We start from the raw sequence: 56500 nt of genomic DNA on the forward strand, positions 1-56500 counted from the left end.
AGGTATCGACTACCTGCGGCAGACCCAGCGTCATGCCCAGATTAACCGTCGGTACGTTCATCGAGTTAGTCAGCGCGTCGACAAGCATCACCTGGCCGCTGAAACGGTGGTCATCGTTCTGCGGCTTCCACACCTGCCCGTTCGGCTGCTTCAGCGCGATCGGATTATCCGCAATCCAGGTATTCAGACGGTAGGTATCCGGCTGACTGAGCGCCGTCAGATAGGTCGCCGGTTTGGCCAGCGAGCCAATGGAACGACGCGCCTGCAGCGCGCGGTTGTAACCGGCGAACTGCGGATCGGCACCGCCCACCATCGCGCGGACTTCGCCGCTGAAGCGGTCGACCACCACCATCGCGGTTTCCAGATCGTTAACGCCGCGCTGTTTACGCAGCGCCGGGATGCCCTCTTCTACTGACTTCTCCGCGGCATCCTGTGACACCGAATCCAGCGTGGTGAAGATTTTCACCCCGGAGAGATCCTTCACTTTGTCACCGAGTTTCGCCTGCAGCTCGTTACGCACCATCTGCATAAACGCCGGCTGCGGAGTAATCACGCCCCCTTTTGGCTGCACGCCCAGCGGACGGGCGCTCAGCATATCGTACAGCTCCTGGTCGATAACCTTTTGCTGCTGCAACAGGCGCAGCACCAGGTTACGACGCTCCAGCGACAGCTTAGGGTTACGCCACGGGTTGTACAGGGAGGCACCTTTCACCATCCCCACCAGCAGGGCCTGCTGATCGAGGCTCAGTTCGTCCACCGGACGACCAAAGTAGTACAGGCTGGCCAGCGGGAAACCACGGATCTGATCGTTACCGGCCTGGCCGAGATACACCTCATTCAGGTACAGCTCCAGAATGCGATCTTTGCTGTAACGCGCATCCATAATCAGCGCCATATAGGCTTCATTAGCCTTACGCCACAGAGAACGCTCGTTGGTCAGGAACAGGTTCTTCACCAGCTGCTGCGTCAGCGTACTGCCACCCTGCACAGCGCGTCCGGCGGTGATGTTGGCGAGGAAGGCACGGCCAATCGAATAGAGGCTGATACCGTCGTGCTGATAGAAATGACGATCTTCCGTCGCCACCAGGGTATCCACCAGCAGGTCAGGGAACCCGGCGCGTGGTACAAACAGCCGCTGTTCACCGTTAGGTGACTGCAGCATGGTGATCAGGCGCGGGTCGAGGCGGAAGAAGCCGAAGCTGCGTCCGTTATCGAGATTTTTAATGTCCATCAGCTCATCGCCGCTGAAGGTCAGGCGGGCGCGGATCTGCCCCTCTTTGCTGTCCGGGAAATCAAACGGGCGGCGGATCATCTCAATGCTGTTGGCCTGGACGGTAAATTCGCCCGGACGCGTCATACGCGTCACTTCGCGATACTGTGTGCCTTCCAGCAGGGCAATCATCTCTTTTTTATTGTAAGACATGCCGGGCTCAAGGCTGACCATACGGCCGTAGACCGTCGCAGGAAGCTGCCAGACTTTGCCATCAATGCGGCTGCGGATCTGGGAATCAAGGTAGAAACCATAAATGGCCATCACCACTGCGAAGATCAGGAAAAGCTTAAACAGTAAGCCTAACCAGCCTCTTTTCTTGCGCGCAGCGCGTCCTTTTCCTTTACGTGGCATCGGGGTTACCTCTTCTTCATCCTGATCATCATAGTCATCGTATTCTTCTTCCTTACGGCGACCACGCCCCGCTTTATTACGCGCAGGCTGGGGCTGTTTTCCTTTTCGCCCGATAGGTTCGCGATCGTCAGACATGTCTTCTATTTCTCCAGGGGAAGGCGTCGGCCAGGCCGACTACTCTCGTTGCACGACGGCAATTGCGGAACCAGAACCTTCTGAAAGCCTCTGGCCGACACGCAGGGGTTGTCGGAAGATGACGCACCGTCATCGCACTGACACCTTACTCCCCCTGCTAAAGCGCGACAGAATACCATTTATTACCGGCAGGCTTAACCTTGATTTTTTTATCACCCGCCGGCCAGCGCAGAAAAAAACAAGCCTTGTCAGCGGGATACCTAATATCGTTTTTTAAATTGTTACGATTAAAAGTGTTGTCACTTCCCATTTCCCGGGGAAGCAAATCTTTTCACCCGGCTGGTGGGTGCGGTGTTGGCAGGATCGTCCGGCCAGAGGTGTTTGGGATAGCGCCCTTTCATCTCTTTCTGGACTTCCCGATAGGCCCCCGACCAGAAGGCCGCCAGGTCGCGGGTGATCTGCAGGGGACGGTGTGCCGGGGATAACAGCTCCAGCACCAGCGGCACGCGTCCGTTGGCCACGCAGGGGTTTTTCGCCTCACCGTACATCTCCTGCAGACGTACCGCCAGCGCCGGGGGCTTGTCCCGATCGTACTGAATTGGCAGACGGCTGCCGGTGGGCACCACATAGTGGGTGGGCAACAGGCTGTCCAGTTGCTGGCGCTGCGCCCAGGTCAGCCGTTGTAACAGGGCGCTGGTGAGATCAAGCTGACGCAGCCCTTTGCCATCCCGGATGCCCCGCATGGCCGGCAGCAGCCACTGTTCCAGCGTTGCCAGCAGCGCGCTATCCTGCATATCGGGCCACTCCCCTTCCGCCAGCCACTGCGCAGCGCAGCGCAGCCGCACCCGGAGCTGCTCTGACTGCGGCGTCCAGTTCAGCACCGACAGGCCCTTACTGCGCACCCAGCGCAGCATGGCGGCGTGCAGTTCATCTTCGGCAGGTTTTGCCAGCGGCTGGGATTTCAGCACCAGTTGACCAATCTGCTCCCGTCGCCAGGCGCGCAGCGTGCCTTTTTCTTCATCCCACTCAACTTCCGTCTGCTGCTGTACCAGCCCGGGCCGCTGGCTGATCAGCCTGTCGATATCCAGTGGCAGCGCCTGTAAAATACGTGCGTCGGGTTGCCCACTTCCCTGCAGCAGCGCCGGGGCAATCAGCCACTCATAGCGGGTTAAACCGTCCTCACGATCCAGCGAGGCTCCGCTCCCGTTGGCTAACTGATAGCGTCCGTCTACCCCCCGACGCCGGGCGATACGGTCGGGAAATGCCGCCGCCAGCAGCGGCGCAATCAGATCTTCATCCGGCCGTCCGCCGCTGATGTTCAGTCGCTGTTGCAGCTGACGGGCGCGACGTTGCCACTGCGGCAGACGGCGATGGAAGCTGTCGCGCAGGTCGGCACTGCCGCGTACCGGATCCTCCAGTATTGCCACCAGCTCCGCCGCCGTCGCCACCGCACCGGCATCATTACCGGCGGCCATCAGCAGGGCCGCAAAGCGCGGCTCACTGCCCAGCGCGACCATTTTACGGCCACCGGTCGTCAGCCTGCCGGTATCGTCCGTCGCACCCAGTTGCAACAGCAACTGCCGCGCTGCCGCGATCCCGGCAGCGGGCGGCGCATCCAGCCACCGCAGCTGGCCCGCCTCCTGGCAGCCCCACTGCAGGAGATCGAGCCACAGGGAGGCAAGATCGCTGTGGAGGATCTCCGGGTCGCTGTGCGCGGCGGCGCGTTCAGCCTGCTCCTTTGCCAGCAGATGAACACAGATGCCGGGTTCAAGACGCCCGGCGCGTCCGGCACGCTGGGTCATTGATGCCTGGCTGACGCGCTGGGTTTGCAGGCAGGTCACCCCGCTGCGCACATCAAACTGCGCGCTGCGCTCCTGGGCACTGTCCACCACCAGACGGATACCCTCAATCGTCAGGCTGGTTTCGGCAATATTCGTTGCCAGCACCACTTTACGCCGCCCGGCGGGCGCAGGCAGGATCGCCCGGCGCTGTTCGGCCAGTGTCAGCGCACCGTACAGCGGACAGAGGTCAACATCACCGTCCACCCTTTCCGCAAGCTGCGTTTGCACGCGCTGGATTTCCGCCACACCGGGCAGGAACAGCAGCATTGAACCTGACTCTTCACGCAAAAGCTGACTGGCCTGGCGGGCAACCGCCTCCTCAAAACGCAGGTGGCTTGCCAGCGGCTGATAACGACGCTCCACCGGGAATGAACGTCCCTCTGAACTGATTAAGGGGGCCTGCGGCAGCCAGTCCCGCAGCCGTGAATTATCCAGCGTTGCGGACATAATCAGCACGTTCAGGTCATCACGCAGGCCGCCCTGAACGTCAAGCAACAGCGCCAGCGCCAGGTCTCCCTGCAGGCTGCGCTCGTGGAACTCATCAAGGATCACCAGCGATACGCCATCAAGCATCGGATCCTGCTGCAGCATCCGCGTCAGAATACCTTCGGTGACGACCTCCAGCCGGGTATTTTTGCCGCAGCGGCTTTCGCCGCGCATACGGTAGCCCACGGTTTCGCCGGGTTCCTCACCCAGCAGCTCAGCCAGCCGCTGTGCCACATTGCGTGCGGCCAGCCTGCGGGGTTCGAGCAGCAGGATCCGCCCGTCAAATCCGGCCTGCTGCAGGATCTGTAGCGGGAGCCAGGTGGATTTTCCCGCCCCGGTGGGCGCGGCCAGTAACACCTGCGATGACGTCTGCAATGCCGCTAACAGCTCGGGTAGCACGGCACTGACCGGTAATAAACTCACGTTTTTGCTCCATAACAGCATGGTCTAATTCTTGCGGGCATTGTAGCATCCTCCGGGGCAGATTGACCGGGGGGCCGCAGGTGTTTACCGCCTTGCGTTCCCCGTCATCTGCCTGTCATATCAATGCGCAACGCTACGCAGTCTGTACTGCTGAAGCCGCGTAATTTTCGGGTCACTGCCCGTCGGCGTGTCGTGTGAATAGTGTCACGCCACGCCAGCAGGAGTTAACGGGCGGAAAATGACGATAAGGAATTCCTATGGAGTTTAGTCCCGGACTGCAGTCAGCGACGCTGGTTAAACGCTATAAGCGCTTTCTGGCAGATATTGTCACACCGGAAGGAGAAGCCCTGACCATCCACTGTGCGAACACCGGTGCCATGACCGGTTGCGCCACGCCGGGTGACATCGTGTGGTATTCAACATCGGTCAGTCTGACGCGGAAATATCCGCACAGCTGGGAACTGACGAGAACCCAGGAGGGACACTGGATCTGCGTCAACACCCTGCGCGCTAATGCCCTGGTGCGGGAAGCACTTACCGCCGCGACGATTCCGGAGTTATCCGGATACGATACGCTGTTACCGGAAGTAAAATACGGTAGTGAAAACAGCCGCATTGACTTCCTGTTACAGGCAGATAATCGCAGTAACTGCTATATTGAAGTCAAATCCGTGACGCTGTTACAGCAGGGTAAAGGGTATTTTCCGGATGCGGTGACCGAGCGTGGCCAGAAGCATTTGCGCGAACTGATACAAATAGCGCAATCTGGCCATCGGGCGGTACTGTTCTTCGCCGTTCTGCATTCGGGGATTGAGGACGTTTCCCCGGCGCGTCATATTGATGCACGCTACGCGGAACTACTGGCACAGGCACAACAGAGCGGGGTTGAACTACTCTGCTATAAGGCGCAGTTATCACCGGAGGGGATCCGCCTGCACAGGCCCCTGACGGTGGAGTTGTAAAATGTAGCGCGGTTTGCTTTTATACGGCCACCCAGCGGGCATTAAGTGACTGAGTCAATACAGGAAACTGATGCTGTTGCGGTGCCGGATGAATGAACAGGGCGCGCGCTAAATACGCTTTTCCTCACAGGCTTGTCAAGTCATGTTCAGGAATAATTGCTAACCTTGACCGCTTCTGTTATTTATAGCGGCCTGTTTTTTTCCCCACCGTGGGATCGATACCCGAATATGTCGGGTTGCAGGGTAGCTGCCAACGCCCTGCAGCTTAAAGATGAAGGGTGTAGTGCGTGTTATCCAGGAGAAACAACATGCAAGAAGGGCAAAACCGTAAAACATCGTCCCTGAGTATTCTCGCCATCGCTGGGGTGGAGCCGTACCAAGAGAAGCCAGGCGAAGAGTATATGAACGAAGCCCAGCTGGAGCACTTCAAGAAAATCCTTGAAGCCTGGCGCAACCAGCTTCGGGATGAAGTGGATCGCACTGTTTCGCACATGCAAGATGAAGCCGCTAACTTCCCGGATCCCGCTGACCGCGCCACTCAGGAAGAAGAGTTTAGTCTTGAACTGCGCAACCGCGACCGTGAGCGCAAGCTGATCAAAAAGATCGAGAAGACGCTGAAGAAAGTGCTCGATGACGATTTTGGCTACTGTGAATCCTGTGGCGTTGAAATCGGTATTCGTCGCCTTGAAGCGCGTCCTACTGCTGATCTTTGTATTGACTGCAAAACGCTGGCGGAAATCCGCGAAAAACAAATGGCCGGTTAACGGCGCATTGATTGTGCAGTGGAGCTGGAAACGGCTCCCGTTTCCGCTTCACTGCCGATCTTTTCTATTATGTCATCATCGTATATTGGGCGTTTCGCCCCTTCCCCGTCCGGCGACCTGCATTTCGGTTCTTTAATAGCGGCTTTAGGCAGTTACCTTCAGGCTCGTGCTGAAAAAGGTCTCTGGCGCGTGCGCATTGAAGATATTGATCCCCCTCGTGAAGTCCCCGGCGCCGCCACGCGTATTCTGCATCAGTTAGATCATTACGGCCTGGAATGGGACGGCGAGGTGCTGTGGCAGTCTCAGCGCCACGATGCTTATCGCGCGGTGCTTAATGACCTGCAACAGCAGGGCCTCAGCTACTACTGTACCTGTACCCGCCGCCGCATTCAGCAGGCCGGAGGGCACTATGACGGCCATTGTCGCACGCTGGGCCACGGCCCGGAGCGGGCAGCCGTGCGGCTTAACGTCGATCATCCTGTGACGGCGTTTGAGGATGGCGTGCGCGGCAGGGTCAAGGCTGACCCGCAGCTGGCCCATGAAGATTTTATTATCCACCGCCGTGACGGACTGTTTGCTTATAACCTGGCGGTGGTGGTCGATGATCATTTTCAGGGGATCACCGAGATCGTGCGCGGTGCGGACCTTATCGAACCGACCGTGCGCCAGATGACGCTGTACCATCTGCTTGGCTGGGATATCCCCCGACATCTGCATTTGCCGCTGGTGCTGAATCACGATGGCAACAAACTGTCCAAACAAAATCATGCTCCCGCCCTTCCCGGCGGCGATCCCCGCCCGCCGCTGGTGGAAGCCCTGCGTTTTCTCGGTCAGCCGGTGCCGACAGGCTGGCAGGATCTGACCACTGAAAAGCTGTTACAACAGGCGATCGCTCACTGGGCGTGCGCAAATATTCCAATTAATGATGCAAGGCTGGCGCATACGGCGACTTCGGCATTCTCAAACGGTTCACTCTGAGCTATGATTAGCCGCTGTTTTTACCGACCAGATTTCATTGTCACTATCGAGGTGTCCCATTTTTACCCGAGTTGCTAATTTTTGCCGTAAAGTCCTCAGTCGTGAGGTGGTGGCGCCTACCGTAATCGAGGAAGTGCGTCAGATGGCCGTCGTTCCGCGTGACGCCCATAATATCTCACGCAAGGACATCAGTGAAAATGCCCTCAAGGTGCTGTATCGCCTGAACAAAGCCGGCTATGAAGCCTATCTGGTCGGCGGTGGCGTGCGCGATTTGCTGCTGGGTAAAAAACCGAAAGATTTCGATGTGACCACCAACGCCACCCCGGACCAGATGCGTAAGCTGTTCCGTAACTGTCGCCTGGTCGGCCGCCGTTTCCGCCTGGCACACGTGATGTTTGGCCCAGAGATCATTGAAGTTGCCACCTTCCGTGGTCACCACGAAGCCGAACAGCCAGTGACCGAAGACCGTAACAGTTCACAGCGCGGCCAGAACGGAATGCTGCTGCGGGATAACATCTTTGGCTCGATTGAAGATGACGCACAGCGGCGTGACCTGACCATCAACAGCCTCTACTACAGCGTGGCCGATTTTACGGTGCGCGATTATGTCGGGGGACTGAGCGATCTGCAGCAAGGTATTATCCGCATGATCGGTGACCCGGAAACTCGCTATCGCGAAGATCCCGTGCGTATGCTGCGCGTGGTGCGCTTTGCCGCCAAGCTGGATATGAGCATCGCAGCTGAAACCGGTGAACCCATCCCACGTCTGGCGACCCTGCTGAATGATATCCCGCCCGCGCGCCTGTTTGAGGAAACCCTGAAACTGTTGCAGGCGGGCTACGGTCACAGCACCTATCTGAAACTGCGCGAATATCAGCTGTTCCAGCCGCTGTTCCCGATCCTCACCCGTTACTTTACCGAACAGGGTGACAGTAATATGGAGCGGATGATCCTGCAGGTGCTGAAAAATACCGATAACCGCATCCACAATCAGATGCGTGTTAACCCGGCGTTCCTGTTTGCCGCCATGTTCTGGTACCCGCAGCTTGAAGCCGCGCAGAAAATTGCCCAGGAGAGCGGGCTTGCCTACTACGACGCCTTTGCGCTGTCGATGAACGACGTGCTGGATGAAGCCTGCCGTTCTCTGGCCATCCCGAAACGAATTACCACCCTGGTGCGTGATATCTGGACGCTGCAGCTTCGCCTGTCACGTCGCCACGGCAAACGCGCCTGGAAGCTGATGGAGCATCCTAAGTTCCGCGCCGCCTACGACCTGCTGGCCCTGCGTGCCGAAGTGGAAAAAAACCACGAGCTGCAGCGTCTTACTACCTGGTGGAGTGAATTCCAGGTGTCTGCACCGCCGCAGCAGAAAACCATGCTCAACACCCTGGGTGACGATCCGGTTCCGCGCCGTCGCACCCGCCGTCCGCGCAAACGCGTGCCGGGCGCACCACGCCGTGACCAAAATAACGACGCATGATCCGCGTCTATCTGGCACTGGGCAGTAATCTGGCCGACCCGTTGCATCAGGTGCACTCTGCACTGCATGCGCTGGCGGCCATACCTGATACCACGCTGGTTGCCACCTCGTCGCTTTACCGCACGCCCCCCTACGGCCCACCGGATCAGCCTGATTTTCTCAATGCTGCCGTGGCGCTGGATACCCGTCTGGACGCCGAAACCCTGCTGAACCATACCCAGCGTATTGAGCTGGAGCAGGGACGCGTGCGTAAAGCCCACCGCTGGGGGCCGCGCACCCTCGATCTGGATATCATGCTGTTTGGTGAGCAGACGCTGAGTACGCCACGTCTGACAGTACCGCACTACGATATGCTCAACCGCGCATTTATGCTGTTGCCGCTGCTGGAGATTGCTCCGGCGCTGTGCCTGCCGGACGGCACGCGGCTGGCCGATATCCTTGCCCGGCTTGATACCGGGGCTATCTCCCGCTGGTAACCCGCCCGTTATCCCCCCTTTGCACTGCCCTTCCCTTCCTTTAAGATACGCCAACTCAGTTTTCTTAAGGTGAAATGATGAAACCGACAACTGTCTCTACCCTGCACCAGTGGAAACAACAGGGGCGAAAATTCGCTTCGATCACCGCGTACGATTTCAGTTTCGCTAAACTCTTTGCCGATGAAGGCATTGAGGTCATGCTGGTCGGGGATTCACTGGGGATGGTGGTGCAGGGCCACGACTCCACGCTGCCGGTCACCGTCGCCGATATTGTCTACCATACGCAGGCGGTGCGACGCGGCAGCCCGGCAGCCCTGCTACTCGCTGACCTGCCTTTTATGAGTTATGCCACTCCGGAGCAAACCTTTGACAACGCGGCGCAGCTGATGCGTGCCGGGGCCAATATGGTCAAACTGGAAGGCGGCAAATGGCTGGCAGAGACGGTCAGGCAGTTAACCGAGCGCGCCGTACCCGTCTGTGGCCACCTGGGCCTGACGCCGCAGTCGGTCAATATTTTCGGCGGGTATAAGGTGCAGGGGCGTGACAGCGCTGCTGCTGACCGTCTGCTGGAAGACGCACTGGCGCTGGAAGCCGCTGGCATGCAGCTGCTGGTGCTGGAGTGCGTGCCGGTGGCACTGGCACAGCGCATTACCGATGCGCTGACGGTACCGACCATTGGCATTGGTGCCGGTAACGTCACCGACGGGCAAATTCTGGTGATGCATGATGCCTTTGGTATTACCGGGGGCCATATTCCAAAATTCGCCAAAAACTTCCTCGCGGAAGCGGGCGAAATCCGTGCCGCAGTGCGTCAGTATGTGGCAGAAGTGGCAGACGGACGTTATCCGGCTGCAGAACACAGTTTCCAGTAACCGAGGAGAAAGTCCGTGCTGATTATTGAAACGCTGCCCATGCTGCGCCGCGAAGTCCGTCGCTGGCGTCAGGATGGCAAACGTATTGCGCTGGTTCCTACTATGGGCAACCTGCACGACGGGCACATGACACTGGTCGATGAAGCGCGTGAGCGTGCGGATATTGTCGTGGTGTCGATTTTCGTTAACCCGATGCAGTTCGAACGCGCCGATGACCTGGCGCGCTATCCGCGCACGCTGCAGGAGGACTGCGAAAAGCTGAACCGTCGTGGCGTTGACCTGGTCTTCTCTCCGGCCCCCGGCGACGTTTATCCGCTGGGCCTGAGTGAGCAGACCTTTGTTGACGTTCCCGTCCTGTCCACCCTGCTGGAAGGGGCCAGTCGGCCCGGCCACTTCCGGGGGGTTTCCACCATCGTCAGCAAGCTGTTTAACCTGGTCCAGCCCGATCTTGCCTGCTTCGGCGAGAAAGATTATCAGCAGCTGGCGCTGATCCGCAAAATGGTGGTGGATATGGGCTACGATATTGATATCGTCGGCGTGCCGACCGTGCGCGCTAAAGATGGCCTGGCGCTCAGTTCACGCAATGGCTACCTCACCGCCGCAGAGCGTAAGATTGCCCCCGTCCTCAGCCAGGTCATGCAGGATATCGCCGGCAAACTCAGCCAGGGCGAGCGTCACATCGAAACCCTGATCGATGAGGCAGAAAGCACCCTCAGCGAGCGGGGGCTTCAGCCTGATGGTCTGGCGATTGTCGATGCCGAGACGCTGCTGCCGCTGAATGTCGACAGCCGGCGCGCGGTGATCCTGATGGCCGCGTGGCTGGGCAAAGCGCGTCTGATTGATAACCAGCAGGTTGATCTGACCCAGTAGACAGACGCGCCCGCTCAGGCAATACTGTCGACCGATTTTTTGAATTGACTGCAGAGTGATTATTTATGAACCGTACTATGTTGCAGGGCAAACTTCACCGGGTCAAAGTGACTCAGGCTGACCTGAATTATGAAGGGTCCTGCGCCATCGACCAGGATTTCCTCGACGCTTCCGGCATTCTGCAATATGAAGCGATTGATATTTATAATGTGAACAACGGCCAGCGCTTTTCAACCTATGCGATCGCGGCTGAACGGGGCTCAAAAATCATTTCGGTTAACGGGGCGGCCGCGCGCTGCGCCTGCGAAGGCGATTTGCTGATTATCTGCTCTTACGTGCAGATGTCCGACGCCGAGGCGCGGGAGTGGCAGCCAAAAGTGGCCTATTTTGAGGGCGACAACCAGATGAAACGCGTGGCGAAAGCCGTGCCGGTTCAGGTCGCGTAAAAAAAAAAGGGCCGATCGGTCACAACGATCGGCCCCTGCGTTACAGGTAGGGGGTTGACCTTCTTTTCCGGTCAACCCGATAAAACAGTTTTAATCAGGTCCGTAATCCACGCCCACGCTGAATCAACACCCACACCAGCGCGTAAAAGACCACGATAAACGCCACCAGCACGCCCAGCGTAAACGCCAGCGGTACGTCATGAATCCCCAGGAACCCGTAGCGGAAGCCGCTGATCATATACACAATAGGGTTCAGCTTAGACACCATCTGCCACACCGGCGGCAGCAGGGTCAGTGAATAGAACACGCCCCCTAAATAGGTCAGCGGCGTCAGCACGAAGGTCGGGATCAGGCTGATATCGTCGAAGGTACGGGCAAACACGGCGTTCAGCAGGCCCGCCAGCGAGAACAGGATCGCCGTCAGCAGCAGCGTCACCGCCACCATCAGCCACGAATGAACCTGAAACGGGACGAAGAACAGCGAAATAGCCGTGACCAGCACGCCCACACAAATCCCACGCGCCACACCGCCGCCGACATAGCCGGCGATAATCACATGCGTTGGCACCGGGGCCACCAGCAGCTCTTCAATGTTGCGCTGGAACTTGGCGCTAAAGAAGGAAGAGGCTACGTTGGCATAGGCGTTGGTGATCACCGCCATCATAATCAGGCCCGGCACGATAAACTGCATATAGCTGAAGCCGTGCATTTCACCAATGCGTGAACCAATAAGGTTACCGAAGATAATAAAATAGAGCGTCATGGTGATCACCGGCGGGACCAGCGTCTGGATCCAGATGCGGGCAAAGCGGTTCACTTCTTTACCCCAGATGCTTTTCAGCGCCACCCAATACAAATGTGTCATGCTTTATCTCCACTGTGACCGTTAACCAGGTCCACAAATAACTCCTCAAGACGGTTCGCTTTATTGCGCATACTGAGCACCTGCACCCCCTGATGGCTGAGCTGGCTGAACACGCTGTTCAGGCCCTGCTCGCGCAGCACTTCGACTTCCAGCGTTGAGGTATCCGCCAGGCGATATTTAAACCCTTCCAGCTTTGGCAGCGGGCTTTTCGGCGCGAGGTCGAGAATAAAAGTTTCTGATTTCAATTTGGAAAGCAGGCCTTTCATTGAGGTGTTTTCGACCAGCTCCCCACGCTGAATAATGCCGATATTGCGGCACAGCATCTCGGCTTCTTCCAGATAGTGGGTGGTCAGGATAATGGTGGTGCCCTGTGCATTCAGCTCCTGCAGGAAGGTCCACATGGAGCGACGCAGTTCGATATCCACCCCGGCGGTGGGTTCATCAAGGATCAGTAGCTTTGGCTCATGCATCAGCGCACGGGCAATCATCAGGCGACGCTTCATGCCGCCGGAGAGCATCCGTGCACGTTCGTTACGTTTTTCCCACAGATCGAGCTGTTTCAGATACTTTTCAGCCCGTTTTTGCGCCTCGATTTTTTCCACGCCGTACAGCCCGGCCTGGCTGACCACGATCTGCAGCACGGTTTCAAACTGGTTAAAGTTGAACTCCTGCGGCACCAGGCCCAGCTGACGCTTGGCATTCACCACGTCCTGCTGCAGGTCATAGCCAAACACCCGCACCTTTCCGGCGGTTTTATTGACCAGCGAACTGATGATGCCAATAGTGGTGGACTTACCGGCGCCGTTTGGCCCCAGCAACGCATAGAAATCACCGGCTTCAACCGTGAGATCGATTCCTTTTAGCGCCTGTACCCCACCTGCGTAGGTTTTGGTCAGCTTTTCAAGCTCCAGTGCATAAGTCATAGGTTAAAGAGTGCCCTGTTCTGTTGAGGTTTCTTGTTTGTGATTTTCAATCGTGCCGCATTGCCCTATATTACTGCATCGCATTTTGAGCAACGGGTCGACACCATTATGAAAGACATTGATACCCTTATCAGCAACAATCGCCAGTGGTCACGGTTGCTGAAAGAGGAAGACCCCGGCTTCTTTGAGCGCCTTTCTCTGGCGCAAAAACCCCGTTTTCTGTGGATTGGCTGTTCTGACAGCCGGGTACCTGCCGAGCGCCTGACCGGGCTGGAACCGGGTGAACTGTTCGTCCATCGCAATGTTGCCAACCTGGTGATCCACACCGATTTGAACTGCCTGTCAGTGGTGCAGTACGCGGTAGAGGTGCTGGAAGTTGAGCACATCATTATCTGTGGCCACTATGGCTGCGGGGGCGTTCAGGCCGCCGTCGAAAATCCTGAGCTGGGCCTGATCGATAACTGGCTGCTGCATATTCGCGATTTGTGGTACAAGCATAGTTCGTTACTGGGTGAACTGCCGCCCGAAAAACGTTTCGATAAACTGTGTGAAATCAACGTCATTGAGCAGGTATATAACCTGGGTCACTCGACGGTGATGCAGTCAGCATGGAAACGCGGACAAAAGGTCAATATTCATGGCTGGGTCTACGGCATCCAGGACGGTTATCTGCGCGATCTGGGCGTCAGTTCTGCCAGTCGCGAAATCCTTGAGCAGCGCTACCGCCACGGTATTGCCAATCTGCTGAACGACCCGGACCTCAACCCGTAAGCCGCCTGTTCTGGCGGCCGCGCCAGCCCCCTCACGCGGCATAATGACAGGCAGCGTGCGGGATCACGACCAGGCGAGATATGGTATATCAGGCCGGAGAACCCGGCCTTAGTCGATTGTGCTGTGCCTACACCTTACGGGTTACTCGTCCAGCATCACCACTTTACCCACATAGGGCAGATGACGATAACGCTGGGCGTAATCAATCCCATAACCCACGACAAATTCGTCAGGGATGGCAAAGCCCACATACTCAACCGGCACATCAACTTCACGACGCGAAGGTTTATCCAGCAGCGTACAGATCGCCAGTGACTTCGGCCCGCGCAGACGGAAAATTTCCCGCACTTTGCTCAGGGTGTTACCTGAATCAATAATATCTTCAACAATTAACACGTCTTTGCCACGGATATCCTCATCCAGATCTTTCAGGATTTTCACGTCACGGGAGCTTGAGGTGCCGTTGCCATAGCTGGAGGCCGTCATAAAGTCGACTTCGTGCGACACCTCAATCGTGCGGCACAGGTCGGCCATAAACATAAACGAGCCGCGCAGCAGGCCAACCAGCACCATCTCGCTGCCGCTGTCACGGTAGTGGTCACTGATTTGTCTGCCGAGTTCGGCAACGCGGGATTTGATCTCAGCTTCGGAGATCATCACTTCAACGGTATGTTTCATAGGTAGCGGTTCGTCGATTGCTCAGGGAAAGCGGTGAAGTTTATCACACTTCGCTACGGCTTCGCTCACCGTTGCGCAACGGATTTTCCTGCTGCACAAAGCAGACATATAGACTGCTATACGTTCAGATAGCCGAATTTCATATGGCATTTTGATTTAACCATAGAGCGTTTAGGCATTTATGGCGGCACCCTGCCTCATGCTAGTTTATGCGCAACAATAATAGATCCTATGCCTGACGGCCGGAGTCCTCATGCCTTCCTCACATTCTAAAAAAACACACATCGGCACGCGCGAGCTGCACCCTGAAACCCAGATGCTTAACTATGGCTATGATCCGTCACTGTCAGAGGGCGCGGTGAAACCGCCGGTATTTCTCACGTCGACTTTTGTGTTTAACAGCGCAGAAGAGGGTCGCGACTTCTTTGACTACGTTTCCGGCCGCCGTGAACCGCCTGCCGGCGAAGGCAACGGGCTGGTGTATTCGCGCTTTAATCACCCGAACAGTGAGATTGTGGAAGACCGCCTGGCGATCTATGAGCGTACCGACAGCGCGGCACTGTTCTCTTCCGGCATGTCGGCCATCTCCACCACCCTGCTGGCGTTTGTCAAACCGGGCGATACCATCCTGCACTCCCAGCCGCTGTACGGCGGTACGGAGACGCTGCTGAGTAAAACCTTTCGCAACCTGGGTGTCTCGACGCTCGGGTTTGCTGACGGTGTGGATGAACAGGGAGTCCAGGCCGCTGCAGAGGAAGCGATGACGCTGGGTCGGGTATCGGTGATCCTGATTGAGTCCCCGGCCAACCCCACTAACAGCCTGGTCGATATTGCGCTGGTGAAGCGTGTGGCCGACCACATTGAACGCCAGCAGCAGCATCGCCCGATTATCGCCTGTGATAACACCCTGCTTGGCCCGGTCTTTTCACGGCCGACCGAACACGGGGCCGATATCTCGCTCTACTCGCTGACGAAGTATGTCGGCGGCCATTCCGACCTGATTGCCGGCGCAGCCATGGGCAGCAAGGCGTTAATTCGTCAGGTGAAGGCCCTGCGCAGCGCCATCGGCACCCAGCTTGATCCGCATTCCAGCTGGATGATCGGCCGTTCTCTGGAGACGCTGGCGCTGCGTATGGAGCGCGCCAACGATAATGCCGCCGCGGTGGCTGCCTTCCTGCAAAGCCATCCACAGGTGGAAAAGGTGCACTACCTGCCGTTCCTTGACCCGGCCTCTGCCGCAGGCAGAGTGTTCAGCACCCAGTGCAGCGGTGCCGGCTCGACGTTCTCGTTTGATATTCGCGGCGGTGAGGCGGCGGCATTCCGCTTCCTCAACACTCTGCAGCTGTTTAAACTGGCGGTCAGCCTCGGCGGCACCGAATCCCTTGCCAGCCATCCTGCCAGTACCACCCACTCCGGCGTACCGATCGAAGTACGCAACCGTTTCGGCATCACCTCCTCCACCATTCGCCTGTCGATTGGCATAGAGAATAAAGAGGATTTAATCGAGGACGTACGGCTGTCGCTGGCGTAACGCTCTCGCGGTAAGGTCGCGGGTCGATCGCTGATCGGCCCCTGCGAAATTTCTCTTCCCCGGACACTCCCTGAAAGGCGTTCCCCCTCGCTTTCACGCTAACTGGTCACCCTGTTTTCTAAGCTGCCTGTACGGCAGTGAACTGGCAGATACGCGGAGACGAGCCAGAGACGAGTTTCTAAGCTGCCTGTACGGCAGTGAACTGTTAACTAAAGTCAGTGTGCCGGTGGCGATATTTCTAAGCTGCCTGTACGGCAGTGAACCGTTAGCTTACGTCACGACCCCGTTGACTTCCTTAACTTTTATCACGAGGTTCGGGCAAAACCCTTTTTTCTTACCTTACTTAAATACTGTTAATAATCAGTAAGATAAAAATCGGTTCAAAAAAAGGGTCTGCCGTGCCGGAGATTACGCCACGGTGAAGCCGAGCATCATGCCGGTGTCTTCATGCTCCAGCAGGTGGCAGTGGGCCATATAGGCATTGGCGGCGTCGGCCTGATGATTAAAGCGCACCAGTACCTCACTGCGCCAGCCTTCGACACGCACCGTGTCTTTCCAGCCGCTGCGGTGGGCCGCAGGAGGTTTGCCGTTTTCAGAGAGAATACGGAACTGGGTGCCATGAATATGGAACGGATGCAGCATCATGTCGCCTTCGCCGGAAACGGTCCATTTCTCGAAGGCTCCCTGCTTCACTGCAAACGATGGCTTATCCATGTTAAACGCAACACCGTTAATCTTGTTCGCCTCATGGAAATCGTAAGCACCGGACGGCTTATCATGTGCCATTCCCGCCATTTTCTCGTGGCCCATACCGGGCATATTATGGTGCCCTGCCATCGCCATCTTGTTCGTATCAGCTGCTTTGTCGCTGTCGTGGGCATCCATCTTCATACCCGCCATTGAGCTATGGCCGTATTTTTCCATCATAGCTGCCATGCCAAGACGGTCCAGCTCAGGATCCATCATCAGCTGCAGCCAGCGGGTGTTCAGCCCTTCTGTGGGCGGGACCGCAGGCAGATCCACCAGCTTATCGGGTAGCATGCCGCTGGCCAGCACCCGCAGGGGATTGATCGACAGCACCGGCAGCGGATGATCGAAGGGCTCCACCGTCATTCCCATCTGCCGCACGGGCAGGGTTTGCAGATCAAATGCTTTACCATCGGAGGTGTCTACCAGCACTTCGAAGCGTTCGCCCGGCATCATCGGCAGTTCGGTGACCGCCACCGGTTCAGCCAGCAGCCCACCGTCGCTGGCGATCACATACATGGGACGCTGGTCGCTGGTGGTCAGGTTAAGCGAGCGGGCGTTACAGCCGTTGAGCAGTCGCAGGCGTAACCAGCCGCGCGGTGCCGCTGTCTGTGGATAAATAGCTCCGTTGGTCAGCATCGTATCGCCAAACCAGCCCACAGCGGCACTCATCACATCCAGTTGGTAGTCAATCTGGCTGCCGTCAGCACTCAGGCGTTTATCCTGTAAGACGACAGGAATATCATCCACGCCCCACAGGGTGGGCAGCCGCAGTTTGCCGCTCTCCGGATCGTTAATCAGCACCAGCCCGGCCAGCCCCTGCGCCACCTGATAGCCGGTACGTCCATGCTGATGTGGATGGAACCAGCAGGTCGCTGCAGGTTGATCCGGGGTAAAGGTGACGCGGCGCTTTTTACCCGGCTCAATACGCGCCTGTGGCCCGCCATCGACATTGCCCGGCAATTCCAGACCGTGCCAGTGTACGGTGGTGGCTTCCGGCAACCGGTTATAGATGTTGATGTTGATCTCTTTGCCGCGCTCCAGCTGAATAGCCGGGCCCAGCAGGCTGCCGTTATAGCCCCAGGTGGAAACCTTTTTGCCCCGCCACTGGCTGGTGCCTGCCTGCGCAGTCAGGGTAATTTCACTGCGGGCATCAGCAGTCAGTAACGCGGGCACAGGCAGCAGCGGGCGCTGTTCCGCCGCCATTAATGAACGGCTCCACAGTGGCAGCGCGCTGGCTGCGCCAACGGCAGCGCTTAATTTAAGAAAATCACGACGTTGCATCATCCATTCCTTTTGTCAGATGTCGATATCCCCGGGATTTTTCAGTCACCGGGGTGAGTGTTATCCGCAGCATAAACCCTGCCCCAGCGGGAAGGTCAAGTCCGTAAAACGACGGTGCATCGGGTGCTTCAGGATTTTTCTGCCGCAAAAGTGGCTGGCACCCGGCGTGAACTGTGCTAACGTCTGCTTATTGCACACGTATGAGAAAAATCATGAAGAAAAGCATCAAGGCTCTGTTGCTGTTAGGGCTGTTTGGCTTCTCCTCCACCAGCTTCGCACTGAGCGAATCGGAAGCAGAAGATTTGGCAGATTTAACCGCTGTATTTGTTTATCTGAAAAATGATTGTGGTTACCAGGAACTTCCCGACGGCCAAATCCGCCGCGCGCTGGTCTTTTTTGCACAACAGAATCGTTGGGATCTGACCAATTACAACAGCTTCAATATGAAAGCATTAGGGGAAGACAGTTACCGCGACCTCAGCGGCATTGCCGTCCCGAACGATACCAAATGCAAATCTCTGGCTCGTGATTCACTGAGTCTGCTTGCCTACGTGAAGTAATCGACCATACTCATCCTCCTGCTGCCGCTGATTTGACCGTGCAACCACGGTCATAAATAGCTATGATACTGGCCCATTTTTTACGGCTGTGATACCCGTTTTTCAGTTGCCGGGGCGCGGGATGTCCGCGACCGCCTTGCTGTCGGGACGCACAGGCCGGCCTCGTTATCCCGGCCGGCACAGGTCAGGCAACCGCACCCCGTTCACACAGTGTTCACCGGGGTGCCGCCTGGCTGAAACCTGAATGACGCAGAGTCTATGAGGAGGAAAACCGACCATGAGCGATAATGAAATGTGGTATGAAACGCTTCATACCGGCTTCGGGCAGTATTTTACTGTCGATAAGGTACTGTATCGCGAGCAGACCGGGCATCAGGATCTGATCATCTTCGAAAATGCGGCACTGGGTCGCGTAATGGCGCTTGACGGTGTGGTACAAACCACCGAGCGCGATGAGTTTATTTATCACGAAATGATGACTCACGTTCCCCTGTTGGCACATGGCGCACCTAAACGCGTTCTGATCATCGGTGGCGGAGATGGGGCCATGCTGCGTGAAGTGAGCCGCCATAAAAATATCGAACAGATCACCATGGTCGAAATCGATGAAGGCGTCGTGACCTTCTGTAAGGAACATCTGCCCAACCACAGCCAGGGCGCTTATAATGATCCGCGCTTTACGCTGGTCATCGATGATGGTGTGAACTTCGTTAAGCAGACCCGCGAAAAATTCGATGTCATTATTTCAGACTGTACCGACCCCATCGGGCCGGGTGAAAGTCTGTTTACTTCAGACTTTTACGAGGGTTGCCACCGCTGCCTGAATCAGGATGGCATTTTCGTGGCGCAGAATGGCGTCTGTTTCCTGCAGCAGGATGAAGCGGTTAACAGTCATCGCAAACTCAGCCACTATTTTGAGGATGTCAGCTTCTACCAGGCGGCAATCCCGACCTATTACGGCGGCATTATGACCTTTGCCTGGGCAAGCGATAATCCGGCGCTTCGCCAGCTTGAAACCGCGACCATTGCTTCACGCTTTGCCGACGCGGGTCTGACCTGCCGTTATTATAATCCGGCGATCCACACTGGCAGCTTTGCCCTGCCACAATATCTGTTGAATGCGCTGGCTGACTAGCCGGGCATTTTAAGGGGGTGAGTGAAATTGCAAAAGCTTAAACTACATGGCTTCAACAACCTGACGAAAAGCCTGAGTTTTTGTATCTATGATATCTGTTACGCCAACACGGATGCTGAACGCGACGGATATATTGCATACATTGATGAGCAGTATAATGCCAACCGCCTGACTGAAATTCTGAGCGAAACCTGCTCGATTATCGGTGCTAACGTGCTCAACATCGCACGTCAGGATTATGAGCCTCAGGGTGCCAGCGTGACGATTCTGGTCAGTGAAGAACCGATCGACCCGCGCGACATCGATACCTCCGAACATCCCGGCCCGCTGCCGAATTCCGTGGTCGCTCACCTCGACAAGAGCCATATCTGCGTCCATACCTACCCGGAAAGCCATCCTGAAGGCGGCCTGTGTACCTTCCGCGCGGACATTGAAGTGTCGACCTGTGGGGTCATTTCGCCGCTGAAAGCGCTGAACTACTTAATTCACCAGCTTGAGTCCGATATTGTTACTATCGATTATCGCGTGCGTGGCTTCACCCGCGACGTCAACGGGGTGAAACACTTTATCGATCATGAGATTAACTCCATCCAGAATTTCATGTCAGACGATATGAAATCGATGTACGACCTGATGGATGTGAATGTGTATCAGGAAAATATCTTCCACACCAAAATGATGTTGAAAGAGTTCGACCTGAAACACTATCTGTTTAATACCAAACCGTCCGATCTCAGTCCGCAGGAACACAAACGTATTACCGACCTGCTGTGGAAGGAGATGCGTGAGATTTATTACGGCCGCAATATTCCCTCTGTGGGGTTAAAAACGCAGTAAGGGGGGATGCCCCCTGTTTAGCGATAGCGGACTGGTGCGGGTCGATCGTCGATCGGCCCGACCTCTTTTTCCGCTTAACGCCCCTGCAGGAACGCCCGGTAGGCGGCAATCACCGCAAGAAAATCCTCTACGCCGCAGAACGCCAGGCTCTCTTCATCGTAATAGTTCATGCCCTCTTCCATCTCGTCGCCTTCAAAACCGAGCTGGTTTGAGCGGATCATCACTTCTTCTTCATCCAGCAGCAGGGTATATTCACTGCCCACGCGCTGCCACTGACGGACGCTACCTTTCACCTCTGCGATGGCCGCTTCAACGTCATCCAGCAGCGCCAGGTTTTCGTTCACCTCATCATTAAACCAGTGGCCGACGGCCTCGTGACCCATCGTCATGCGCACCTTCACACCACCGGTAATGTCTCTTAAAAATTCATATTCCATCGCGCCTTCCTCCCGGCCTGCCTGCTTAACCCCATTTTGCGCGCCTGCCGCGACAATACTGAGCTTTGGCGCGCATTATCGCAGCACGGCGCGGGAAAAGCAGCGGTTTTACGCAGGCATAAAAAAACCGGGCACTGGGCCCGGTTTGTTCAATACAGACTGACGCTTAAACTGCCGTCTGGAAAATCACACCGTCGGCTTTGTCGGTGTACTGACTCAGCTGGTCAAAGTTCAGGTAACGATAGGTATCAACGGCGGTTTTATCCACCTGATCCATAAACGTCAGATACTCTTCCGGCGTAGGCAGTTTACCCAGCAGTGAAGCGACCGCTGACAGTTCGGCAGAAGCCAGATAGACGTTAGCGCCGGTGCCCAGACGGTTAGGGAAGTTACGCGTTGACGTCGATACCACTGTCGCCCCATCGGCCACGCGCGCCTGGTTCCCCATGCACAGCGAACAGCCAGGGATCTCGATACGCGCACCGCTCTTACCGAACACGCTGTAGTAACCTTCTTCAGTCAGCTGTGCCGCATCCATCTTGGTGGGCGGAGCCACCCACAGACGGGTTGGCAGCTGGCCTTTATGCGCATCCAGCAGTTTGCCGGCGGCACGGAAGTGACCGATGTTCGTCATGCAGGAACCGATAAAGACTTCGTCGATTTTTGTACCCTGCACGTCAGACAGCAGACGGGCATCATCCGGATCGTTCGGCGCACACAGGATCGGCTCTTTAATATCGGCCAGATCGATATCGATCACTGCCGCATATTCCGCATCCGCATCGCCTTCCAGCAGTTGTGGATCGGCCAGCCATTTTTCCATGCCCTGAATACGGCGCTCGAGCGTACGACGATCGCCGTAACCTTCTGAGATCATCCACTTCAGCAGCACGATGTTAGAGTTCAGATACTCGATAATCGGATCTTTACTCAACTTGATCGAGCAACCCGCTGCAGAACGTTCAGCGGACGCATCTGACAGCTCAAAGGCCTGCTCAACTTTGAGATCCGGCAGACCTTCAATTTCCAGAATACGTCCGGAGAAGATGTTTTTCTTCCCTTTCTTCTCGACGGTCAGCAGACCCGCTTTAATTGCATACAGCGGGATCGCATGCACCAGATCGCGCAGGGTGATACCTGGCTGCATTTTGCCTTTAAAGCGCACCAGCACAGATTCAGGCATATCCAGCGGCATCACACCGGTCGCGGCGGCAAAGGCCACCAGACCTGAACCCGCCGGGAAGGAAATACCGATCGGGAAACGGGTGTGGGAGTCACCGCCAGTGCCGACGGTATCCGGCAGCAGCATACGGTTCAGCCAGCTGTGGATAATGCCATCGCCCGGACGCAGCGACACGCCACCGCGGTTCATGATGAAGTCAGGCAGCGTATGGTGTGTAGTGACGTCAACCGGCTTCGGATAGGCGGCGGTATGGCAGAAGGACTGCATCACCAAATCGGCTGAGAAGCCCAGACAGGCCAGGTCTTTCAGCTCATCACGGGTCATGGGACCGGTAGTGTCCTGGGAGCCAACCGAGGTCATTTTGGGCTCGCAGTAAGCACCAGGGCGAACCCCGTTCACGCCACAGGCACGGCCCACCATTTTCTGCGCCAGTGAGAAACCACGGGTGCTGGCTGCCACGTCTTTCGCCTGCTCGAACACATCGCTATGCGGCAGATTAAGAGATTCGCGGGCTTTCGTGGTCAGGCCACGGCCAATGATCAGCGGGATACGGCCACCGGCACGCACTTCATCCAACAGTACATTGGTTTTCAGCTCGAAGTTAGCCAGCACTTCACCGGTATCATGATTGCGGACTTCACCTTTATACGGGTAGATGTCGATGACATCGCCCATATTCAGGCGGTCAACATCCACTTCAATCGGTAGTGCGCCCGCATCTTCCATGGTGTTGAAGAAGATAGGCGCGATTTTACCGCCGAGGCAGACGCCGCCGCCTTTCTTGTTCGGCACGTAAGGAATGTCGTCGCCCATAAACCACAGCACCGAGTTGGTGGCAGATTTACGCGAAGAACCGGTACCGACCACGTCACCGACATAGGTCAGCGGGAAGCCTTTAGCCTGTAATGCTTTAATCTGTTTGATCGGGCCAACGTTACCGGCATCATCGGGTTCGATGCCTTCACGGGCGTTTTTCAACATCGCCAGCGCATGCAGTGGAATATCCGGGCGAGACCATGCATCCGGCGCCGGAGAGAGGTCGTCGGTATTGGTTTCGCCGGTCACTTTAAACACGGTGACGGTGATTTTTTCTGCCAGTTTAGGGCGCTTCAGGAACCACTCGGCATCCGCCCAGGACTGGATGATTTTTTTCGCGTGCGGGTTACCGGCTTTGGATTTTTCTTCAACATCATAGAAGTTGTCGAACATCAGCAGCGTGTGGGACAGCGCTTCAGCGGCAATCGGTGCCAGCTTTTCATCGTCAAGCGCGTCAATCAGCGCATGGATGTTGTAGCCACCCTGCATGGTACCCAGTAGCTTAACGGCCAGTTCAGGAGTCACCAGAGGAGAGGTTGTTTCGCCTTTTGCGACGGCAGCCAGGAAACCGGCTTTTACATAGGCGGCTTCGTCAACGCCCGGCGGCACTCGATTGATTAACAGGTCGGACAGAAATTCTTCTTCACCCGCTGGAGGGGCTTTTAGCAGTTCAACCAGCGCGGCCATTTGGGAAGCATCTAACGGTTTTGGAACAATCCCCTGGGCAGCACGCTCGGCAACGTGCTTACGGTATTCTTCTAGCACGACGTTCTCCTCGCTCTCATTGTATTTGGCATCCCGGGCTACCTGGTCCACCTTAAAGTGGAACAATCCATGTGTAGGGTATGGTGCCCGGTTCCGCGAGGGCCAGCATAGCAGGATTTCGGCTGCATGTTAATCCGTTTACAAAAAAGCAACATCATTAGCCTGATCGTTTTCATGGGCAAAAAAGCACTTTTCCAGCGGCTTTCACTACCTAATCATGTCGATTCTGCCGGTTATTCTTCATGCTGGAACAAAAAACAGCGTATGTTCCGCAAAGCCATCTCCCGCCTGTCGGTGTGGAAATAAATGCAGCTTATTATAACGCGTCGTTCAATAACTTATCAGGGGGGCAAACCGGGGGGACAGAGAAGCACTGGGGGGTGGGGACAAAAACAAAAAAAGCCGCACATGGCGGCTTTTTTATCACTGACGCTGCACTGCTCGGGCTGTTATGCCGTCATCGCGATCGTCTTTGTCAGTGAGGTTATCGCGAATTACAGCGCGACAACGTTTACTGCTGATGGACCTTTAGCGCCGTTCTCGATAGAGAACTCCACTTTCTGGCCTTCATCTAAGGTTTTGAAATCGCTGCTCTGGATTGCAGAGAAATGTACGAATACATCTTTGCTGCCGTCTGCAGGAGTGATAAAACCGAAGCCTTTATCAGCGTTAAACCATTTTACTAAACCAGTCATTTTGTTAGACATAATATTTCCTATTCATTTTTGAGCCACTTTATGTGGCGAACATGGCCTGTTCATCAGAATTTATCTTATGGGCACTTAGGAGGAGGCTCTCGATGAAGGGATATCTGTGATAACACTTGTACTGAGGACTGCTTTACTAAAACTGCTTTCATAAGGTCTGTATTCCAAACCGATGCAAACATAGTAGACCGGATACGCCTGAACAAGCAAGGATTCATTTCACTTATATTTTTGGAACTTTATGCAGACATTGCTGTCAGTGAAAAGCGCCGAGGACAGGGTAAAAAGCAAGCTAATGGAAAAACCGCTTCAGAGGTCAAATGATAAAAGCCCTGACGAACATCGCCAGGGCTTTTAGGTTACTGCTAACTCAAATTTTAACATTAACGAACTTAACAAGTTTTACTGCTATTAATACTTCGTTGAATGTACGTGTTTATTACGGACAGTATTAGTGACTAAAATTCTAGCTTACCTCCATAAATGACAGTTAACATCATCATGCCAGTCAACAGACATGGCGGTTTAAACAAGTACACACCCATCGCGACGTAGACTCTTTGATACGTGGCTCGACTTCTGTTGTGACTAAGTAGCAAACGTCACAACCTCCAGACTTGCTTGCATCGGTAAAACATAGCCTTATGTCGTCGCGTTACGTTCCCATCCTGCGATTTTGCAACTGACTGCATGGCCTTAAAGCATCGTTGAAGTAAGTAAAATAAACCTGACACTTACGACAACCTTCCCAAACTAAAATACTTCGTGGCCTTCATCGCATCTATATTCATGACTCTTTACTGCATCACAGCCGGGTAATATTCGCCTGCTGTGGAATCTAATCTACTGCTTTAAAAAACAGAGTCAATACTGTTTTTAATAACATGTGATTATTATCAGTATTAAAGGGAGCGCCAGCTCACATAATGAAGCGATCTGATGATATTATCGGCATTTGTCAGTAATAACGGGCGATATTATTATCCTGAAAGGTGAAAAACCCGCTGGTAATCAATATTCATGCCACATCAGAAAGAACTGAAAATTAAATTATCGCGGGGATTTCTTATTTATTTTAAATCGTTAATGGACAGCGCTGTCTGTGCCTGACCCGTGAACTCGTGACGTGATACACTCGCCCTCCCCTGCTGAACCGCTGCGAGCCGCTATGAATACCCCGCAACCTAACACCCAACTGATCCGCTGTGACCGCCCGACCGCACACGTGGCGCGCCTGACATTGAACCGTCCTACTGCCGGTAACGCCTACAATGCCGTGATGATTGCGGAGCTTGAACAGTGCCTTAACTGGTGCGAACAACAGCCCGATATCCGCACCGTGCTGCTGACCGGCAGCGGCACCGTGTTTTGCGGCGGAGCCGATTTGCAGGAGGCCTTTACAGATGGCGGTAAAGCGCTGCTTAACTCACAGGGCGGCTTTAATCCGCTACAGCATCTGCCCCGACGAAAAATTTGGGTGGCCGCCCTGAACGGTCATGCCTTTGGCGGGGGGCTTGAGCTGGCGCTGGAGTGTGATTTTATCGTGGCCACAGACCAGGTAAAAATCGCCCTGCCGGAAGTTAAACACGGCCTGTTACCGCTGGGTGGGGGGATCGGCCAGCTGGCGACGCGACTGCCTGCCAACCTGGCCCGGGAAATGCTCTTAACGGGTGAGCCTGTTGACGCTACACGTGCCCACGCGCTGGGTCTGTTTTATCAGGTTACCCCGGCAGAAGATCTGCTGGAGAGCGCACTGGCACTCGCAGCCCGCCTGAACCGCAACGCACCGCTGGCCGTTCAGGCCTGTAATGCGCTGCTCAGACAGGCGCTGGCAGTCGATCTCAGCCAGCAGAGCATGGCCGAGTTAGCGCAACTGCAGCAGAGTGAAGACTTTCAGGAAGGCCAGCGTGCCTTTACTGAGCAGCGCAGGCCGCTGTGGACAGGCAAATAGCGCGACTTCAGAGCGATACAGCCTGGAATAACGCGCTTAACCCCAGGCCCCCGGCGATGCCCAGCATGGCCAGGCCAAAGCCGTCTCCGTCTGGCTCCGCCAGCAGCTGGCTGAACAGTCGCGTGACCATGATTGCGCCGGAGGCACCGTAAGGATGACCCAGTGCAATCGCTCCGCCCTGTAAGTTAATACGCTGCTCATCAATGCCCAGCGCATCAAGCGATCCCAGCACCTGGGCGGCAAAGGCTTCGTTAAATTCAATCAACGCGATGTGGCGGGTGGTCAGGCCGGGCTGGCGGGCCAGCAATTTTTGCGTCGCGGGTACCGGCCCGAGGCCAAGCAGATTAGGGTCGACGCCGGCACTACAGGCATCGGCAAAAAGCAGCCCCCGGGTGAAACCGCACTCACGTGCTTTACGACGGCTCATCACCAGCAGTAACGATGCACCGTCATTGAGCGGGCAACAGTTGCCCGCCGTCACCGTCCCTCCGGCGACAAACGCCGGGGGCAGCGCCGCCAGTTTCTCCAGCGATGTGTTGGCGCGCGGGCACTCGTCCACCGCCACCCACTGGCCTTTCACGCTGACCGGTACGATTTCCTGTCGGAACGCACCCTGCTGTTGGGCGGCCAGCGCGCGCTGATGGCTGCGCAGGGCAAACTGATCCTGTCGTTCACGGCTGATACCACACTGGCGCGCCACGTTTTCCGCCGCGATACCCATTTCAGGGTCACCGATATCGTCCGGGGAAAACTGCGCGCGGCCGTAAAAACGCGGCATCTGCTTCAGCGAGGTGGGCTTTTCCACCCGCCACGGGGCGGTACTGACGCTTTCGACGCCCCCCGCCAGATAACACTCCCCCGCCCGGGCCTGCACCAGCCGACAGGCCTGGATCACCGCTTCCAGCCCGGAGCCACACTGGCGATCCACCGTCACCGCTGGAACGGAGAGCGGCAATCCCGCCGCCAGCGCCGCCAGGCGGGCAATATTGCCGCCGCCACCGGTCGCGTTGCCGATGATGACTTCATCAACAGGGGTAAACCCCGGCGGTAGCAGTTCAGTAATCTGCTCAAAAAGCGGCATCAGCAGATTTTCCATCGTTACGCCGGCAAAGACACCGTAGGCCCGGCCAACGGGCGTGCGCCGGGCCGCCACAATGACCGGCTGCGCGTCATCGTCAGGCTGATAACTCAGTAAGCTCTGTGCTACTGCCATGTTGTGCGATCCTTTTTTCCAGCTCGGCGCGTTTGATTTTTCCGGCCGCCGTCAGCGGCCAGTGCGTAATATGATAAAAATGGCGGGGCTGTTTATATTTTGCCAGTACGTCACGACAGCGTTGGGGGAGCAGTCGCAGATCGTCCGCAGACGCTTCAACGATAGCGACCATCTTTTTGCCTGCATCCTCATCATCAACGGCAATCACCACCGCTTCAATAATGCCAGGCAGCGATTTAATCGCTGACTCTATTTCGGCAAGATAAATATTATTCCCACCGCTAAGGATCATATTTCCCCGGCGGCCAATCACATGCAGACGGTATTTTTCATCCAGATAACCGATATCCCCAACCGTCGCCAGGGCTCCCTGTTTCACGAACGCATTGCTGTCATCCCCCCATAAATACCGGTCAATAATTTGCTCACTGTGGATATAAATGGTTCCGGGCTGATTATGCGGCAGTCGCTCACCGTCATCATTACGGATGCTGATGTGCACACCGGGAAAAGCCTGCCCGACCGCGGCCAGCGAAGCGCCTATATCTGCCTCATCAGGCGTGGACACGGCGATAAAGCCAAGTTCCGAAGCCCCGTAATACTCCTGTATCCGGGCTGCAGGAAACAGCGCCCGCGCCTGGCGATAGTGGTTCATTTCCAGTTTCGCGCCGGCACTGACCAGACGGCGCAGGCTGGGGCAGGCTGCGGCCCCCACCGCGCGCGCAAATCCGGCGATCATCGTGGGCACGACCACCAGCCGTTCAATCTGCTGCCGGGCGATCAGCGCCAGTACGGATTCCGGTTGCCACCGGCCGGGGCTGTAAAACGTGCCCCCCGAGTACAGCGTTTCGTTCAGGCAATACAGTCCAATGCCGTTTGAAAGTGGGCCGGGAAACAGCGTCGAAGGGGCTCCCTGCAGGCCAAAGATCGCCTCACCATTCTCCAGGCTGGCCCGCCAGGATCGCCGCGAACGGATAAAGGCTTTCGGCAGGCTGGTGGTGCCCGAGGTGAAGTTAATTAAGAACGGTGTCTCAGCCTGCATCCCGTCGCTAAAAGCGGCATCGTCCGGGACGTTTGCGTGACGTTGCCCATCGCCAATCACCTGCCAGCGAACCGACAAACGATCGGCCAGCGCTTCCAGCGCCTCATCCCCGGGACGTAACAACAGGAGTGCCGGATTCAGGCTGTGCAGGATGTCATTCAGCTGTGCTGCGGGGGCCTGCGGGTCAATAATGGCGGCAGTAAAAGGCTGGGCGCTGGCGGCCAGCCAGGCAACGGGAAAGGTAATGTCATTACCGGCCGCGATAGCGATAATACGGCTGCCGCTGGCACGCGGGTCCCGGGGAAGGGTCTGGTACAACGCCTGTGCGCTCTGCCACAGCTGCTGCCAGCTCAGGGTGGCACCGGCGATATTCACAGCGATCCGCGCGGGGTGGTTTTCCGCATGATATTTTACTTTGTCATGTACCGGCATAACACTCAGTCTCCGGCAAACGGCAAATGTTGCATCAGCGCCTGACGCGCTTCATCGGGGATTAGGCAGGGTTTATTATCCGAAAGATCCACGCACACCCAGACTAATTTCCCTTCGGCACTCAACGTGGTGTTATCTTCCAGCATTAAGCGGATAGTGAAAATTAAACTGCTGTTGCCGATTTTTTCAATCAACACCTGCGGTAACACCACATCATCCACCGACAGAGGATAAAAGAATGTGGCTTCGCATTTTTTCACATGGTAGGCAACGCCCGCCGTGTGCGGCCGAAACAGGGGCAGAATATCAGCGCGGCGGAACGCATTAACAACGGCATCTTCACAATAATCTAAATAGACTGAATTATGCACGTGACCGTTTAAATCTATATCGCGCATTGATACGCGAAATGCTTCGCTATTATACTGTTCCTGCATAAAAATCATAAACCTGTCAACCGGACAACACGAAAGAAAATATACCATGAAAGAGACTTTATTCACCAGAGCCCTCGTCCGGGAGTTCGGCAATATCAGTCACGTTATGCAGCTTGAACAACAGGCTCTGCCGCCCTTAGCCGCAGGCCAGGTCCGGGTTAAAATGGCATTCGCCACTATCAACCCCTCCGATATTATTACGATTTCCGGAGCCTATCGGTCGCGTATCGCCCTGCCCTTTGTGCCCGGTTTTGAGGGCATGGGGCGGATCAGCCAGAGCGACGATCCCAGCCTGCGCGTTGGTCAGCGTGTTCTGCCGGTAGGCAGCATGGGCGCGTGGCAACACTATAAAGACAGCGATCCGCAGTGGTGCTTTACCCTGCCTGACTTTGTCACCGACCAGCAGGCGGCAACCAGCTATGTTAACCCGATGACCGCGCTGCTGATGCTGACAGAAGCGCTTCAGCGCTCACCGGGGATGCGGATTATTATCAATGCGGCCAATTCGGCCATCGGCAAAATGCTGATCCGCATCGCCAACCACCTGGGGCTGACGCCGATCGCCATCGTACGAAAAGCTGAAAACCTCGGCCTGTTTCGCGGCTGTACCACCGAGCAGGTGTTGAACAGCAGTGCGGAGACGTACCCGCAGGCGCTGGCCGCCATTGCCCGTCAGGGGGGGGCAGCAGCCATCCTCGACTGCATTGGCGGTGAAGCGTCGCTGACGCTGGCACAGGCGCTGATGCCGGGCGGGCAGTTTATCCACTACGGCCTGCTGTCCGGCCAGCCGATACCGGCCACCTTCTGGCGCAGCCGTCCGGATATTCGTTTTTCCAACTTCCATCTGCGGTTATGGGTACATCATCATGATAAGGCGCTGGTACAGCGCAGGATTAATGAAGTGATGACGCTGATCCGCGACGGTGTAATTGCCACCGATATAGTGGCCGAATATGCGCTGGAGGAGATCGATAAAGCGGTCAGAGACGTGCAGTCCGGCGAGCTGAAAGGGAAAATTTTACTGCGGCTCTGAGGCGGAATAGCTGTAATCAGGGCCGACCGAAAAGACGATCGGCCTCTTCAACTGCCTGTGGCTCAGTCTAACGTGGGGTACGCCCGGCGCACGGCACGGACAATCAGCACCGCCAGCACCACCTTCACCATATCCCCCGGCAGGAAACCCAGTGAGCCCAGCGCGGCCTGCTTAAGGGGTAACCCGGCCATCACGGCAATCCACGGAATGCCCGCAGAGTAAATCACCACGACGCCCCCCAGTGTCAGGATCAGCCCTTCCCTGACCGCCGTCAGCGAGCGCAGGAAGCGCTGGTAGAGATAACCTATCAGCAGCGCCGCCAGCGGCCACGCCAGAAGAAAGCCCCCGCTCGGGCCAAAGAAGATCCCCAGACCGCCACGGCCTCCCGCCAGCAGTGGCAGGCCAACTGCCACCAGCACGACAAACAACACCATCGCCAGCGCGCCACGCCTGGCACCGGCAATCGCCCCCGCCAGCATGGGGCCTAAGGTCTGGGCGGTGATCGGCACCGCAATCACCGGCAGGCTGAATGCCGGGAGCAAGCCCAGCGCAGCGGTGATCGCGGCGAAAAGCGCAATATAAACAATATCTCGGGTGGACATTAAGATCCTCTCACTTTCTCAGCATCGTTACGCTCAGGGCGCAGTTTGGGGTCCCAGGCGCGGGCTTCCAGCGCCGCTGCAATATCATCGGCCATCTTCAGGGTACGGACGATCACCGGGATAGCAATGGCAATGACACTGCGATCCAGTCCCCGAGCTTTTTGCGCTTCACGCACTTCAGCCACGATGGCCGCCAGTACCGGAATAAAGCGCATCGCCAGGGACAGCGCCAGGCTGACTTTTGCCGGGTTGATTCGCATATAGCGCAGCCAGAAAAGGCCTTTCTCCAGCGCGTCAATCATCGCCGTGGTACGGGTCGTCAGCGTCACCAGTGCCGCCATCAATAGCAGCGCCGCCAGCCGGGAAATCACCAGCACACCCGACTGCCAGCTGACCATCCACCACTGTACGGCGAACAACAGTGCCAGCACCCACAGCAGCGGCTTGAGCTGCAGCAGCATGATGCGTGGTGAAATACGCGCCAGCGGGTAGCACAGCCCCACCAGCAGCAGGGCGACCAGCGATGTTTCCAGGCGCGGGAAGATAAACAGCAGCGTGCCCAGCAGCGCCAGGGTGAGGATCTTCATTCCCGGCGGCAAGCGATGTATGATCGAATGTCCCGGAATATAATCACTCAACATCATGACATCATCCTGACATACTCTTTCAATGCTATGTGAGGCAGGTCATCAATCACCACCTGACCGCGGTCAAAGACCAGTACGCGGTCAAAATCCTGCAAAAATTCCAGATCGTGTGACACCACGATAGCCGTCTGGTCGAGATCGGCAATCGCCTGTGCAATACGCCGCTTGTTGCGCAGATCGAGCAGCGTGGTCGGTTCATCGAAAACGATATATTCCGGCTCCATGACCAGCACGCCAGAGATAGCCAGCAGCTGCTTCTGTCCACCGCTAAGGAGGTGGGCGGGATGCTGACGCAGGTCCTGCATATCGTAGCGCGCCAGCGCCGCATCGGTACGTTCGCGGATCACCTGTTTCGACAGTCCGAGGTTTTTCATCCCGAAGGCGAGATCTTCCTCCACTACCGGGAAAACAATCTGGTTGTCCGGGTTCTGGAACACAAACCCAACCTTCCGCCGCACCGCTTTCCCCTGCTGACGGGTATTCAGCCCGTCGACCAGCACCTCCCCCTGTTGGGGTAATAACAGGCCGTTCAGCAGGCGGGCAAAAGTGCTTTTGCCACAGCCATTGCTGCCGACAATGCCAATGCGTTTTTCCGTGAGTTGCAAATTAATGTTATCGAGGACTTTCCGTTCGCCGTAAGCATGCGATACCCCTTTCAGTTCCAGCATAATACCTCCTGGTTCAGACGGGCTGACGCGGACGGTACTGCCGCCCAATGGTCAGTTGCTCCACCACTGCAGCAGGAGACAACGACATCACAAAGTCCACGGCGCGACAGAGGTCGTCGGTACTCAGCATCTCGTCGGCTGTCAGGCCCGAACCCTGTGCCATATCGGTGTCTACGACATCGGGGCACAGCGTGGTCACTTTAATGCCCTGTGCGCCCAGCTCACGGGCAATCGAACGGCTGTAGCCGACCAGCGCGTGTTTGCTGGCGGCATAGCTGGCAACGCTGCCGTAAGGCTGTACGCCACTGACGGAGGCAAGATTAAAGATGCGCCCCCCGGCGGATTTCAACAGCCAGGGAGTGCAAAGCTGGCAAAGATGGTGGATAGCGGTCACGTTAGTGGCAAGCAGCGCGCTGAAATCAGACAACGAGGTCTGCGTTGAGCCGGCGCGAAAGATGCCGGCGGCGTTAACCAGCACATCAAGTTGCCCGCTCACGGCCAGCGCCTGCGGCACCTGCTGTGCAATGGCAGGATAATCACACACGTCGAGCGCCAGCGTCTGCACACGGGCAGGATCGAAGGTGCTGGCTAAGGCGTTCAGCGCACGGGCATCCCGCGCGATTAAAATCAGATGATAACCCGCAGCATAAAAATGGCGGGCAAGATGGTGGCCGATACCGCGTGAGGCACCGGTGATCAGGGCAACTTTACTGGACACAACGAGCCTTATGACCGGTCAGAAATTGCCAGCAAAGATACGCGATTTTGTGGCACTCTGCGCGGTTTTTTACGGAGAGACAGACAGCAAAACGGCCCCCGCAGGAGCCGTTATTTAAACCTTATGGCGAATTATTTCTTTTTCGCTTTCGGATTTGGCAGGTCGGTGATGCTGCCTTCAAAGATTTCCGCCGCCAGACCAACCGATTCGTGCAGGGTTGGGTGAGCGTGGATGGTCAGTGCCAGATCTTCAGCATCACAACCCATCTCGATAGCCAGACCGATTTCACCCAGCAGTTCGCCGCCGTTGGTTCCGACAATGGCACCACCGATGACGCGGTGAGTGGTTTTGTCGAAGATCAGCTTGGTCATACCGTCTGCACAGTCGGAAGCGATAGCACGGCCTGATGCTGCCCACGGGAAGGTGGACGTTTCATAGCTGATGCCTTTCTCTTTCGCTTCTTTCTCGGTCAGACCGACCCAGGCAACTTCCGGCTCAGTATAGGCAATCGATGGGATCACTTTCGGGTCGAAGTAGTGCTTCAGGCCCGAGATCACTTCTGCTGCCACGTGGCCTTCATGCACGCCTTTATGTGCCAGCATTGGCTGACCGACGATATCACCGATAGCATAGATGTGCGGCACGTTGGTACGCATCTGCTTGTCGACACGGATAAACCCGCGATCGTCCACTTCCACGCCGGCTTTGCCTGCATCCAGACCTTTACCATTCGGTACGCGGCCAATTGCCACCAGCACCGCATCGTAACGCTGTGGTTCTGAAGGGGCTTTTTTGCCTTCCATCGTAACGTAGATGCCATCTTCTTTGGCTTCTACTGCAGTCACTTTGGTTTCCAGCATCAGGTTGAACTGCTTAGAGATGCGCTTGGTGAAGACCTTCACCACATCTTTGTCAGCCGCCGGGATCACCTGGTCAAACATTTCGACCACGTCGATCTGCGAACCCAGTGCGTGATACACGGTACCCATTTCCAGACCGATGATGCCGCCGCCCATGACCAGCAGACGCTCTGGTACTTCTTTCAGCTCCAGCGCATCGGTAGAATCCCAGACGCGTGGATCTTCATGTGGAATAAAGGGCAGTTCAATCGGACGGGAGCCCGCGGCGATGACAGCGTTTTCAAACGTGATAACGGTTTTAGAACCGTCTTCTGCTGTCACTTCCAGGGTGTTCGCGCCGGTAAATTTACCCAGGCCGTTCACCACGCTCACTTTACGGCCTTTTGCCATACCGGCCAGACCACCGGTCAGCTGGGTGATCACTTTCTCTTTCCAGCTGCGGATCTTATTCACATCAGTCTGTGGCTTACCGAACACGATACCGTGTGCTTCCAGCGCTTTGGCTTCTTCAATCACCTTCGCCACGTGCAGCAGGGCTTTAGAAGGGATACAGCCAACATTCAGACAAACACCACCGAGGGTGCTGTAACGCTCAACGATCACGGTCTCCAGACCAAGATCCGCTGCACGGAAGGCTGCAGAGTAACCTGCAGGGCCTGCCCCAAGTACCACGACCTGAGTTTTAATTTCTGTACTCATCATGACCTCTTATTTGATTGTCCGGCGGGTCAGAGCTTATCCCCTTCATACTTGAATCTGCATCTGTGTTGGCTACGCTCGCTCACCCGAATCACTGACTTATGTAAGCTCATCAGGATTCACTCACTTGCCGCCTTGATACAGCTCCAATTATTTTGGATAGATTTTTCAACGTCCTTCTTCCACCGGGACGCGTTCACCGCAAGAGTTTACAGAATTGTTAATAAACTGCAAACCGCGGTGCCACGAATCACTACAACAACTTACAAGAAGGCCGGCTTCCGCCGGCCTTCTTCATGGTTACATCACCAGACGGCGAATGTCGGCCAGTGCGTTATTGATAATGGTAATGAAGCGCGCACCATCAGCACCGTCGATAACCCGGTGGTCGAAGGAGAGCGACATTGGCATCATCAGACGCGGCGTGAACTCTTTGCCATTCCAGACCGGCTCAATCGCAGACTTGGAAACACCGAGGATAGCCACTTCCGGCGCATTCACGATCGGCGCAAAGTGGGTTGTCCCGATACCGCCCAGGCTGGAGATGGTGAAGCAACCGCCCTGCATTTCGCCAGCGGTCAGCTTGCCATCACGCGCTTTTTTGGAGATAGCCATCAGTTCGCGAGACAGTTCCGTGATGCCTTTCTTATTCACATCTTTGAACACCGGAACCACCAGACCGTTTGGCGTATCTACCGCCACACCGATGTTGATGTATTTCTTCAGCGTCAGTTTCTGTGCATCTTCAGACAGTGAGCTGTTGAAGCGTGGCATCTGCTCCAGCGCCGCCGCCACCGCTTTCATGATGAACACCACCGGGGTGAACTTCACATCCAGCTTACGCTTCTCTGCTTCAGCATTTTGCTGCTTGCGGAATGCTTCCAGCTCGGTGATGTCGGTTTTGTCGAAGTGAGTCACATGAGGGATCATCACCCAGTTGCGGCTCAGGTTAGCACCAGAGATTTTCTGGATGCGGCCCAGTTCCACTTCTTCGACTTCGCCGAACTTGCTGAAGTCCACTTTCGGCCATGGCAGCATGCCAGGCAGACCACCACCCGCGGCAGCAGGGGCTTCAGCACGTTTCACCGCGTCTTTAACGTAACTCTGCACGTCTTCTTTCAGAATACGGCCTTTACGCCCGGTGCCTTTGACTTTCGCCAGGTTGACACCAAATTCACGTGCCAGACGGCGGATCACCGGTGTGGCATGAACGTAAGCGTCGTTCTCTGCGAACTCTGACTTGGCTTCCGCTTTAGCAGGAGCCGCAGCCGGGGCCGCCTTCTCTTCCTGTTTAGCCGGAGCCGGAGCAGCAGCCTCAGTGCTCTGGGCAGGTGCGGCCGCTGGTGCAGCCCCCTCTACCTCAAACACCATCACCAGAGAACCGGTGCTGACTTTATCGCCCGTGGCGATTTTGATCTCTTTAACCGTACCCGCAAATGGTGCGGGCACTTCCATTGAGGCTTTATCGCCTTCAACGGTGAGGATCGACTGTTCAGCTTCAACTTTGTCGCCGACTTTAACCATGATCTCAGTGACTTCTACTTCGTCGCCGCCGATATCCGGTACGTTAACCTCTTTCGCTGCGCTGGCCGCCGGGGCCGCTGCAGGCGCGGCCGGAGCCGCTTCTTCTTTCTTCTCTTCGGCCGCTGCCGGTGCAGCTGCACCGCCTTCCGCTTCGAAGATCATGATCAGTTTGCCGGTTTCGACTTTATCGCCGGTAGCCACTTTGATCTCTTTGACGACGCCAGCCTGTGGGGAAGGTACTTCCATTGAAGCTTTATCACCCTCAACCACCAGCAGTGACTGCTCAACTTCAACAGTGTCGCCCACTTTGACCAGAATCTCGGTGACTTCAACTTCGTCTGAACCGATGTCCGGGACATTAATTTCGATAGCCATTACTCTATTACCTCTTATGCCAGGCGTGGGTTAACTTTATCAGCATCGATCTCGAACTTAACGATGGCATCAGCCACCACTTTTTTGTCGATTTCGCCACGTTTAGCCAGTTCACCCAGGGCGGCAACCACCACGTAAGATGCGTCCACTTCGAAGTGGTGACGCAGATTCTCACGGCTGTCTGAACGACCGAAGCCGTCAGTACCCAGCACGCGATAGTCGCTGGCAGGGATGTAGCTGCGAACCTGCTCGGCGAACAGTTTCATGTAGTCGGTTGATGCCACGGCAGGGGCATCGTTCATCACCTGAGCGATGTACGGCACGCGAGGCTCTGACGTTGGGTGCAGCATGTTCCAGCGCTCACAGTCCTGACCATCACGGGCCAGTTCGGTGAAGGAGGTCACGCTGTAGATGTCAGAACCTACACCGTAGTCTTTCGCCAGGATATCGGCAGCTTCACGGACGTGACGCAGGATAGAACCTGAACCCAGCAGCTGAACTTTACCTTTGCTGCCTTCTTTGCTGTCCAGTTTATAGATACCTTTACGGATACCCTCTTCTGCACCGGCCGGCATCGCTGGCATATGGTAGTTTTCGTTCAGCGTGGTGATGTAGTAGTACACATTTTCCTGCGCTTCGCCGTACATACGTACCAGACCGTCATGCATGATGACAGCAACTTCATAAGCGTAAGCCGGATCGTAAGAAATACAGTTCGGGATAGTCAGAGACTGAATGTGGCTGTGACCATCTTCGTGCTGCAGACCTTCACCGTTCAGTGTGGTACGACCGGAGGTTCCGCCCACCAGGAAGCCGCGTGCCTGCTGGTCGCCTGCTGCCCAGCACAGGTCGCCGATACGCTGGAAACCAAACATGGAGTAGTAGATGTAGAACGGGATCATTGGCAGATTGTTGGTGCTGTAAGACGTTGCCGCCGCCAGCCACGATGCGCCTGCACCCAGTTCGTTAATCCCTTCCTGCAGGATCTGTCCTTTTTCATCTTCTTTATAGTAAGCAACCTGCTCACGGTCCTGCGGCGTGTACTGCTGGCCATTCGGACTGTAGATACCGATCTGGCGGAACAGACCTTCCATACCGAAGGTACGCGCTTCATCGGCGATGATTGGCACCAGACGATCTTTGATCGACGGGTTTTTCAGCATCACGTTCAGGGCACGCACGAAGGCGATAGTGGTCGAGATCTCTTTGTTCTGCTCATCCAGCAGCGCGCGGAAATCTTCCAGCACCGGCATATCCAGCTTCTCGCTGAATTTCGCTTCACGGGTTGGCAGGTAGCCGCCCAGTTTTTCGCGCTGGCCGTGCAGGTAGTTGTACTCTTCAGAGCCTTTTTCGAAGGTCACATACGGCAGTTTTTCAATGGCTTCATCACTGACCGGTACGTTGAAACGATCGCGGATGTAGCGTACGCCATCCATGTTCATTTTCTTGACCTGGTGCGCGATGTTTTTGCCTTCTGCAGTCTCGCCCATACCATAGCCTTTGATGGTATGTGCCAGGATCACTACCGGTTTGCCTTTGGTATCCTGCGCTTTTTTCAGTGCGGCGAAGACTTTCTTCGGATCGTGACCACCACGGTTCAGAGACCAGATCTCGTCGTCGGTCATATCTTTAACCAGCGCTGCGGTTTCCGGATATTTGCCGAAGAAGTGCTCGCGAACATAGGCACCGTTGCGGGATTTAAAGGTCTGATAGTCACCGTCAACGGTTTCGTTCATCAGTTGGATCAGTTTACCGCTGGTGTCTTTACGCAGCAGTTCGTCCCAACGTCCGCCCCAGATAACTTTGATCACTTCCCAGCCAGCGCCACCAAAGATGCCGTCAAGCTCGTTAATGATCTTGCCGTTACCGGTGACCGGGCCATCCAGACGCTGCAAGTTACAGTTGATGATGAAGACCAGATTATCCAGTTTTTCACGGGTCGCGATGGTGATCGCCCCTTTAGATTCTGGCTCATCCATCTCACCGTCGCCCAGGAAGGCATAAACGGTCTGCTGAGATGTATCTTTCAGGCCACGGTGTTCCAGATATTTCAGGAATTTAGCCTGATAGATCGCGCCCAGTGGACCCAGACCCATGGATACGGTCGGGAACTGCCAGAAGTTAGGCATCAGTTTAGGGTGCGGGTAAGAGGACAGGCCTTTACCGTCAACTTCCTGGCGGAAATTGTTCATCTGGTCTTCGGTCAGGCGACCTTCCAGGAAGGCACGGGCGTACACGCCCGGCGAGATATGGCCCTGGAAGTAAACCAGATCGCCGCCGTCTTTTTCGGTGCGCGCACGGAAGAAGTGGTTAAAGCACACTTCATACACGGTGGCAGAAGACTGGAAGGAGGACATGTGGCCACCCAGATCCATATCTTTCTTTGACGCACGCAGAACGGTCATGATGGCGTTCCAGCGAATAGCGGAACGGATACGACGCTCTAAAGACGTGTTGCCCGGGTACTCCGGCTCATCTTCAACGGCAATAGAGTTAATGTAGTTACTGGCTCCCGTACCGGCAGCCACTTTCACGCCGCCTTTACGTGCGCCGCTCAACACCTGGTCAATCAGATACTGTGCGCGCTCAACACCTTCTTCACGGATGACCGATTCGATCGCTTCTAACCAGTCGCGAGTTTCGATCGGATCCACGTCATTATTTAAACGTTCTGACATGGGGGGTATTCCTTATCTGTGTCTAATTACGTTGAATTGTCTGGAGCCTGTCTCTTTGTGCTCTGGTTCACTTCAAAACACAAAGAGACAGGCCCGTCGTTTATACCTTTGCAGGTACGTGCCGCGTTATATTTACGCGTTAGTCCTTACGTTGCTGTAAACGTCTCAGGGAGCGCTCTCTACGACTTTGCTCCCGACTTCTGTCCAGCAATATTTCCTCGATAAACGCCAGGTGGCGGTGTGAAGCTTCGCGTGCCTGCTCGGGCTCACGTGCCACAATCGCCTCAAAAATACTGGCGCGGTGGCTACTTACTTTCTCCAGCATCTCACGACGCGAGTAGAGCAATTCAAAGTTCTGTCTGACGTTCTGTTCAAGCATTGGGCCCATGCTGCGGAGAAGATGTAAAAGCACCACATTATGAGCCGCTTCTGTGACAGCAATCTGATATTGCATCACCGCATCAGCTTCTGCATCGAGATCGCCGCTTTGCTGAGCGGTCTGAATCTGCAGGTGGCAGTCGCGAATACGGACCAGATCTTCGTCAGTGCCGCGCAGTGCGGCATAATAGGCGGCAATCCCTTCCAGGGCATGACGTGTTTCTAACAGGTCGAACTGGGATTCAGGATGGCCGGCCACTAATTCTACGAGCGGATCGCTCAGGGTTTTCCACAAATGGGTCTGGACGAAGGTTCCCCCCCCCTGACGGCGGAGTAAGAGACCTTTGGCTTCCAGGCGCTGTATCGCTTCACGCAGAGAAGGACGGGACACGTCAAACTGCACAGCCAGCTCTCGCTCAGGCAGCAATTTCTCTCCCGGGCGCAGTGTTCCCTCCATAATCAGGGACTCAAGCTGCTGTTCGATAGCATCAGAGAGCTTCGGTTGGCGGATCTTGCTGTAGGCCATCATCCCTTCTTTACGATTTGCCGGAGTAAATTGGTAATACCAATTGCAAAAAGGAGCCCGTAAAGTAACAAAGTATTCACCTGATGTCCATATGGCAACCCGCCTAAACCAGACTCTCGTCTCGTTCACAATCATAGCCTAAGGACGAAATCCAACAGCCATTTATCCGCAGTAGAAATGTTAAATTTCGTCACTTTTTCGAAAGACGGCAGCGAGTTAGTTGATAAATAACGACATCACCATAAGAGAATGTTATTCGTCATTCTTGCTGATTTGTGACAGAAAATGAGAATCATAAAACTGAGAGCGATCGTTGATTTTTTGGGCATACTTTCGCACAGAAAGCAAAAGCGAGTGCATTAGCGGTCACTTAACACTATTCTCTTCGCCAGGATAGGTTTTGCCCTATTTTCGCTTACACGACAGCGTAAAGTTTTTAATACATTAAAAAATAATAAGTACGAGGTTTCTATGGAACAACAGCAGGGCGAAACGCTGAAGCGTGGTCTGAAAAACCGCCACATCCAGCTGATTGCATTAGGCGGTGCCGTAGGTACTGGCCTGTTTCTGGGCAGTGCATCGGTGATTCAATCCGCAGGCCCCGGCGTGATACTTGGCTATGCCATCGCCGGTTTTATCGCCTTCCTGATTATGCGCCAGTTGGGCGAAATGGTAGTGGAAGAGCCTGTTGCAGGCAGCTTCAGCCACTTCGCCTATAAATACTGGGGCAATTTCGCCGGTTTCGCTTCCGGCTGGAACTACTGGGTCTTGTATGTGCTGGTCGCCATGGCGGAACTGACCGCGGTGGGCAAATATATCCAGTTCTGGTATCCCGACATCCCGACCTGGATGTCTGCTGCCGTCTTCTTTGTGCTGATCAACGCAATCAACCTCACTAATGTGAAAGTGTTTGGTGAAATGGAGTTCTGGTTCGCCATAATCAAAGTCGTTGCGGTGATTGCCATGATCCTGTTTGGTGGCTGGTTACTGTTTAGTGGTACCGGTGGTCCGCAGGCCAGTGTGCGCAATCTGTGGGAACAGGGTGGCTTCCTGCCTAATGGCTTTAGTGGCCTGATCATGATGATGGCCATCATTATGTTCTCTTTCGGTGGTCTGGAGCTTGTTGGTATCACGGCGGCAGAAGCCGATAATCCGGAAACCAGCATTCCCAAAGCCACCAACCAGGTGATCTACCGTATCCTGATTTTCTATGTCGGCTCACTGGCAGTACTGCTCTCCCTGATGCCGTGGACGCGCGTCACCGCTGACACCAGCCCGTTTGTATTGATTTTCCACGAGTTGGGTGATGCGCTGGTGGCCAACGCCCTTAACGTCGTGATCCTGACGGCGGCGCTGTCGGTGTACAACAGCTGTGTTTACTGTAACAGCCGTATGCTGTTTGGCCTGGCGCAGCAGGGCAACGCCCCGAAAGCACTGTTGAAAGTGGACGGTCGCGGTGTGCCGGTAATCTCTATCCTGTTCTCCGCGGTGGCCACCGCCCTGTGCGTGCTGCTGAACTACCTGATGCCCGGTGAAGCCTTTGGCCTGCTGATGGCGCTGGTGGTTTCTGCTCTGGTCATCAACTGGGCGATGATTAGCCTGGCACACATGAAATTCCGCCGTAAGAAGGATCAGCAGGGGATTAAAACCCGCTTCCCGGCCCTGTTCTACCCGCTGGGTAACTGGGTCTGCCTGTTATTCCTGGCCGGCATCCTGGTGCTGATGGCAATTACCCCAGGCATGGCAATCTCCGTCTGGCTGATCCCGGTTTGGGTACTGATCCTCGCTGTCGGCTATTGGGTGAAAAACCGTACTCAGCGCGGATAATCATCACCGTCGCTTCTGATTCGGCCAGCCTGAGCTGGCCGAATTGTTATCTGCCTCACACTTTCCCCTCCCCAGGCATTTTGTCCATCTCTGCGACGTTTTGCACCTGCGCACTGCGCACGATAAGCGTGAATACTCTCGATCACAAATGATACGCGGGAGAATAATCCATGAAGAGCACCAGGCTCTCAGTCAGAGAAAAAATTGGTTACGGGATGGGCGATGCCGGATGCAATATGATCGGCGGTGCCATCATGCTTTTTCTTAACTATTTCTACACTGACGTCTTCGGCCTTGCCCCGGCGCTGGTCGGGGTTCTGCTGCTGTCGGTCAGGGTCATCGATGCCGTGACGGATCCGATTATGGGCGCGATTGCCGACCGCACTCAGAGTCGTTGGGGGCGGTTCCGCCCATGGCTGCTGTGGATCTCCCTGCCCTACGTGCTGTTCAGCGTACTGATGTTCACCACGCCAGACTGGACCTATAACAGCAAGGTAATCTGGGCATTCGCCACCTACTTCCTGATGTCCCTGACCTATACGGCGATCAATATTCCTTACTGCTCGCTGGGCGGGGTGATCACCAGTGACCCGGGTGAGCGTGTCTCCTGCCAGTCGTACCGCTTTGTGATGGTTGGCGTCGCCACGCTGATCCTCTCGCTGACGCTGCTGCCGCTGGCAGACTGGTTTGGCGGTGACAATAAGGCGCGCGGCTACCAGATGGCCATGGGCGTGATGGCGCTGGTCGCCCTGATGATGTTTTTGTTCTGCTTTGCCACGGTGCGCGAACGTATTCATCCGGCCGTCCCCACTCATGACGACCTGAAGGGGGATCTGCGGGACGTGTGGAAGAACGATCAGTGGGTGCGTATTTTGCTGCTGACCTTCTGCAACGTCTGCCCCGGCTTTATCCGCATGGCCGCCACCATGTACTACGTCACCTGGGTGATGCAGCAGTCGACCCACTTTGCCACGCTGTTTATCAGCCTGGGTGTGGTTGGCATGATGGTCGGCAGTACGCTGGCAAAGGTTCTGACCGACCGCTGGTGTAAACTGAAAGTCTTCTTCTGGACCAATATTGCGCTGGCGATCTTCTCGGGTGGGTTCTACTTCCTCGACCCGCAGGCCACCATGCTGGTGCTGGTCATGTACTTCCTGCTGAATATTCTGCATCAGATCCCGTCACCACTGCACTGGTCGCTGATGGCCGATGTGGATGACTACGGGGAGTGGAAAACCGGCAAACGTATCACCGGCATCAGTTTCTCCGGCAACCTGTTCTTCCTGAAAGTCGGGCTGGCAGTGGCAGGAGCAATGGTTGGCTTCCTGCTCTCCTGGTACGGCTATAACGCCGGGGCGAAACAACAGAGCCCGGCCGCTTTAAACGGCATCGTCCTGCTGTTTACCGTGATCCCGGCGGTGGGTTATCTGATCACTGCGGGCGTGGTGCGTCTGCTGAAGGTGGACCGTACGCTCATGCTGCAAATCCAGCGCGATCTGGAGCAGCGCCGCACCAACTATCAGGAACTGAACGATTACCACGACAGCAAAGAGCTGAAAACAAAACCACAAGGAGCCGTACGATGAGCCATTGGCCTAACCCCTTAATCGAACAGCGCGCCGACCCGTTTATTCTGCGCCATCAGGGAAGCTACTACTTTATCGCCTCGGTGCCAGAGTATGACCGGCTGGAGATCCGCTGCGCCACCACGCTGGCCGGACTGGCAGAGGCCCGGGCGGCAGTCGTCTGGCACAAGCCCGATCGTGGCCCGATGAGTGCATTAATATGGGCACCCGAACTGCATCTGATTGACGGGCAGTGGGTGATCTATTTTGCTGCCGCGCCGTCAAAGGAGATCAAACAGGGCCTGTTCCAGCACCGGATGTTTGCTCTCACCTGTGATGATGCCGACCCGCTTAGTGGAGAGTGGATTGAGCGCGGGCAGATTCTGACCCCCATCGACAGCTTCGCGCTGGATGCCACCCACTTCGTTCATCAGGGGAAAAACTGGTATCTGTGGGCGCAGAAAGATCCGGCTATTCCCGGAAATTCCAACCTCTATCTGGCCGAGCTGGCCACCCCGTGGCAGATCAAAGGCTACCCGGTGATGCTCAGTCGTCCACAGTATGAATGGGAGTGCGCCGGTTTTAGCGTGAATGAAGGCCCTGCAGTTATACGCCACGGCCAGCGGCTGTTTGTCAGTTATTCTGCCAGCGCCACCGATGAAAACTACTGCATGGGATTGCTATGGATTGATGCTGAAGCGGATCCGCTACAGGCAGAAAACTGGCAAAAATCCGCCGCGCCGGTCTTTACCACCAGCTGGGAAAACCACCAGTATGGTCCCGGGCACAACAGTTTTACCACGGGTGAAAACGGCGAGGACGTGCTGGTCTACCACGCCCGTAACTACACCGAAATTGAAGGGGACCCGCTGTACGATCCTAACCGCCATACACGCATAAAGACCTTCAGCTGGGATACCAGCGGCATGCCACAGTTTGGCACGCCCCCGGCAGACTCGCTGTCAGACCAGCGTGCCATAAATAGTCAGTAGCGCCACCACCACCACGATCATCAGCGAGACCTTTTTCGCCAGTGCAACCGCGATGCGCGGGGTCTCCACCTTATCGAGGTGGGGATCGCGCGCCAGCGAGAACTGGGCTAGTTGAGTCAGCACCTGGTACTGTGGCGTATGGCGATCGCCCAGCGAGGCGAACCATGCAGGCAGCGCTCGCTCCCCGTGGCCCAACAGGGCATACGCTACGCCAACCAGCCGTACCGGGATCCAGTCTACCCAGTGCAGGATAGCATCCACGCCTGACTGTGCCCGCTCGAGCGGATTCTGCTGACGTGCAAGCCAGCTCTGCCAGGCTCGCAGAAACGCATAGCCGACCAGCAGCACAGGACCCCATGGCCCACCGACCACAAACCAGAACAGCGGCGCCAGGTAAAACCGGTAGTTAATCCACAGGAGTGCATTTTGTAGCGCGGAAAGAAACTCACGCTCGCTGCACTCCGCAGGCACACCATGGATCAGCGTTAACTCTTCAATCATCGCCTGGTGCGCATCACTGTCATTGTGGCTGGCGGCTTTCAGATAGGCATGATAATGCAGTCGTACCGACCCCGCCCCGATGCACAACAGGCCAATTAATATCCAGAACAACAGTTTAGGCACGCCAAAAAACAGCCCTTTCAGCGCCAGCAGACACAGGGCAACCGCCGCCATGATCAGCACGGTCATCAGTAGCGTACGAATCAGAGAGAAATGACGGCGGGCACGAAATAGCGGCATCAAATGATGGTCGAGTTGCCAGTGCTCCCCCATTTTAAACAGTCGTTCCCATCCCAGAACCAGTAACAGACTGAATAACGTCATACTTTCACTCCCGCGTGCTCAAGTTCGGCGTAATAACGTGCCCAGTCAAAAGAGGGGCCCGGGTCAGTTTTACGTTCAGGCGCGATATCACTGTGACCGGTGATCTGCTGTGCCATCGCGGGATAGTGCTCTACCAGCAACGCCGTCACCGCACACAGCGACTGATATTGCGCATCGGTATAGGGCAGCGTGTCCGTCCCTTCCAGTTCAATGCCTACCGAAAAATCATTACAGGCTTCACGGCCCTGATAACTGGATACGCCAGCGTGCCATGCACGCAGATGAAAAGGGACGTACTGCACGATTTCACCATCACGACGAATTAAACAGTGTGCCGAGACCTGCAAATGACTGATATCAGCAAAGTACGGGTGAAGGGTGGGATCAAGCTGTCCGGTAAACAAGTCGTCGATCCATGGGCCGCCAAATTCACCGGGCGGCAGACTGATATTGTGGATCACCAGTAGTGAAGGTGATTCATCATCAGGTCGCTGATTCATATGCGGCGACGGCACATGTCGCACTCCCGCAATCCACCCATCTTGCAACTGCATACCACTTCTCCTGTGTTCTGACTCCCGCAGATTAACATGATTTTTTTCTGCTTAATCAAACTTATCAATCTGGTCTTTTTAGAGGACAAAAATTATTTTCATTTTTTTGCATCCGATTTCCCTCTTCATCCGTAGATAACTCTGTGAGGCAAAAACGCCTTCTCTTACGCTAAGGAACTCATCATGAAAACGCTCATCCGCACCGCCCTGTGTGCTTCAGTGCTGTTCAGTGCCGCATCAATGGCGGAGATGTCCCAGAATACCGTGATGGTAGGTGGGGCTGCTATGTACCCTTCCCATAATATCGTTGAGAATGCCCTCAATTCGAAAGATCACACCACGCTGGTCGCTGCCGTAAAAGCCGCAGGCCTGGCGGATACGCTGCAAGGCCCTGGGCCGTTCACCGTCTTCGCACCGACCAACGCCGCCTTTGCTAAATTGCCCGCAGGCACCGTGGATAATCTGCTGAAACCGGAAAACAAAGCGACGCTGACCAGCGTGCTGACCTATCATGTGGTCGCCGGAAAATATGATATGAAAGCCCTGATGAAAAAGATTAAGCAGGGGAACGGCAGCGCTGAGCTGAAAACCGTTAACGGTGCCCCTCTGTGGCTGATGATGAATGGCCCCCACAATATTCAGCTAAAAGATGATAAAGGCAACGTCGCCAATATCAGCACCTATGATGTGCAGCAAAAAAATGGCGTGATTGATGTTATTGATACGGTACTGATGCCTTAATCCATCGTGTGCCAACACTCGGGAAAAAATAAATATACCCGCTGATGTTAAAATAAAGGGTATACAATTGGTGCAGCAGGTTTTTTTCACACTCCTTCCGCACCTCTTTTTTCAGGATGCTTCATGACGGACGACGTAACAGATAGCCAGATTTTATTTATGAAGGCCATCGCGGCCGGCGATAAACAGGCATTTGAGGCGACCTACCGCCGTTATTCACCTTATCTTTTTGCTATTGCACTGCGTATGTTACGCCGTCGCGACTGGGCAGAAGAGGTGCTGCATGACAGTTTCCTTGTCGTCTGGCAGCGTGCTGGCCACTTTGATCCTGCACTCAGCGCCCCGAAAACCTGGTTGACCAACATTGTGCGTAACCGCGCGATTGATTATCTGCGCCTGCAGGATAACCGTGTTGACGCTCTGGAAGAGGATGACGACCTTTTCGCCATGCCGCACTCCGGGGATGCGTTCCCTTCAGGATCAGAATCACGCAGGCTGACAGACTGCATGACACAGCTGTCGTCTGAACAGCGCCAGAGCATCACGCTGGCGTACTATCAGGGGCTGTCACACAGCGAAATTGCGCTGCACCTGGAACAACCTGCGGGAACCATTAAAAGCTGGATCCGCCGTGCATTAACTCAACTGAAAGAGTGTGTGGGCATATGAAAAGCAGACGCGATTTTGACTCAGCACTGGCCGCAGAATTTGCCCTTGGCACGCTGCGCGGTGCCGCACGCCAGCGTTTTGCCCGCCGCCTGTCACAGGAGCCTGAACTGGCGGCAGAAGTCAGCCGCTGGCAACACTCTCTGGCTGAACTTGACCAGCGGGTGACTCCGGTTCCCCCGCCGGAAGCCGTCTGGCAGCGGATTGCCCGTGGGCTGCCCGCCGATAATCCCCCCGCACAACGACCGCGCTGGCCATGGCTTGGCTGGGTTCTCGCCGCCTCCTTTGCCGGAGCGCTGCTCTATACCCAGTTCACCGTGCCCCCTGCCCAGCAGGCTATCGCGGTACTCAATGGTGACAGTCAGCAGGGATCCTGGGTCGTCAGCCTCAGCCCGGATAAAACGCAGCTGATGGTGGAAGCCGTCAATGCCTCGGCCATTCAGCCAGACCGCAGCCTGCAGCTCTGGCTCATCCCGCCTGGCGAGAAACCGCAGTCTCTGGGACTGGTGACAGAGCGGGAGCGTCAGCGCGTTGACGTGACAACACTCCAACTGGCCCAACTACCGACGCTGGCGATCAGCCTTGAGCCGCGCGGCGGTTCCCCGACCGGACAACCCACGGGGCCAGTACTGTATAGCGGTAAAATCATGCCTCTGTAGCCAGACTGGCCTGAGGGAATACCTGGGCCAGCTGCGCCATCAATATCGCGCGCAGGCGTGCGGCGGCAGGCGGTAATATCTCCTGCCCCTGAAGCAGCGCCATGCCCAAATCCCCGACCGGCGGCAGCAGCGGATGATGTAAAACCTGAAGCCCCAGCGGAAGCCCAAACTCAGTGCGTAAGGTCACGCCCAATCCGGCGGAGGCCGCGGCCCAGAGGCCACTCAGGCTTCTGCTGGTGAAGGCTACCCGCCACGGTATGGCGGCATGATCCAGGGTATCAATTGCCCGGGTGCGCATCTGGCAGGGAGCATCAAACAGCAGCAGCGGCAACGCCTCACCCTGCTCTAACCATTGTGCCAGCTGAAACCCTTCACGTCCTATCCAGCACAGTGCGGCTGCCGGTAGCGGCTGCGTAAAGCGCGATGAGTCCTCCCCCTGCCAGCACAATGCCAGGTCCAGCTCACCCTGACGTATCCCCTGCAGTAATTCACTGTTACGGCCAATGCGTGCAGAAACCTGTATCAGCGGATGCGCCCGCGAAAACTGGCCCAGCAGTTCCGGCAGCAAGGTCTCGCCAAAATCTTCCTGCAACCCTATGCGCACGCTGCCGGCAATATCCCGCCCGGACAGCGCACTGAAGGCCTCGTCATTGAGCGCCAGCAATCGCCTGCCGTAAGCCATCAGCAGCTCGCCGTTATCCGTCAGTGCCAGCCGCCGCCCGGCCTTCTGTAACAACGGCAGCCCTGTTTGCTGCTCCAGTTTTTTTAGCTGTGCACTGACGGCGGAGGTCGAGCGACTCAACCGTTCGGCGGCCTGAGCAAAACTCCCCAGCTCAATCCCGAGCACAAACGCGCGTAACGCATCCAGATCGAAAGTCATACGTTTAAACGGCTGCATTAATCATCCTGTTTTTCGGGATTATCGATACGAATATATGCGATTTTATAAACTATTTTTGCGTTCTATGCTGCTGTCTTCTCCCACAAAAAAGGAACAGCCTCATGACAGCACCGCTCGACCGTGACAGTCTGGCCAGCGTGTCCCCTGTGCTTGCCGCCATTACAGAACAGACTCTTTTTGGCACGATCTGGCAGCGTAGCGAATTAAACAAACGTGAACGCAGCCTGATTACCGTGGCCGCGTTAATTGCGCTCGGCCGCCACCAGCAGTTACCCTGGCATCTGGATTTCGCCCGAACACATGGCATCAGCAATCCCGAACTGGCCGAAGTCATGACCCATCTGGCGTTCTATTGCGGCTGGCCTGCAGCCGTATCTGCACTTAGTCTGCTGCCAAAATCCGACAACAGCCTTCAGGAGTAAACGATGCCTTTTAGCCGAATTGCCCTGCCTGTCGGAACAACGTCAGACTTTCGCACCAGCCTGTCAGAAATCCTGCACCTTACGCTGGTGGATTTTTTCGACGTCCCACCGGACGACTGCTTTCAACTGCTGGACGAATATGCGCCAGAACAGCGGGTGTTCCCACGCCATTATCTTGGCGGCCCGCGATCAGAGGGTTTTATCTGGTTTCATATCACTGCAGGCAGGCCCCGATCGGTGGAGCAAAAACAGCAGTTTTATCATCATCTGGCGCATCGGCTCTCCAGCGAGCTTGCGGTACGCCCGGAAGATGTCATGGTCACGCTGAGTTTTACTCAGCCTGAGGACTGGTCTTTCGCCTGCGGTAACGCTTTTCACTGGCCAGCGGAGAATACATTATGATCGCCATGCAATATCGTTTTCGCCTGCCCAGTGACTATGACATGGCAATCATCACCAACCGCATCTGCGAAAATGGCCACCGGCTTGATGGTTTCCCTGGCCTGCTTCTGAAAGCCTATTGCTACGCTGACGATAGCGGCCCACAACGTTCTTCCGATCCGCTGTATGCGCCTTTTTATCTCTGGCAGGACAGTGACAGCATGACGCGCTTTCTCACCAGCAGTGGGTTTCAGCGGCTGACTCAGGATTATGGCTGGCCGCAGATCGACAGCTGGCTGGTCCTGCACTATCAACCGGCGGCGGAACTGGCAAACGCCGGTTTTGCCAGGCGTATTATTACCCCCATAACCCCCTACACAGAACTCATACATTACACGCCAGCGATCGTAGAACACGCTGCTCCTGTCAGTCAGATCCTTGCATGGGATGTACAAACCTGGCGGCATTTAACCTTTCAGATAAGCCCACTGCCGTTTAGTGATGTGAATAGCGCCGAATGCTACCGGGTCGGGCACATCTCGCTGCCGCTACACATCGCGTAATCCGGCGGCGGCCGCTGGTATGGGCGGTATAAACACGCTAGCATGTCAGCCTCTGTTATCCGACCTTTCGGAGTTTGATCATGACATCCCGCCGTTACGATCCGGACAGCCGTCGCGCTGAATTAATGGGCCGTATTGAAGACGATATTCCGCCTGGCGTCGCCCAGGCACTGCGTGAAGACCTGGGGGGTGAAATTGACCTCTGCCAGGACATCACCGCCAGTCTGCTGTCTGCCGATACTGTCTCTCACGCCGTGGTGATTACGCGTGAACCGGGTATTTTCTGCGGTAAGCGCTGGGTGGAGGAAGTGTTTATTCAACTGGGGGACAAAGTGCAGATTGTCTGGCACGTTGATGACGGTGATACGATCGCCGCCGATCAGACGCTGTTTGAGGTTAACGGCCCTGCCCCGGTGATCCTCACCGCTGAACGTACCGCACTGAACTTTGTCCAGACGCTCTCTGGCGTGGCAACGGAAGTCAGCCGCTATGTCGCCCTGCTGGAAGGCACCCGCACGCAGCTGCTGGATACGCGTAAAACCCTGCCAGGGCTGCGTACGGCGCTGAAATATGCGGTGCTGTGCGGCGGCGGGGCTAACCACCGCCTGGGCCTTTCGGATGCGTTTCTGATCAAAGAAAACCATATCATCGCCTGCGGTTCTATCGCCAAAGCCGTCGAAAAGGCCTTCTGGCTCCGTCCTGACGTGCCGGTAGAGGTGGAAGTCGAGTCGCTGGATGAACTGGAGCAGGCGCTGCAGGCCGGAGCAGACATCGTGATGCTGGATAACTTCACTGTCGGGCAGATGCGTGAAGCGGTGAAAATCAGCGACGGCCGGGCGTTGCTGGAAGTCTCGGGAAATGTCACCGATCAAACGCTGCGAACCTTTGCCGAAACCGGCGTGGACTACATTTCTGTGGGAGCCCTGACCAAACATGTGCATGCCCTCGATCTGTCGATGCGCTTTCGCTAAAGGTAACGGCGCCTGACAGGCACCGTACCCGCCAACCCCACCGTTTTACCCCAGGCCAGCCAACCGCGCTGGCCTTTTTTCTGCCCGTAATAGGATTTTGCGACGTCGCTTCCAGCGCCTGTCAGCCCAGGTGCAACTTACCAAAACACTTTACGGCGCACCTCTGAACTCCGCTGTTTGCCGCTGGTCACCTATTTCCCGTTGAATTAGGGTGCCAGCCTCATCACACAAGGAGGTTTGTCATGATTCACCAGCGGGGCTTTACCCTGATCGAACTGATGATTGTTATCGCTATTATCGCCATTCTCAGCGCCATTGGGCTGCCTGCTTATCAGGGCTATCTGCAAAAAGCGGCACTCACCGATATGCTCCAGACGGCCATGCCGTTTAAAACCGCGGTGGAACTGTGCGCGATAGAACGTGGGGGCAGTGGAAATTGCAGTGCCGGGAGTAACGGGGTGCCTGCTGAACGTACCTCACGTTATGTTTCCGCGCTGACGACTAATGCAGGGGTGATAACGCTTACCGGCCAGGAAAGCCTGCAGGGTTTGAGCGTCAAACTCACACCGCAGTGGGATAACAACGATGGGCAGATAAGCTGGCAACGCAGTTGTACCAGTGGAAACGAAAGTCTGAAGAAAGCCTGTCAGGACGTATTCCGTTTTGATGAGGAGGAACAGATACCATGACCGCAGAGACTCAGCGTGCGCTAGAGGCCATCTGCCAGCAGCACGGCGCCATTATCATCGACTACAGCACACAGCGGCTGCGTATTGCCACGGCGGAGACGCCCCCCCATGAGATGATGGCAGCTCTGCGCTTTGCCACCCACAGCGCCATTGATGTTGAATGCTGGCCACAGGCACGCATAGAGCAGTTTACCCGAAGCAAGGACCACTCTGCGCAGGGATCAACGGAAAGCCAGCAAGAACCCGCGGGATCGGCGGTAGACAAAATTGATATGCTGCTCGCCCAGGCGCTGCAGAAACGCGCCTCGGATATTCATATTGAACCTCAGGAATATGGTCTGCGCGTTCGCCTGCGCGTTGACGGCGTTCTGCAGAGCCTGCCTGCGGCAGGCCAGGACAATAGCGCTCCGCTGATCGCCCGGTTAAAGATCCTCGCGGGGCTGGATATTGCTGAGCGCAGGGTGCCACAGGATGGGCAGTTCTCACTGTTGCTCAACGGTACCAGCGAATCCTTTCGACTATCGACGCTGCCGACACGTTTTGGTGAGAAAGCGGTTATACGGCTACTGCAGAGTGATACCCGGGCTATTGCACTGGAAAACCTCGGAATGCCAGCCCATCATTTGAAACGTTACCGGGAGGCATTATCCAGACCACAGGGCATGGTCCTGGTAACCGGGCCCACCGGGAGCGGTAAGACATTCACACTCTACAGTGGCCTGAGCTGGCTGAATGCCGCCACACGTAATTTATGCAGCGTCGAGGATCCAATCGAGATCCCGCTGGCAGGGATCAATCAGACTCAGATTCATCCCCGGGCAGGCCTGGATTTTCACCGCGTCCTGCGCGCGCTGCTGCGCCAGGACCCGGATGTCATCATGATCGGAGAAATCCGTGACGGAGAAACCGCTGAGATTGCGGTTAAGGCAGCCCAGACCGGACATCTGGTGCTCTCCACCCTGCATACTAACTCCACGACCGAAACGCTGATCCGCCTGGCACAGATGGGCGTTCCGGGCTACCTGCTGGCCTCGGCGTTGAAACTGGTTATTGCTCAACGACTGGTGCGACGGCTGTGCCCCCACTGTCGTCAGCCCGCCGAGGCGACGGCCCATTTTCCCCCGGCGGTCTGGCCCGGAACCGTGCAAAACTGGCGCGCGGTGGGCTGTGAACACTGTTTTTCTGGTTTTTATGGGCGTCTGCCTTTATTTGAATTGCTGCCGATCGGTGCACGACTACAGAATGCCCTGGCGAGATCGGCTCATCCGGAAGAACTGGCAGACATTGCCCGACAACAGGGACTCAATTCCCTGTTTGTTGAAGGGCTACACTGCGTCAATCGTGGTGATACTACCCTGGAAGAGCTGACCCGGGTGGCAGGAGGCAGCAATGAATGAGCGCTCTCTTTATCGCTGGCAGGCGGTCGACGATGAAGGGGGACTTCATCAGGGTCATAGTTTTGCCACCAGCCCGCGGCAAATTTCCAGTGAGCTGGCGATCGCCGGTCAGCTACCGCTGAAGATCTCTCGCGTCCGCCGCTATGCTCCCCGACACTGGAAATGGGCGCAAAAAACAGCCTTTGTGCGTCAGTTATCCACTTTACTGAAGGCGGGAATAGCCCTGTCAGGATGCTTACAGTTACTGGCAGAGGATCATCCTGAACCTGGCTGGCAGGCGCTGCTTTCAGGCCTCCAGCAGAGCATTTCTGCTGGAGAGCCTTTTTCGGCAGCGTTAGGACAATGGCCTGACGTCTTTCCGCCGCTTTATCCGGCGCTAATTCATATTGGTGAACTGACCGGTGAACTGGATGAATGCTGCCTGCAGCTGGCAAATCAGCAGGAACGACAGCAACAGTTACAGATGAAAGTGAAAAAAGCCCTGCGCTATCCCCTGTTTATTCTCGCGGTGGCAGTGCTGGTCAGCCTCGGGATGCTGGTCTTTGTGCTGCCAGAGTTTGTCGCTATCTACGATACGTTCAACGCCCCCCTGCCCGCCTTTACCACTGCTGTTATCGCTTTTTCACAATTTCTGCAGCAGCAGGCACTGGTGATGATCGTCAGTGTTGCCGTTGCCGCACTCATCTGGAGGCACCGTCGCAGGACGTCTCTGCGCTGGCAGCGCGTTGAGCAGCGTTTACTGCTTCGTTTTCCCCTGGTCTCGACGCTTTGTCAGGGCAGCCTGTTAAGCCAGATTTTTACCACTCTGTCTCTGACCCAGCGGGCGGGTCTGACGTTACTTCAGAGCCTGCAGGCTGTGGAAAAGACGCTGTCACCCCTGATCTGGCGCGAGGCTATAGGTGAATTACGGCGCCACATTGAGGCCGGAAATCCCCTGCATCAGGCACTGAAATCGCATGCGTTGTTTACGCCTCTCTGTTACCAGTTAGTGAAGGTCGGTGAAGAGTCAGGTTCGCTGGATACGCTGCTATTCAGGCTGGCAAACTGGCATGAACAACGCACCCACCAACTGGCAGACACGCTCGCGGCGGCGCTGGAACCGTTGATGATGGTAGTGATTGGGGGGATTGTCGGTACGCTGGTGGTGGCAATGTATCTGCCCGTATTTCGCCTGGGTGATGCGCTGGGGTAAACCTACCCCGCCCGAGAGGGCGAGGTAGGCCAGTTTAGCGGTTAAAAACGCGGTTTTCCTGCTCGTTAACGCGGATAAACGTCGTGCGCTTGGTCAGCTCTTTCAGCCTTTCGGCACCAACATAGGTACAGGCTGAACGCAGGCCACCCAAAATATCCAGGGCGGTGAGTTCGACCGGCCCGCGCACCGGCAGCTTAACGGTTTTTCCTTCCGCAGCACGGTACTGTGCCACGCCACCAACATGACGCTTCATCGCTGACTCTGAGCTCATGCCATAGAACAGCATAAACTTTTCGCCCTCTTCTTCGACGACCGTCCCCTCACATTCATCGTGAGCTGCCAGCATCCCGCCGAGCATGACAAAATCAGCGCCGCCGCCGAAGGCCTTCGCAACATCGCCGGGTACCGAGCAGCCGCCGTCGCTGACGATCTGGCCGCCAAGGCCGTGTGCCGCATCGGCACATTCAATTACGGCAGAGAGCTGCGGGTAGCCCACACCGGTTTTCACCCGGGTAGTGCAGACCGAACCCGGCCCGATGCCCACTTTGACAATATCGGCCCCGGAGAGGATCAGTTCCTCAACCATTTCCCCGGTCACCACGTTACCGGCACAAATAGTTTTACCCGGGCAGGCTTCGCGGGCACGCCGCAGGAAGGCGACAAAGTGCTCGGAGTAACCGTTCGCTACGTCGATGCAGATAAAATGCAGCGCCGGGGACAGTGCCAGAATCTGCTGCAGCTTGAGGAAGTCTGCCTCAGAGGTTCCGGTAGATACCATCACATGCTGAAGCACCTCCGGTGTGGAGCGCTCAACGAACGCCCGCCACTGCTCAACGCTGTAATGTTTATGTACTGCAGTGAGAATATCGAACGAGGCCAGCGCCTGCGCCATGCTGAAGGTACCGACGGTATCCATATTGGCTGCAATAATGGGTACACCAGACCAGGCGATGCCTGAATGTTTGAAGGTAAACTGACGCTCCAGCTCAACCTGAGAACGGCTTTGCAGCGTGGAACGCTTTGGCCGGATTAGAACATCTTTGAAGCCCAACTTAATATCTTCTTCGATACGCATAACAAATTTCCTGGTTGATGGCGTTGATGCAGTGATGCACCTGACGAGCTACGCTTGTTGTCACAAGCTGAGTGCCAGCTCCAGTGACGCTATCATACGCGCTAAAAACGCGCCGACAAGACTGCGAAATTGACTTTAATTACGTTACAATCTGATAAATTTATCTGTGAATTTGTCTTGTGACCTGTATCGCAAAACGGTGTATACGGCGTAAAAACATTTCATCAAGGCACTGAGAGTTGAGTCCTATGCGCTATATCGTGGCGCTGACCGGTGGTATCGGCAGCGGGAAAAGCACCATTGCAAATGCCTTTGCCGGGCTGGGTGTGGATGTTGTCGATGCCGATGTCATCGCTCGCCAGGTCGTTGAAAAGGGACAACCTGTTCTGGATGTCATCCATGCCCGCTACGGCGATGAGGTTCTGCATCCGGATGGCGCGTTAAACCGGGCCGTCTTACGCCAGAAAATCTTCAGTTCACCGCAGGAAAAGCGCTGGATTGATAATTTGTTACACCCGCTTATCCACGCTGCAACCCAACAACAGTTAGCATTAAGTCGTTCAGCGTGGTGTTTGTGGGTCGTTCCCCTGCTGGTAGAAAATAACTTACAGCATCTTGCAGACCGGGTTCTGGTCGTGGATGTTGACCGGGAAACGCAGCTGAACCGCACCATGCGTCGTGACAATATCAGTCGCGAACAG

At 55.9% G+C, this 56500-nt stretch carries 54 protein-coding genes (2 of these 54 only partly in view); 30 read left to right on the forward strand and 24 right to left on the reverse strand.

Going from position 1 to position 56500, the window contains the following annotated elements; genetic code table 11:
* Together mrcB and hrpB are read right to left on the reverse strand one after the other, a co-directional pair.
* Positions 1–1759, reverse strand: the 5' portion of a protein-coding gene (gene mrcB / locus EPE01S_RS16230; RefSeq protein WP_062747153.1) for a bifunctional glycosyl transferase/transpeptidase. It extends 770 nt beyond the left edge of the window; the window shows 1759 of its 2529 coding nt (coding positions 1–1759); the start codon lies at positions 1757–1759; its stop codon lies beyond the left edge, outside the window.
* 299 nt (positions 1760–2058) lie between these two features.
* On the reverse strand, positions 2059–4509 hold the full coding sequence (hrpB, locus tag EPE01S_RS16235) for an ATP-dependent helicase HrpB (RefSeq protein WP_157076025.1): 2451 nt from the start codon (positions 4507–4509) through the stop codon (positions 2059–2061).
* Positions 4510–4766: 257 nt separating this feature from the next.
* On the opposite strand from hrpB, the gene sfsA reads away from it, so the two are divergent.
* The 8 genes from sfsA (at position 4767) to panD (ending at position 11357) form a co-directional block, all read left to right on the forward strand.
* Positions 4767–5471, forward strand: coding sequence for a DNA/RNA nuclease SfsA (gene sfsA / locus EPE01S_RS16240; protein ID WP_062747158.1), 705 nt, complete (start codon positions 4767–4769; stop codon positions 5469–5471).
* 308 nt (positions 5472–5779) lie between these two features.
* On the forward strand, positions 5780–6235 hold the full coding sequence (gene dksA / locus EPE01S_RS16245; protein WP_062747161.1) for an RNA polymerase-binding protein DksA: 456 nt from the start codon (positions 5780–5782) through the stop codon (positions 6233–6235).
* Between the two features lie 69 nt (positions 6236–6304).
* Positions 6305–7213 carry a tRNA glutamyl-Q(34) synthetase GluQRS gene (gene gluQRS, locus EPE01S_RS16250; protein WP_062747310.1) on the forward strand — a complete coding sequence of 303 codons (909 nt, stop codon included), beginning with the start codon at positions 6305–6307 and terminating at the stop codon, positions 7211–7213.
* 58 nt (positions 7214–7271) lie between these two features.
* Positions 7272–8693, forward strand: a complete 1422-nt coding sequence (pcnB, locus tag EPE01S_RS16255) for a polynucleotide adenylyltransferase PcnB (protein ID WP_218007821.1) — start codon at positions 7272–7274, stop codon at positions 8691–8693.
* Positions 8690–9169, forward strand: coding sequence for a 2-amino-4-hydroxy-6-hydroxymethyldihydropteridine diphosphokinase (gene folK, locus EPE01S_RS16260; RefSeq protein ID WP_062747165.1), 480 nt, complete (start codon positions 8690–8692; stop codon positions 9167–9169). Before pcnB ends, folK begins: the two co-directional genes overlap by 4 nt.
* A 77-nt stretch (positions 9170–9246) precedes the next feature.
* Positions 9247–10041 (forward strand): 3-methyl-2-oxobutanoate hydroxymethyltransferase, encoded by a 795-nt coding sequence (gene panB, locus EPE01S_RS16265; RefSeq protein WP_062747167.1) that lies wholly within the window; start codon positions 9247–9249, stop codon positions 10039–10041.
* A gap of 15 nt (positions 10042–10056) precedes the next feature.
* A complete protein-coding gene (gene panC / locus EPE01S_RS16270) occupies positions 10057–10911 on the forward strand; it encodes a pantoate--beta-alanine ligase (protein ID WP_062747170.1) in 855 nt (284 codons plus the stop codon).
* Positions 10912–10976: 65 nt separating this feature from the next.
* A complete protein-coding gene (gene panD / locus EPE01S_RS16275; RefSeq protein ID WP_062747172.1) occupies positions 10977–11357 on the forward strand; it encodes an aspartate 1-decarboxylase in 381 nt (126 codons plus the stop codon).
* 94 nt (positions 11358–11451) lie between these two features.
* Here panD and EPE01S_RS16280 read toward each other — a convergent pair whose 3' ends face one another.
* Together EPE01S_RS16280 and EPE01S_RS16285 are read right to left on the reverse strand one after the other, a co-directional pair.
* A complete protein-coding gene (locus EPE01S_RS16280) occupies positions 11452–12222 on the reverse strand; it encodes an ABC transporter permease (RefSeq protein ID WP_062747174.1) in 771 nt (256 codons plus the stop codon).
* A complete protein-coding gene (locus tag EPE01S_RS16285; protein ID WP_062747176.1) occupies positions 12219–13145 on the reverse strand; it encodes an ABC transporter ATP-binding protein in 927 nt (308 codons plus the stop codon). The genes EPE01S_RS16280 and EPE01S_RS16285 overlap by 4 nt, the downstream gene beginning before the upstream one ends.
* Before the next feature lie 108 nt (positions 13146–13253).
* Between EPE01S_RS16285 and can the strand changes: the two genes are divergently transcribed.
* Entirely contained in the window at positions 13254–13916 is a 663-nt protein-coding gene (gene can, locus EPE01S_RS16290) for a carbonate dehydratase (protein ID WP_062747313.1), read from the forward strand.
* A 141-nt stretch (positions 13917–14057) separates the two neighbouring features.
* On the opposite strand, the gene hpt is transcribed toward can, so the two are convergent.
* Positions 14058–14594: a hypoxanthine phosphoribosyltransferase gene (gene hpt / locus EPE01S_RS16295; RefSeq protein WP_062747178.1), complete on the reverse strand. Its 537-nt coding sequence runs from the start codon at positions 14592–14594 to the stop codon at positions 14058–14060.
* 253 nt (positions 14595–14847) lie between these two features.
* Here hpt and EPE01S_RS16300 point away from each other — a divergent pair, with 253 nt between their 5' ends.
* The gene (locus EPE01S_RS16300; protein WP_062747181.1) at positions 14848–16125 is read left to right on the forward strand and encodes a cystathionine gamma-synthase family protein; all 1278 of its coding nucleotides are present in this window, start codon (positions 14848–14850) and stop codon (positions 16123–16125) included.
* 408 nt (positions 16126–16533) lie between these two features.
* Here EPE01S_RS16300 and cueO read toward each other — a convergent pair whose 3' ends face one another.
* Complete coding sequence (gene cueO / locus EPE01S_RS16305; RefSeq protein ID WP_062747183.1) at positions 16534–18156, reverse strand: multicopper oxidase CueO; 1623 nt, start codon at positions 18154–18156, stop codon at positions 16534–16536.
* Positions 18157–18368: 212 nt separating this feature from the next.
* Between cueO and EPE01S_RS16310 the strand changes: the two genes are divergently transcribed.
* From EPE01S_RS16310 to speD, 3 genes are all read left to right on the forward strand, one after another.
* Entirely contained in the window at positions 18369–18716 is a 348-nt protein-coding gene (locus EPE01S_RS16310) for a YacC family pilotin-like protein (RefSeq protein ID WP_062747186.1), read from the forward strand.
* A 277-nt stretch (positions 18717–18993) separates the two neighbouring features.
* On the forward strand, positions 18994–19851 hold the full coding sequence (gene speE, locus EPE01S_RS16315) for a polyamine aminopropyltransferase (protein WP_062747189.1): 858 nt from the start codon (positions 18994–18996) through the stop codon (positions 19849–19851).
* Positions 19852–19878: 27 nt separating this feature from the next.
* Positions 19879–20688, forward strand: coding sequence for an adenosylmethionine decarboxylase (gene speD / locus EPE01S_RS16320; protein WP_062747316.1), 810 nt, complete (start codon positions 19879–19881; stop codon positions 20686–20688).
* A gap of 74 nt (positions 20689–20762) precedes the next feature.
* On the opposite strand, the gene yacL is transcribed toward speD, so the two are convergent.
* The gene (gene yacL, locus EPE01S_RS16325; RefSeq protein ID WP_062747191.1) at positions 20763–21125 is read right to left on the reverse strand and encodes a protein YacL; all 363 of its coding nucleotides are present in this window, start codon (positions 21123–21125) and stop codon (positions 20763–20765) included.
* Positions 21126–21291: 166 nt separating this feature from the next.
* Positions 21292–23889: a bifunctional aconitate hydratase 2/2-methylisocitrate dehydratase gene (acnB, locus tag EPE01S_RS16330; protein WP_072277473.1), complete on the reverse strand. Its 2598-nt coding sequence runs from the start codon at positions 23887–23889 to the stop codon at positions 21292–21294.
* 126 nt (positions 23890–24015) lie between these two features.
* On the opposite strand from acnB, the gene EPE01S_RS16335 reads away from it, so the two are divergent.
* A complete protein-coding gene (locus tag EPE01S_RS16335; RefSeq protein ID WP_062747196.1) occupies positions 24016–24195 on the forward strand; it encodes a hypothetical protein in 180 nt (59 codons plus the stop codon).
* Positions 24196–24383: 188 nt separating this feature from the next.
* On the opposite strand, the gene cspG is transcribed toward EPE01S_RS16335, so the two are convergent.
* Positions 24384–24596, reverse strand: coding sequence for a cold shock protein CspG (gene cspG, locus EPE01S_RS16340; protein ID WP_062747198.1), 213 nt, complete (start codon positions 24594–24596; stop codon positions 24384–24386).
* 1168 nt (positions 24597–25764) lie between these two features.
* Here cspG and EPE01S_RS16345 point away from each other — a divergent pair.
* Positions 25765–26547 (forward strand): enoyl-CoA hydratase/isomerase family protein, encoded by a 783-nt coding sequence (locus EPE01S_RS16345; protein ID WP_062747200.1) that lies wholly within the window; start codon positions 25765–25767, stop codon positions 26545–26547.
* A gap of 7 nt (positions 26548–26554) precedes the next feature.
* On the opposite strand, the gene EPE01S_RS16350 is transcribed toward EPE01S_RS16345, so the two are convergent.
* The 3 genes from EPE01S_RS16350 to EPE01S_RS16360 are packed head-to-tail and all read right to left on the reverse strand — an operon-like array spanning position 26555 to position 29671.
* Positions 26555–27760 (reverse strand): thiolase family protein, encoded by a 1206-nt coding sequence (locus EPE01S_RS16350; protein ID WP_062747202.1) that lies wholly within the window; start codon positions 27758–27760, stop codon positions 26555–26557.
* Positions 27723–29234 (reverse strand): class I adenylate-forming enzyme family protein, encoded by a 1512-nt coding sequence (locus EPE01S_RS16355; RefSeq protein ID WP_062747205.1) that lies wholly within the window; start codon positions 29232–29234, stop codon positions 27723–27725. The genes EPE01S_RS16350 and EPE01S_RS16355 overlap by 38 nt, the downstream gene beginning before the upstream one ends.
* Before the next feature lie 5 nt (positions 29235–29239).
* Positions 29240–29671: an acyl-CoA thioesterase gene (locus EPE01S_RS16360; RefSeq protein WP_062747318.1), complete on the reverse strand. Its 432-nt coding sequence runs from the start codon at positions 29669–29671 to the stop codon at positions 29240–29242.
* A gap of 46 nt (positions 29672–29717) precedes the next feature.
* Here EPE01S_RS16360 and EPE01S_RS16365 point away from each other — a divergent pair, with 46 nt between their 5' ends.
* The gene (locus EPE01S_RS16365; RefSeq protein WP_062747208.1) at positions 29718–30704 is read left to right on the forward strand and encodes a zinc-dependent alcohol dehydrogenase family protein; all 987 of its coding nucleotides are present in this window, start codon (positions 29718–29720) and stop codon (positions 30702–30704) included.
* 62 nt (positions 30705–30766) lie between these two features.
* Here the strand turns inward: EPE01S_RS16365 and EPE01S_RS16370 are convergent, their stop codons facing one another.
* The 8 genes from EPE01S_RS16370 to pdhR all read right to left on the reverse strand — a co-directional run bounded on the left by EPE01S_RS16370 (position 30767) and on the right by pdhR (position 40379).
* Positions 30767–31306 (reverse strand): biotin transporter BioY, encoded by a 540-nt coding sequence (locus EPE01S_RS16370; RefSeq protein WP_062747210.1) that lies wholly within the window; start codon positions 31304–31306, stop codon positions 30767–30769.
* The gene (locus tag EPE01S_RS16375) at positions 31306–31950 is read right to left on the reverse strand and encodes an energy-coupling factor transporter transmembrane component T family protein (protein ID WP_062747213.1); all 645 of its coding nucleotides are present in this window, start codon (positions 31948–31950) and stop codon (positions 31306–31308) included. Before EPE01S_RS16375 ends, EPE01S_RS16370 begins: the two co-directional genes overlap by 1 nt.
* Positions 31947–32621, reverse strand: a complete 675-nt coding sequence (locus EPE01S_RS16380; protein WP_062747215.1) for an energy-coupling factor ABC transporter ATP-binding protein — start codon at positions 32619–32621, stop codon at positions 31947–31949. Before EPE01S_RS16380 ends, EPE01S_RS16375 begins: the two co-directional genes overlap by 4 nt.
* 13 nt (positions 32622–32634) lie before the next feature.
* The gene (locus EPE01S_RS16385) at positions 32635–33339 is read right to left on the reverse strand and encodes an SDR family NAD(P)-dependent oxidoreductase (protein WP_062747217.1); all 705 of its coding nucleotides are present in this window, start codon (positions 33337–33339) and stop codon (positions 32635–32637) included.
* Positions 33340–33470: 131 nt separating this feature from the next.
* On the reverse strand, positions 33471–34898 hold the full coding sequence (gene lpdA / locus EPE01S_RS16390; RefSeq protein ID WP_062747219.1) for a dihydrolipoyl dehydrogenase: 1428 nt from the start codon (positions 34896–34898) through the stop codon (positions 33471–33473).
* A gap of 300 nt (positions 34899–35198) precedes the next feature.
* Complete coding sequence (aceF, locus tag EPE01S_RS16395) at positions 35199–36797, reverse strand: pyruvate dehydrogenase complex dihydrolipoyllysine-residue acetyltransferase (protein WP_062747221.1); 1599 nt, start codon at positions 36795–36797, stop codon at positions 35199–35201.
* 14 nt (positions 36798–36811) lie between these two features.
* Positions 36812–39475: a pyruvate dehydrogenase (acetyl-transferring), homodimeric type gene (aceE, locus tag EPE01S_RS16400; RefSeq protein ID WP_062747223.1), complete on the reverse strand. Its 2664-nt coding sequence runs from the start codon at positions 39473–39475 to the stop codon at positions 36812–36814.
* 139 nt (positions 39476–39614) lie between these two features.
* Complete coding sequence (gene pdhR, locus EPE01S_RS16405; protein ID WP_062747226.1) at positions 39615–40379, reverse strand: pyruvate dehydrogenase complex transcriptional repressor PdhR; 765 nt, start codon at positions 40377–40379, stop codon at positions 39615–39617.
* 471 nt (positions 40380–40850) lie between these two features.
* Here pdhR and aroP point away from each other — a divergent pair, with 471 nt between their 5' ends.
* The 3 genes from aroP to EPE01S_RS16420 all read left to right on the forward strand — a co-directional run bounded on the left by aroP (position 40851) and on the right by EPE01S_RS16420 (position 44763).
* Positions 40851–42206: an aromatic amino acid transporter AroP gene (gene aroP / locus EPE01S_RS16410; RefSeq protein WP_062747229.1), complete on the forward strand. Its 1356-nt coding sequence runs from the start codon at positions 40851–40853 to the stop codon at positions 42204–42206.
* Between the two features lie 170 nt (positions 42207–42376).
* On the forward strand, positions 42377–43792 hold the full coding sequence (locus tag EPE01S_RS16415; RefSeq protein ID WP_062747231.1) for a glycoside-pentoside-hexuronide (GPH):cation symporter: 1416 nt from the start codon (positions 42377–42379) through the stop codon (positions 43790–43792).
* Entirely contained in the window at positions 43789–44763 is a 975-nt protein-coding gene (locus tag EPE01S_RS16420; protein WP_062747233.1) for a glycoside hydrolase family 43 protein, read from the forward strand. The genes EPE01S_RS16415 and EPE01S_RS16420 overlap by 4 nt, the downstream gene beginning before the upstream one ends.
* Here the strand turns inward: EPE01S_RS16420 and ampE are convergent.
* A complete protein-coding gene (gene ampE, locus EPE01S_RS16425; protein ID WP_062747235.1) occupies positions 44734–45588 on the reverse strand; it encodes a beta-lactamase regulator AmpE in 855 nt (284 codons plus the stop codon). The genes EPE01S_RS16420 and ampE overlap by 30 nt on opposite strands.
* Positions 45585–46142 carry a 1,6-anhydro-N-acetylmuramyl-L-alanine amidase AmpD gene (ampD, locus tag EPE01S_RS16430; protein WP_062747237.1) on the reverse strand — a complete coding sequence of 186 codons (558 nt, stop codon included), beginning with the start codon at positions 46140–46142 and terminating at the stop codon, positions 45585–45587. The genes ampE and ampD overlap by 4 nt, the downstream gene beginning before the upstream one ends.
* Before the next feature lie 183 nt (positions 46143–46325).
* On the opposite strand from ampD, the gene EPE01S_RS16435 reads away from it, so the two are divergent.
* The 3 genes from EPE01S_RS16435 to EPE01S_RS16445 all read left to right on the forward strand — a co-directional run bounded on the left by EPE01S_RS16435 (position 46326) and on the right by EPE01S_RS16445 (position 48208).
* Entirely contained in the window at positions 46326–46883 is a 558-nt protein-coding gene (locus tag EPE01S_RS16435; protein ID WP_062747239.1) for a fasciclin domain-containing protein, read from the forward strand.
* A gap of 123 nt (positions 46884–47006) precedes the next feature.
* On the forward strand, positions 47007–47552 hold the full coding sequence (locus EPE01S_RS16440; protein WP_062747241.1) for an RNA polymerase sigma factor: 546 nt from the start codon (positions 47007–47009) through the stop codon (positions 47550–47552).
* On the forward strand, positions 47549–48208 hold the full coding sequence (locus EPE01S_RS16445; protein ID WP_062747243.1) for an anti-sigma factor: 660 nt from the start codon (positions 47549–47551) through the stop codon (positions 48206–48208). The genes EPE01S_RS16440 and EPE01S_RS16445 overlap by 4 nt, the downstream gene beginning before the upstream one ends.
* Here the strand turns inward: EPE01S_RS16445 and EPE01S_RS16450 are convergent.
* Entirely contained in the window at positions 48195–49106 is a 912-nt protein-coding gene (locus EPE01S_RS16450) for a LysR substrate-binding domain-containing protein (RefSeq protein WP_062747245.1), read from the reverse strand. The two genes, EPE01S_RS16445 and EPE01S_RS16450, sit on opposite strands and share 14 nt — an antisense overlap.
* Positions 49107–49210: 104 nt before the next feature.
* Here EPE01S_RS16450 and EPE01S_RS16455 point away from each other — a divergent pair, with 104 nt between their 5' ends.
* From EPE01S_RS16455 to hofC, 7 genes are all read left to right on the forward strand, one after another.
* Positions 49211–49531 carry a carboxymuconolactone decarboxylase family protein gene (locus EPE01S_RS16455; protein WP_062747247.1) on the forward strand — a complete coding sequence of 107 codons (321 nt, stop codon included), beginning with the start codon at positions 49211–49213 and terminating at the stop codon, positions 49529–49531.
* Positions 49532–49534: 3 nt separating this feature from the next.
* Positions 49535–49933 carry a tautomerase family protein gene (locus EPE01S_RS16460; RefSeq protein WP_062747250.1) on the forward strand — a complete coding sequence of 133 codons (399 nt, stop codon included), beginning with the start codon at positions 49535–49537 and terminating at the stop codon, positions 49931–49933.
* Positions 49930–50475 carry a DUF4865 family protein gene (locus EPE01S_RS16465; RefSeq protein ID WP_062747253.1) on the forward strand — a complete coding sequence of 182 codons (546 nt, stop codon included), beginning with the start codon at positions 49930–49932 and terminating at the stop codon, positions 50473–50475. The genes EPE01S_RS16460 and EPE01S_RS16465 overlap by 4 nt, the downstream gene beginning before the upstream one ends.
* 80 nt (positions 50476–50555) lie before the next feature.
* Positions 50556–51446, forward strand: coding sequence for a carboxylating nicotinate-nucleotide diphosphorylase (gene nadC, locus EPE01S_RS16470; protein WP_062747255.1), 891 nt, complete (start codon positions 50556–50558; stop codon positions 51444–51446).
* A 242-nt stretch (positions 51447–51688) separates the two neighbouring features.
* Positions 51689–52135 (forward strand): prepilin peptidase-dependent pilin, encoded by a 447-nt coding sequence (ppdD, locus tag EPE01S_RS16475; protein ID WP_062747258.1) that lies wholly within the window; start codon positions 51689–51691, stop codon positions 52133–52135.
* Positions 52132–53532, forward strand: coding sequence for a type II secretion system protein GspE (gspE, locus tag EPE01S_RS16480; protein WP_062747261.1), 1401 nt, complete (start codon positions 52132–52134; stop codon positions 53530–53532). Before ppdD ends, gspE begins: the two co-directional genes overlap by 4 nt.
* On the forward strand, positions 53525–54724 hold the full coding sequence (gene hofC, locus EPE01S_RS16485; protein ID WP_062747263.1) for a protein transport protein HofC: 1200 nt from the start codon (positions 53525–53527) through the stop codon (positions 54722–54724). Before gspE ends, hofC begins: the two co-directional genes overlap by 8 nt.
* A gap of 34 nt (positions 54725–54758) precedes the next feature.
* Here the strand turns inward: hofC and EPE01S_RS16490 are convergent, their stop codons facing one another.
* Complete coding sequence (locus EPE01S_RS16490) at positions 54759–55799, reverse strand: GMP reductase (RefSeq protein ID WP_062747264.1); 1041 nt, start codon at positions 55797–55799, stop codon at positions 54759–54761.
* 248 nt (positions 55800–56047) lie between these two features.
* Between EPE01S_RS16490 and coaE the strand changes: the two genes are divergently transcribed.
* Positions 56048–56500, forward strand: the 5' portion of a protein-coding gene (coaE, locus tag EPE01S_RS16495; protein ID WP_062747268.1) for a dephospho-CoA kinase. Its footprint extends 159 nt past the window's final position; 453 of the gene's 612 nt are visible here — the first part of the coding sequence; the start codon lies at positions 56048–56050; its stop codon lies beyond the right edge, outside the window.

Origin of the sequence: Erwinia persicina NBRC 102418, assembly GCF_001571305.1 — a bacterium.
Taxonomy (GTDB): domain Bacteria; phylum Pseudomonadota; class Gammaproteobacteria; order Enterobacterales; family Enterobacteriaceae; genus Erwinia; species Erwinia persicina.

Excerpts from the sequence above, each read along its gene's own strand:
- speE (WP_062747189.1), top strand. The coding sequence starts at position 18,994 with ATGAGCGATAATGAAATGTGGTATGAAACGCTTCATACCGGCTTCGGG.
- panB (WP_062747167.1), top strand. The coding sequence starts at position 9,247 with ATGAAACCGACAACTGTCTCTACCCTGCACCAGTGGAAACAACAGGGG.
- EPE01S_RS16450 (WP_062747245.1), bottom strand. The coding sequence starts at position 49,106 with ATGCAGCCGTTTAAACGTATGACTTTCGATCTGGATGCGTTACGCGCG.
- EPE01S_RS16335 (WP_062747196.1), top strand. The coding sequence starts at position 24,016 with ATGTTAATCCGTTTACAAAAAAGCAACATCATTAGCCTGATCGTTTTC.
- sfsA (WP_062747158.1), top strand. The coding sequence starts at position 4,767 with ATGGAGTTTAGTCCCGGACTGCAGTCAGCGACGCTGGTTAAACGCTAT.
- EPE01S_RS16285 (WP_062747176.1), bottom strand. The coding sequence starts at position 13,145 with ATGACTTATGCACTGGAGCTTGAAAAGCTGACCAAAACCTACGCAGGT.
- EPE01S_RS16280 (WP_062747174.1), bottom strand. The coding sequence starts at position 12,222 with ATGACACATTTGTATTGGGTGGCGCTGAAAAGCATCTGGGGTAAAGAA.
- cueO (WP_062747183.1), bottom strand. The coding sequence starts at position 18,156 with ATGCAACGTCGTGATTTTCTTAAATTAAGCGCTGCCGTTGGCGCAGCC.
- EPE01S_RS16380 (WP_062747215.1), bottom strand. The coding sequence starts at position 32,621 with ATGCTGGAACTGAAAGGGGTATCGCATGCTTACGGCGAACGGAAAGTC.
- hofC (WP_062747263.1), top strand. The coding sequence starts at position 53,525 with ATGAATGAGCGCTCTCTTTATCGCTGGCAGGCGGTCGACGATGAAGGG.
- aceE (WP_062747223.1), bottom strand. The coding sequence starts at position 39,475 with ATGTCAGAACGTTTAAATAATGACGTGGATCCGATCGAAACTCGCGAC.
- EPE01S_RS16350 (WP_062747202.1), bottom strand. The coding sequence starts at position 27,760 with ATGGCAGTAGCACAGAGCTTACTGAGTTATCAGCCTGACGATGACGCG.
- EPE01S_RS16465 (WP_062747253.1), top strand. The coding sequence starts at position 49,930 with ATGATCGCCATGCAATATCGTTTTCGCCTGCCCAGTGACTATGACATG.
- hpt (WP_062747178.1), bottom strand. The coding sequence starts at position 14,594 with ATGAAACATACCGTTGAAGTGATGATCTCCGAAGCTGAGATCAAATCC.
- EPE01S_RS16365 (WP_062747208.1), top strand. The coding sequence starts at position 29,718 with ATGAAAGAGACTTTATTCACCAGAGCCCTCGTCCGGGAGTTCGGCAAT.
- can (WP_062747313.1), top strand. The coding sequence starts at position 13,254 with ATGAAAGACATTGATACCCTTATCAGCAACAATCGCCAGTGGTCACGG.
- EPE01S_RS16420 (WP_062747233.1), top strand. The coding sequence starts at position 43,789 with ATGAGCCATTGGCCTAACCCCTTAATCGAACAGCGCGCCGACCCGTTT.
- EPE01S_RS16460 (WP_062747250.1), top strand. The coding sequence starts at position 49,535 with ATGCCTTTTAGCCGAATTGCCCTGCCTGTCGGAACAACGTCAGACTTT.
- panD (WP_062747172.1), top strand. The coding sequence starts at position 10,977 with ATGAACCGTACTATGTTGCAGGGCAAACTTCACCGGGTCAAAGTGACT.
- ampD (WP_062747237.1), bottom strand. The coding sequence starts at position 46,142 with ATGCAGTTGCAAGATGGGTGGATTGCGGGAGTGCGACATGTGCCGTCG.
- EPE01S_RS16300 (WP_062747181.1), top strand. The coding sequence starts at position 14,848 with ATGCCTTCCTCACATTCTAAAAAAACACACATCGGCACGCGCGAGCTG.
- EPE01S_RS16360 (WP_062747318.1), bottom strand. The coding sequence starts at position 29,671 with ATGCAGGAACAGTATAATAGCGAAGCATTTCGCGTATCAATGCGCGAT.
- aceF (WP_062747221.1), bottom strand. The coding sequence starts at position 36,797 with ATGGCTATCGAAATTAATGTCCCGGACATCGGTTCAGACGAAGTTGAA.
- EPE01S_RS16345 (WP_062747200.1), top strand. The coding sequence starts at position 25,765 with ATGAATACCCCGCAACCTAACACCCAACTGATCCGCTGTGACCGCCCG.
- EPE01S_RS16370 (WP_062747210.1), bottom strand. The coding sequence starts at position 31,306 with ATGTCCACCCGAGATATTGTTTATATTGCGCTTTTCGCCGCGATCACC.
- EPE01S_RS16490 (WP_062747264.1), bottom strand. The coding sequence starts at position 55,799 with ATGCGTATCGAAGAAGATATTAAGTTGGGCTTCAAAGATGTTCTAATC.
- ppdD (WP_062747258.1), top strand. The coding sequence starts at position 51,689 with ATGATTCACCAGCGGGGCTTTACCCTGATCGAACTGATGATTGTTATC.
- nadC (WP_062747255.1), top strand. The coding sequence starts at position 50,556 with ATGACATCCCGCCGTTACGATCCGGACAGCCGTCGCGCTGAATTAATG.
- EPE01S_RS16375 (WP_062747213.1), bottom strand. The coding sequence starts at position 31,950 with ATGATGTTGAGTGATTATATTCCGGGACATTCGATCATACATCGCTTG.
- EPE01S_RS16455 (WP_062747247.1), top strand. The coding sequence starts at position 49,211 with ATGACAGCACCGCTCGACCGTGACAGTCTGGCCAGCGTGTCCCCTGTG.
- aroP (WP_062747229.1), top strand. The coding sequence starts at position 40,851 with ATGGAACAACAGCAGGGCGAAACGCTGAAGCGTGGTCTGAAAAACCGC.
- EPE01S_RS16440 (WP_062747241.1), top strand. The coding sequence starts at position 47,007 with ATGACGGACGACGTAACAGATAGCCAGATTTTATTTATGAAGGCCATC.
- ampE (WP_062747235.1), bottom strand. The coding sequence starts at position 45,588 with ATGACGTTATTCAGTCTGTTACTGGTTCTGGGATGGGAACGACTGTTT.
- EPE01S_RS16435 (WP_062747239.1), top strand. The coding sequence starts at position 46,326 with ATGAAAACGCTCATCCGCACCGCCCTGTGTGCTTCAGTGCTGTTCAGT.
- yacL (WP_062747191.1), bottom strand. The coding sequence starts at position 21,125 with ATGGAATATGAATTTTTAAGAGACATTACCGGTGGTGTGAAGGTGCGC.
- EPE01S_RS16355 (WP_062747205.1), bottom strand. The coding sequence starts at position 29,234 with ATGCCGGTACATGACAAAGTAAAATATCATGCGGAAAACCACCCCGCG.
- pdhR (WP_062747226.1), bottom strand. The coding sequence starts at position 40,379 with ATGGCCTACAGCAAGATCCGCCAACCGAAGCTCTCTGATGCTATCGAA.
- EPE01S_RS16415 (WP_062747231.1), top strand. The coding sequence starts at position 42,377 with ATGAAGAGCACCAGGCTCTCAGTCAGAGAAAAAATTGGTTACGGGATG.
- EPE01S_RS16310 (WP_062747186.1), top strand. The coding sequence starts at position 18,369 with ATGAAGAAAAGCATCAAGGCTCTGTTGCTGTTAGGGCTGTTTGGCTTC.
- folK (WP_062747165.1), top strand. The coding sequence starts at position 8,690 with ATGATCCGCGTCTATCTGGCACTGGGCAGTAATCTGGCCGACCCGTTG.
- gluQRS (WP_062747310.1), top strand. The coding sequence starts at position 6,305 with ATGTCATCATCGTATATTGGGCGTTTCGCCCCTTCCCCGTCCGGCGAC.
- gspE (WP_062747261.1), top strand. The coding sequence starts at position 52,132 with ATGACCGCAGAGACTCAGCGTGCGCTAGAGGCCATCTGCCAGCAGCAC.
- EPE01S_RS16445 (WP_062747243.1), top strand. The coding sequence starts at position 47,549 with ATGAAAAGCAGACGCGATTTTGACTCAGCACTGGCCGCAGAATTTGCC.
- dksA (WP_062747161.1), top strand. The coding sequence starts at position 5,780 with ATGCAAGAAGGGCAAAACCGTAAAACATCGTCCCTGAGTATTCTCGCC.
- lpdA (WP_062747219.1), bottom strand. The coding sequence starts at position 34,898 with ATGAGTACAGAAATTAAAACTCAGGTCGTGGTACTTGGGGCAGGCCCT.
- cspG (WP_062747198.1), bottom strand. The coding sequence starts at position 24,596 with ATGTCTAACAAAATGACTGGTTTAGTAAAATGGTTTAACGCTGATAAA.